The organism is Neorhizobium lilium, from assembly GCF_004053875.1.
GTDB classification, from domain to species: domain Bacteria; phylum Pseudomonadota; class Alphaproteobacteria; order Rhizobiales; family Rhizobiaceae; genus Neorhizobium; species Neorhizobium lilii.
On record NZ_SBIP01000001.1, the window covers coordinates 401627 to 459297 of the forward strand.

Annotated in this window: 47 protein-coding genes (2 of these 47 running past the window's edge); 25 read left to right on the top strand and 22 right to left on the bottom strand. The window is 59.4% G+C overall.

The features are described from left to right. From EPK99_RS01820 to EPK99_RS01865, 10 genes are all read left to right on the top strand, one after another. Positions 1-102: the end of a periplasmic heavy metal sensor gene (locus EPK99_RS01820; protein WP_128440921.1), read on the top strand. Its footprint begins 351 nt before the window's first position; only the last 102 of its 453 coding nucleotides appear in the window; its start codon lies off the left edge, out of view; it ends in the stop codon at positions 100-102. Positions 103-178: 76 nt separating this feature from the next. Beyond that, entirely contained in the window at positions 179-1717 is a 1539-nt protein-coding gene (locus EPK99_RS01825) for a DUF1800 domain-containing protein (RefSeq protein WP_128440922.1), read from the top strand. Positions 1718-1720: 3 nt separating this feature from the next. Beyond that, positions 1721-2944: a DUF1501 domain-containing protein gene (locus EPK99_RS01830; protein ID WP_128440923.1), complete on the top strand. Its 1224-nt coding sequence runs from the start codon at positions 1721-1723 to the stop codon at positions 2942-2944. Between the two features lie 186 nt (positions 2945-3130). Then, complete coding sequence (locus EPK99_RS01835; protein ID WP_128440924.1) at positions 3131-4822, top strand: amidohydrolase; 1692 nt, start codon at positions 3131-3133, stop codon at positions 4820-4822. 86 nt (positions 4823-4908) lie between these two features. After that, positions 4909-6018 (top strand): ABC transporter ATP-binding protein, encoded by a 1110-nt coding sequence (locus tag EPK99_RS01840; protein ID WP_425374173.1) that lies wholly within the window; start codon positions 4909-4911, stop codon positions 6016-6018. Between the two features lies 1 nt (position 6019). Next, on the top strand, positions 6020-6937 hold the full coding sequence (locus EPK99_RS01845) for an ABC transporter permease (protein ID WP_128440926.1): 918 nt from the start codon (positions 6020-6022) through the stop codon (positions 6935-6937). Further along, positions 6930-7730, top strand: coding sequence for an ABC transporter permease (locus EPK99_RS01850; RefSeq protein ID WP_128440927.1), 801 nt, complete (start codon positions 6930-6932; stop codon positions 7728-7730). Before EPK99_RS01845 ends, EPK99_RS01850 begins: the two co-directional genes overlap by 8 nt. 22 nt (positions 7731-7752) lie before the next feature. Beyond that, positions 7753-8787, top strand: a complete 1035-nt coding sequence (locus tag EPK99_RS01855; RefSeq protein WP_128440928.1) for an ABC transporter substrate-binding protein — start codon at positions 7753-7755, stop codon at positions 8785-8787. A gap of 64 nt (positions 8788-8851) precedes the next feature. Beyond that, positions 8852-9883, top strand: coding sequence for a histone deacetylase family protein (locus tag EPK99_RS01860; RefSeq protein WP_128440929.1), 1032 nt, complete (start codon positions 8852-8854; stop codon positions 9881-9883). Continuing rightward, positions 9884-11023: a serine hydrolase domain-containing protein gene (locus EPK99_RS01865; protein ID WP_128440930.1), complete on the top strand. Its 1140-nt coding sequence runs from the start codon at positions 9884-9886 to the stop codon at positions 11021-11023. Between the two features lie 25 nt (positions 11024-11048). Here the strand turns inward: EPK99_RS01865 and mce are convergent, their stop codons facing one another. The 10 genes from mce to EPK99_RS01915 form a co-directional block, all read right to left on the bottom strand. After that, on the bottom strand, positions 11049-11450 hold the full coding sequence (gene mce, locus EPK99_RS01870) for a methylmalonyl-CoA epimerase (protein WP_128440931.1): 402 nt from the start codon (positions 11448-11450) through the stop codon (positions 11049-11051). 4 nt (positions 11451-11454) lie between these two features. Continuing rightward, positions 11455-13590: a methylmalonyl-CoA mutase gene (gene scpA, locus EPK99_RS01875; RefSeq protein WP_128440932.1), complete on the bottom strand. Its 2136-nt coding sequence runs from the start codon at positions 13588-13590 to the stop codon at positions 11455-11457. After that, complete coding sequence (locus tag EPK99_RS01880) at positions 13590-15596, bottom strand: acetyl-CoA carboxylase biotin carboxylase subunit (protein WP_128440933.1); 2007 nt, start codon at positions 15594-15596, stop codon at positions 13590-13592. Before EPK99_RS01880 ends, scpA begins: the two co-directional genes overlap by 1 nt. Positions 15597-15751: 155 nt before the next feature. Beyond that, entirely contained in the window at positions 15752-17284 is a 1533-nt protein-coding gene (locus tag EPK99_RS01885) for an acyl-CoA carboxylase subunit beta (protein WP_128440934.1), read from the bottom strand. Between the two features lie 145 nt (positions 17285-17429). After that, positions 17430-18629: an ABC transporter permease gene (locus EPK99_RS01890; RefSeq protein ID WP_128440935.1), complete on the bottom strand. Its 1200-nt coding sequence runs from the start codon at positions 18627-18629 to the stop codon at positions 17430-17432. 5 nt (positions 18630-18634) lie between these two features. Next, on the bottom strand, positions 18635-19777 hold the full coding sequence (locus tag EPK99_RS01895; protein ID WP_128440936.1) for an ABC transporter permease: 1143 nt from the start codon (positions 19775-19777) through the stop codon (positions 18635-18637). Next, complete coding sequence (locus EPK99_RS01900; protein ID WP_128440937.1) at positions 19777-20475, bottom strand: ABC transporter ATP-binding protein; 699 nt, start codon at positions 20473-20475, stop codon at positions 19777-19779. The genes EPK99_RS01895 and EPK99_RS01900 overlap by 1 nt, the downstream gene beginning before the upstream one ends. Continuing rightward, the gene (locus tag EPK99_RS01905) at positions 20472-21593 is read right to left on the bottom strand and encodes an efflux RND transporter periplasmic adaptor subunit (RefSeq protein WP_128440938.1); all 1122 of its coding nucleotides are present in this window, start codon (positions 21591-21593) and stop codon (positions 20472-20474) included. The genes EPK99_RS01900 and EPK99_RS01905 overlap by 4 nt, the downstream gene beginning before the upstream one ends. Before the next feature lie 45 nt (positions 21594-21638). Beyond that, the gene (locus EPK99_RS01910) at positions 21639-22685 is read right to left on the bottom strand and encodes a helix-turn-helix domain-containing protein (RefSeq protein ID WP_128440939.1); all 1047 of its coding nucleotides are present in this window, start codon (positions 22683-22685) and stop codon (positions 21639-21641) included. Between the two features lie 223 nt (positions 22686-22908). After that, positions 22909-23823, bottom strand: a complete 915-nt coding sequence (locus tag EPK99_RS01915) for a TIM barrel protein (protein ID WP_128440940.1) — start codon at positions 23821-23823, stop codon at positions 22909-22911. A 626-nt stretch (positions 23824-24449) separates the two neighbouring features. Between EPK99_RS01915 and EPK99_RS01930 the strand changes: the two genes are divergently transcribed. Next, positions 24450-26255, top strand: coding sequence for an alpha/beta fold hydrolase (locus tag EPK99_RS01930; RefSeq protein ID WP_128440942.1), 1806 nt, complete (start codon positions 24450-24452; stop codon positions 26253-26255). 32 nt (positions 26256-26287) lie between these two features. Here the strand turns inward: EPK99_RS01930 and EPK99_RS01935 are convergent, their stop codons facing one another. Both EPK99_RS01935 and EPK99_RS01940 read right to left on the bottom strand, forming a co-directional pair. After that, positions 26288-27058, bottom strand: coding sequence for a polysaccharide deacetylase family protein (locus EPK99_RS01935; RefSeq protein ID WP_128440943.1), 771 nt, complete (start codon positions 27056-27058; stop codon positions 26288-26290). A 63-nt stretch (positions 27059-27121) separates the two neighbouring features. Continuing rightward, entirely contained in the window at positions 27122-28237 is a 1116-nt protein-coding gene (locus EPK99_RS01940; protein WP_128440944.1) for a glycosyltransferase, read from the bottom strand. Positions 28238-28357: 120 nt separating this feature from the next. Between EPK99_RS01940 and EPK99_RS01945 the strand changes: the two genes are divergently transcribed. Continuing rightward, positions 28358-29788 carry a lipopolysaccharide biosynthesis protein gene (locus EPK99_RS01945; protein WP_128440945.1) on the top strand — a complete coding sequence of 477 codons (1431 nt, stop codon included), beginning with the start codon at positions 28358-28360 and terminating at the stop codon, positions 29786-29788. 28 nt (positions 29789-29816) lie between these two features. Here the strand turns inward: EPK99_RS01945 and EPK99_RS26025 are convergent, their stop codons facing one another. From EPK99_RS26025 to EPK99_RS01965, 4 genes are all read right to left on the bottom strand, one after another. Next, positions 29817-30467, bottom strand: coding sequence for a glycosyltransferase family 4 protein (locus tag EPK99_RS26025; protein WP_425374174.1), 651 nt, complete (start codon positions 30465-30467; stop codon positions 29817-29819). A 437-nt stretch (positions 30468-30904) separates the two neighbouring features. Further along, positions 30905-32236, bottom strand: a complete 1332-nt coding sequence (locus tag EPK99_RS01955; RefSeq protein ID WP_128440947.1) for an O-antigen ligase family protein — start codon at positions 32234-32236, stop codon at positions 30905-30907. 21 nt (positions 32237-32257) lie between these two features. Beyond that, positions 32258-33310, bottom strand: a complete 1053-nt coding sequence (locus EPK99_RS01960; RefSeq protein WP_128440948.1) for a cellulase family glycosylhydrolase — start codon at positions 33308-33310, stop codon at positions 32258-32260. Continuing rightward, positions 33307-34899: a GumC family protein gene (locus tag EPK99_RS01965; RefSeq protein WP_164901667.1), complete on the bottom strand. Its 1593-nt coding sequence runs from the start codon at positions 34897-34899 to the stop codon at positions 33307-33309. Before EPK99_RS01965 ends, EPK99_RS01960 begins: the two co-directional genes overlap by 4 nt. A 157-nt stretch (positions 34900-35056) precedes the next feature. Between EPK99_RS01965 and EPK99_RS01970 the strand changes: the two genes are divergently transcribed. Further along, positions 35057-36235, top strand: coding sequence for a GNAT family N-acetyltransferase (locus tag EPK99_RS01970; protein ID WP_164901668.1), 1179 nt, complete (start codon positions 35057-35059; stop codon positions 36233-36235). Between the two features lie 197 nt (positions 36236-36432). On the opposite strand, the gene EPK99_RS01980 is transcribed toward EPK99_RS01970, so the two are convergent. The 5 genes from EPK99_RS01980 to EPK99_RS02000 all read right to left on the bottom strand — a co-directional run bounded on the left by EPK99_RS01980 (position 36433) and on the right by EPK99_RS02000 (position 42757). Continuing rightward, positions 36433-37452 (bottom strand): sulfate/molybdate ABC transporter ATP-binding protein, encoded by a 1020-nt coding sequence (locus tag EPK99_RS01980; protein ID WP_128440951.1) that lies wholly within the window; start codon positions 37450-37452, stop codon positions 36433-36435. Next, the gene (gene cysW / locus EPK99_RS01985) at positions 37449-38336 is read right to left on the bottom strand and encodes a sulfate ABC transporter permease subunit CysW (RefSeq protein ID WP_128440952.1); all 888 of its coding nucleotides are present in this window, start codon (positions 38334-38336) and stop codon (positions 37449-37451) included. The genes EPK99_RS01980 and cysW overlap by 4 nt, the downstream gene beginning before the upstream one ends. A 2-nt stretch (positions 38337-38338) precedes the next feature. Then, positions 38339-39160 (bottom strand): sulfate ABC transporter permease subunit CysT, encoded by an 822-nt coding sequence (gene cysT, locus EPK99_RS01990; RefSeq protein ID WP_128440953.1) that lies wholly within the window; start codon positions 39158-39160, stop codon positions 38339-38341. A gap of 138 nt (positions 39161-39298) precedes the next feature. Next, complete coding sequence (gene cysP / locus EPK99_RS01995; protein WP_128440954.1) at positions 39299-40285, bottom strand: thiosulfate ABC transporter substrate-binding protein CysP; 987 nt, start codon at positions 40283-40285, stop codon at positions 39299-39301. 138 nt (positions 40286-40423) lie between these two features. Continuing rightward, complete coding sequence (locus tag EPK99_RS02000) at positions 40424-42757, bottom strand: molybdopterin guanine dinucleotide-containing S/N-oxide reductase (protein WP_128440955.1); 2334 nt, start codon at positions 42755-42757, stop codon at positions 40424-40426. Positions 42758-43167: 410 nt separating this feature from the next. On the opposite strand from EPK99_RS02000, the gene EPK99_RS02005 reads away from it, so the two are divergent. From EPK99_RS02005 to EPK99_RS02040, 8 genes are all read left to right on the top strand, one after another. After that, positions 43168-44820, top strand: a complete 1653-nt coding sequence (locus EPK99_RS02005; RefSeq protein ID WP_128440956.1) for an ABC transporter substrate-binding protein — start codon at positions 43168-43170, stop codon at positions 44818-44820. Between the two features lie 37 nt (positions 44821-44857). Then, positions 44858-45868 (top strand): ABC transporter permease, encoded by a 1011-nt coding sequence (locus EPK99_RS02010; RefSeq protein ID WP_128440957.1) that lies wholly within the window; start codon positions 44858-44860, stop codon positions 45866-45868. Further along, positions 45865-46713, top strand: a complete 849-nt coding sequence (locus EPK99_RS02015; RefSeq protein WP_128440958.1) for an ABC transporter permease — start codon at positions 45865-45867, stop codon at positions 46711-46713. The genes EPK99_RS02010 and EPK99_RS02015 overlap by 4 nt, the downstream gene beginning before the upstream one ends. After that, on the top strand, positions 46692-48422 hold the full coding sequence (locus EPK99_RS02020; protein ID WP_128440959.1) for an ABC transporter ATP-binding protein: 1731 nt from the start codon (positions 46692-46694) through the stop codon (positions 48420-48422). The genes EPK99_RS02015 and EPK99_RS02020 overlap by 22 nt, the downstream gene beginning before the upstream one ends. After that, a complete protein-coding gene (locus EPK99_RS02025; protein ID WP_128440960.1) occupies positions 48419-49501 on the top strand; it encodes an LLM class flavin-dependent oxidoreductase in 1083 nt (360 codons plus the stop codon). Before EPK99_RS02020 ends, EPK99_RS02025 begins: the two co-directional genes overlap by 4 nt. A 116-nt stretch (positions 49502-49617) precedes the next feature. Beyond that, complete coding sequence (locus EPK99_RS02030; RefSeq protein WP_128440961.1) at positions 49618-50721, top strand: LLM class flavin-dependent oxidoreductase; 1104 nt, start codon at positions 49618-49620, stop codon at positions 50719-50721. A gap of 49 nt (positions 50722-50770) precedes the next feature. Continuing rightward, complete coding sequence (locus EPK99_RS02035; protein ID WP_128440962.1) at positions 50771-51952, top strand: acyl-CoA dehydrogenase family protein; 1182 nt, start codon at positions 50771-50773, stop codon at positions 51950-51952. Between the two features lie 54 nt (positions 51953-52006). Next, on the top strand, positions 52007-52984 hold the full coding sequence (locus EPK99_RS02040; protein ID WP_128440963.1) for a ketopantoate reductase family protein: 978 nt from the start codon (positions 52007-52009) through the stop codon (positions 52982-52984). 35 nt (positions 52985-53019) lie between these two features. Here the strand turns inward: EPK99_RS02040 and EPK99_RS02045 are convergent, their stop codons facing one another. Then, positions 53020-54918 carry an APC family permease gene (locus EPK99_RS02045; protein WP_164901669.1) on the bottom strand — a complete coding sequence of 633 codons (1899 nt, stop codon included), beginning with the start codon at positions 54916-54918 and terminating at the stop codon, positions 53020-53022. 258 nt (positions 54919-55176) lie between these two features. Between EPK99_RS02045 and EPK99_RS02050 the strand changes: the two genes are divergently transcribed. The 4 genes in view from EPK99_RS02050 to EPK99_RS02065 are tightly spaced (at most 22 nt apart) and all read left to right on the top strand, a layout consistent with a single transcriptional unit that may run on beyond the window. Then, complete coding sequence (locus EPK99_RS02050; RefSeq protein ID WP_164901713.1) at positions 55177-56004, top strand: transporter substrate-binding domain-containing protein; 828 nt, start codon at positions 55177-55179, stop codon at positions 56002-56004. Between the two features lie 22 nt (positions 56005-56026). Then, complete coding sequence (locus EPK99_RS02055) at positions 56027-56773, top strand: amino acid ABC transporter permease (RefSeq protein ID WP_128440965.1); 747 nt, start codon at positions 56027-56029, stop codon at positions 56771-56773. Then, the gene (locus tag EPK99_RS02060; protein ID WP_128440966.1) at positions 56770-57552 is read left to right on the top strand and encodes an amino acid ABC transporter permease; all 783 of its coding nucleotides are present in this window, start codon (positions 56770-56772) and stop codon (positions 57550-57552) included. Before EPK99_RS02055 ends, EPK99_RS02060 begins: the two co-directional genes overlap by 4 nt. Before the next feature lie 13 nt (positions 57553-57565). Then, positions 57566-57671, top strand: the beginning of a protein-coding gene (locus tag EPK99_RS02065) for an amino acid ABC transporter ATP-binding protein (RefSeq protein WP_128440967.1). Its footprint extends 683 nt past the window's final position; the window shows 106 of its 789 coding nt (coding positions 1-106); it begins with the start codon at positions 57566-57568; its stop codon lies beyond the right edge, outside the window.

The window sequence follows — 57671 nt, forward strand, 5'->3', positions numbered from 1 at the left end:
AAGGCGATCGATTTCGTGGCCAACCTCTCCGTCGATGAACGCCGCCGCCTTGCCGATGGCCTGATCCAGCGCGAGGCGCCGCAGCGCCCTGCCACGAAATGATCATATTTGAGAAGCGACGGATTTGAACCGACACTGCCGTTGAAAGGCCGATGATGCAACGGAGTTCGTATCGGCCATGTCCAATCCAAACGATGTCGATGCCGCATTGGCCCTCTGGCGCTTCGGCCTTGGCGCTGCGGATGGCGGAATCACCGCCATCAAGGATGCCCCCCGCGATCTTCTGAAGGAAGAGATCGCAGAACGCGCGGTGCCGACGCCCGTCGGCGCGCAACTGCGTTCCGGCTCCGATCTTCTGGTGGCGCTCTACGAGTACCAGAAACAGGTCAAGGCCGAACGGGAAAAGCAACCTGCCACTCCCGCTGCGGCACCTGCCATGGCCGGTGCGAATGCGATGCAGAGCGGAGCCGCACCGGCTGACTCACCCCAAGGCCCTGGAATAAAGGGCGGCCAGCCAGGCGCGATGCAGGCGGGCCAAATGCCGCCCCAGTCCCAATCCATGTCAATGGACAAAAAGCCCGACGCGCCCGTTTCCAAGCGCCCCTACTTCCCGCAGCAGATCCTGCTTGCCGAGGCGGATGCCCGTTTCAACGGAACGATCCACCAGCCATTGATCGGCTTTGGCGAACGGCTGGCCATGTTCTGGGCCAACCACTTTTCGGTGGCGACCGGCAAGAATGGAGAAGTCCATATTCTAGCCGGCGCCTTCGAGCGCGAGGCCATCCGTCCTCATATTTTCGGCCGCTTCGAAGATATGCTGCTGGCCGTAGAAACGCATCCTGCCATGCTCATCTTTCTCGACAACCAGCAATCGATCGGCCCGACATCGCCCGCCAACAAGAACGGCAAGCGCGGCCTCAACGAAAACCTCGCCCGCGAGATCATGGAACTGCACACGCTCGGCGTCGATGGCGGCTACGCCCAAGACGATGTGACGTCGCTGGCGCGGATTATCACCGGCTGGACCTTCTATCGCGATGAAAAGCGACCTGGCCCGCTAGGCAAATTCATCTTCAACGCCGATGCCCATGAACCGGGCGACCATACGGTGATGGGCATGACCTATGCGGAGGGAAGCATGGAACAGGGCCGCACCGCCCTGCGCGATCTTGCCCGCCATCCGGCAACCGCCAGGCACATGGCCATGAAGCTTGCCCGGCATTTCGTCGCCGACCAGCCACCACCGGCTTTGGTGAAAAAACTCGCCGCCGCCTACACCAAGACGCAGGGCGATCTGTCGGCTGTCTACACGGCACTTGTCGATGCCGACGAAGCCTGGAACCCGATGCTGACGAAAATGCGCATGCCACAGGAATATGTGGCAGCGATGCTGCGCACGAGCGGCATCAAGCCGAAACCGGAGCAGATCCTCTCCATGCTGACCGCACTTGGCCAGCCGCTGTGGAATCCCGCTGGACCCAACGGCTTCTCGGACGTCACGGATGCCTGGGCATCATCGGAATCGCTGGCCACCCGCATCGATGCAGCCAACCTGTTTGCCCACCAGATCCAGGCTCAGGTCGATCCCCGCGCCTTCGCCGGAGACCGGCTGGGACCACTTCTCACCGCAGATACGATGCAGGCGATTTCCAGGGCTGAAACCCGGCCGCAGGGCCTGTCGCTTGCCTTCCTTTCCCCCGAGTTCCAGAGGCGCTGAACCATGCTGTGCGAAAACCTCACCCCCACCCGCCGCGCCGTTCTCGGCACATCCGGCGCATTGTTTGCCTGGGCCTTCATGCCGCGCTTTGCTCATGCAGCCGGCGGACGCGATCCCCGCTTCGTTACCATTATCCTGCGTGGTGCGCTGGATGGGCTGACCGCCGTGCCGCCGATCGGTGATCCGGACTATGAAGGCCTGCGCCAGTCCATCGCACTCAGGCTCGATGGCGACCGGCCGGTGCTGCCGCTCGACGGGTTCTTCGGATTGCATCCCTCTATGCCGAACTTCCAGCGGCTTTTCCGGGCCAATCAGGCAGCCGTGGTCCATGCCAGCGCCACGGCCTATCGCGAGCGCTCGCATTTCGATGGGCAGGATGTACTGGAATCCGGGTTTCCGACACCGGGCCATGTGGAAACCGGTTGGATGAACCGTATGCTGGAGGGATTGCCAGCCGGGGACAAGATTGATCCCGGTGCTGCGGAACGGGTGCGGGGTCTTTCCGTCGGGGCAACCGCCCCGCTCGTCATTCGCGGCAAGGCGCCGGTGCTCGGCTGGGCGCCTTCGGTGCTCAGACCAGCCGACGGTGATCTGGCGCCGCGCCTGATGGACCTCTATGGCCGCACCGATCCCATGCTCTCGAAGCTTCTGATCGAAGGCATCCAGACCGGCAAGATCGCCTCAAGCCTCGACATGAAGTCGAAGGGAGGCCCCGGTGACCCGAACGGCATGGAGCAGATGGCCCGTGGTGCTGCGCGTCTTCTGGCACAGCCGGATGGCCCGCGTGTCGCAGCACTGGCTTTCGAAGGATGGGACACCCATGCGCAGGAGATCGACCGATTGGCGAAACTTCTGGCCGGTCTCGACAATTCGCTCGCCGCCTTCGAACAAGAACTTGGGCCGGCATGGAAGGACACGGCAATCATCGTCGCGACCGAGTTCGGCCGTACGGCGCGGATCAACGGCACCGATGGCACCGACCACGGCACCGGCACGACCGCCTTCCTCGCCGGCGGTGCCGTGCGCGGAGGCCGCGTCATCACCGACTGGCCGGGGCTCAGGCAGAACCAGTTGTTCGAAGGCAGAGATCTGGCCGCCACCACCGACATCCGATCGGTCATCAAGGGCATGGCGATCGATCTTCTCGGCGCCAGTGCCGGTCATCTGGCCAGCGTCGTCTTTCCAGGCTCGGAAAGCGTTCAGCCCATGAAGGGGCTGATCGTTTAACAGAAAGGGATCTCGGATAGCTGCGGCACTCGGATTGGATGATATTTCTTCGTCCACATGATTGTAAGGGGAGCTGTCCGAAGTCTGGTGGCCCAGACAAGCCAAACGAAAAGAGCCGGTTGAACTCTTCCGCCGGATCAGATTAGCTGGGCCTCCCACCCCACTCGGATCGACGAGACACATCCCATGAACCAGGCCGACATCATCATCGTCAACGCGCGCGTGCTGACACTCGATGAGGACAATCCGCGGGCCGAGGCTGTGGCGCTGGCGGGCGGGCACATCATTGCGGTCGGCAGCCAAGCCGAAATCAAGGCTCTGAGGGGCCATGACACCGAGGTGATCGATGCTGGAGGAAATACGGTCCTTCCTGGGTTCTCGGAAAACCACATGCACCTGTTTTCCGGTGCAGCCGAGCTCGATCATCTCCAACTCTCGGGCATTGCAGGCCTGCCCGAACTGACGGAGGCAATCCGAGCCTATGCTGCGACCCGCGGAGGCGAGAAGGTGCTGTTCGGCCAGGGCGCCGATTACACGATCCTGGGTGCGGAAGAGCGACTGACGCGTCACCATCTGGACGCCATCCTTCCTGACCAACCGCTGGTGCTGTTTGCGCCGGACCACCACACGGCATGGGCCAATACGAGCGCGCTCGAACTGGTCGGCATCCTTCATGGCGCCAAGCTCGGCCCCGGCAACGAGGTCGTCATGGGACCGGACGGCATGGCGACCGGGGAGTTGCGGGAGATGGAGGCCTTCAGCCCGCTGCAAAAGGCCGGCGGCTTCGATCGCTACCGCCTGGGGCTCAGCACTGGCGGTGAGCCGGAGCCATACCCGAACCAGGCAGAGTGGGAAAAGGACCTCGCCGTGATGCGGCGCGGGCTGGACTACTGTGCCCGGCACGGCATTACCACCATCCAGAACATGGACGGCAATCTCTACCAGCTGGAAGTGCTGGCGGCGATCGAGGCACAGGACGGAACCCTTCCATGTCGCGTGGTCATTCCATTCCACTTCAAGAATTTCATGTCTCTCGACATGCTGGAAAAAGCCTCCGAACTTACCCGGCGCTACAGCGGCGACTGGCTGTCTTCCGGCGTAGTGAAAGTCTTCTACGACGGCGTGCTGGACAGCTGGACGGCGGTCATGGTCGAGCCCTATGCCGATAAGCCCGGCGATTGTGGAGAAGGCCTGTTCACGCCGGAGCAATTCCGGGAGGTTGCCGTCGAGGCCGACCGCCGCGGGCTGCAGATCGCCGTGCATGCCATTGGCGACGGTGCCGTGCGCGGCGTGCTCGACGGCTACGAGGCTGCCCAAAGGCAGAACGGCAGGCGCGACAGCCGGCATCGAGTTGAACATATCGAAGTGGTGCATGCGGACGACGTCCATCGTTTCGCGGAGCTTGGCGTCACCGCCTCCATGCAACCGCCGCATCCGCCGGGCTGTGCCGGCGTGCCCTTGGAGCCGACGGTTTCCCGAATCGGTCGCGACCGCTGGCCGCTGAGCTATGCCTGGCGCACGCTTAAAGAGGCTGGCGCACATGTGTGCTTTGCCTCCGACTGGCCGGTCTCACCGATCAGTCCGTTGATCGGCATCGAGGCCGCGGTCACCCGCAAGCCCTGGGCCGAGAGCGATCCCGACCAGTCCTTCTCGCTGATGGAGGCCTTGTCGGCCTATTGCGTGGAAGGCGCCTATGCCGAATTCAAGGAGGATCGGAAGGGCAGGATCAGGACAGGCTATCTCGCCGACCTCGTGATCCTCGATGGGGACATCGAAAAAGTAGCGCCAAACCGCATTCACAGCCTCGGCGTGCGCAAAACCGTCTGCGGCGGGCGCGTGACGTTCTCAGCTGACGAAAAAATCGATCAAGCCTCATGAAAACATGTTGTTAATCGTCGGGCGCTGTGGTCACCTAGCGCAAAGCCGAAAAGGCAGGGAACAGCAGCTTAATAGCAACGGTGAGTGTGCCGCATATGGCGGAATCGAATGCGGTGGAAATCCGCGACGTCGTAAAAGTGTTCGGGTTCGGTGAATTTGCCTTCTCCGCCGTGGACCACGCATCCATCTCCATCCGGAAGAACGAGTTCTTCACCCTTCTGGGGCCGTCCGGATGCGGCAAGACCACGCTCCTGCGGCTGATCGCCGGCTTCGAGTTTCCGACCTCCGGCGAAATCATCCTCAACGGTGAAGACATAGCCGCCATGCCGCCGTTCAAGCGGCCCATCAACACGGTGTTCCAGAGCTACGCCCTCTTCCCGCACATGACCGTGGCAGACAATATCGGCTTTGGCCTGACCATGCTCGGCCGGCCGAAGCAGGAGGTGCGGGACCGCGTTGCGGCCATGCTGAAGCTGGTTCGTATGGAAAAGCTCGCCGACCGCAGGACGAGCCAGATTTCCGGCGGACAGCAGCAGCGCGTCGCGCTCGCCCGGGCGTTGGCGCCGCAGCCGAAAGTGCTCCTGCTGGACGAGCCGCTGTCAGCGCTCGACTACAAGCTGCGCAAGGACATGCAGATCGAGCTCAAGCGCCTGCAGGCCGAGACGGGCATAACCTTCATCTTCGTGACGCATGACCAGGAGGAGGCGCTGACCATGTCAGATCGCATCGCGGTCATGTCGGCGGGCAAGATCCTGCAGGTAGACACGCCGCGCGCGATCTACGACGCGCCAACGGATCGGTTCGTGGCGGATTTCATCGGCGAGACCAATTTCCTGCGCGGCCGGATCGGCAGCGTGTCCGGCGGGATCGCGCAAGTCGAGACGCCAATGGCCGGCCGGATTTCGGCAACTCTGCCGCCGGATTTTGTGCCAGACGGCGAGGTGACCGTCGTTCTGCGGCCGGAACATGCCTGCCTCTGGCTTCCTAACGATTCCGCGCCATGCCAGACCACCGGCACGCTGGAGAACATCGTCTATTTCGGCACCGACACGCATTACCACGTCCGCCTTCAGGACGGCGAAACGCAGTTCATGCTGCGGGAACAGAACAAGCCTTTGCAACGACAGCGTTTTTCTGTCGGGGACCAGGTCGGCATCATGTTCGAAGAGAACGCCGCCCGGGTCCTGAGGAACTGACATGACGCAGCCGGGTGCGAACGAAGCCGAACGAAGCCGCGACATCCGCAAACGGTGGCTGCTTTCGCTTCCGGCGCTGCTGATCGTGCTCGCCGCAGCAACCGGGCCGCTGCTGATCGTGGTGCTCTATTCCTTCCTGAGCCCCGGCCCTTATGGCGACGTGCAATGGCAGCCGTCGATGGACGGCTGGATCGGCGTCTTCCTGGAACGGGATATGTTCACCGAGACGCTATCGATCGCGGACGCGCATGTCTCGATCCTCATACGTTCGGTGATGTTGTCCCTCGTGACCACGGTGGTAACTCTGCTATTCGGCTTTCCGACCGCCTATTTCATTGCGACACGGCCGGAGCGAACGCGGGAACTGTGGCTGCTGCTGATCACCATCCCCTTCTGGACCAACCTTCTGATCCGTACCTTTGCCGTGCTGCAGATCATCCGCAATGACGGGCTGATCAACGGCGTGCTGATGAAGCTGGGCTTGATCACCCGACCCATTCAGATGCTGTTCACGGACGGCGCCATCCTGACCGGCATGGTCTATGTCTATCTGCCGCTGATGGTGCTGCCCGTTTACGCAAACCTTGAAAAACTCGATTTCCGACTGGTGGAAGCAGCCTATGATCTTTACGCGACGCCCTTCAGGGTCCTGACGAGGATTATCATTCCGCTTGCCAAGCCGGGCCTGATTGCCGGTTCCATACTTGTCTTCATCCCCGCACTCGGCGCCTATGTTACGCCGAGCATCCTCGGCGGCGGCAAGAACCTCATGCTCGGCAATCTGATCGAGCTGCAGTTCGGCCAGGGTCGCAACTGGCCGCTCGGCTCGGCGCTCTCCATCACCCTGATGCTGATCGTCACGGCAGCCCTGCTGTTTTATGTCCGCAATGTCGGTTCGCAAGGGAGCCGGCATGGCTAGAAGATTTTCCGTCCAGCGGCAGCGCGGCTTCACCACGATCGCAATCACCTGCTTCTTCGCGCTCTACCTGCCGATCGTCGTCCTCGTCTTCTATGCCTTCAACTCGGCGGACTCGCTGTCGTCCTTCCAGGGCGTCTCCCTTCGCTGGTTCGCCCGGGCGTTCGAAAACCAACAGGTCGTCGATGCCTCGCTTCGTTCGCTGCAGATCGCCGCGGTCGCTGCCACTGTCGCGACGGTCGCCGCCACTATGGCGGCACTTGCGACGACCCGCACCGAACCCTATCGCGGCCTGACGCTGAAATACGCCTTCATCAACCAGCCACTCATGGTGCCGGAAATTGTCACGGCCGTGGCGCTGCTGATCTTCTTTGCGCGCATCAAGATCTGGACCGGCTATACCGGGCTTGGCTACCTGATCGCCGCCCACACGGCATTCTGTGTTCCCTTCGCCTATCTGCCGATCCGGGCCCGGCTCGAAAACATGGACAGTACGCTGGAGAAGGCCGCGGCAGACCTTTACGCGACGCCGTGGAAGGCCTTTCGCTACGTCACATTACCCTTGTTGTGGCCCGGCATCCTTGCCGGCTTCATGCTCGCCTTCGTGATTTCGCTGGACGATGTCGTCATCACCGAATTCGTAAAATCGGCGGGGCAGGATACACTGCCGACCTATATGCTCGGCCAGATCCGCCGCACCATAACACCTGAAATGAATGCAATCTCGGCGCTGTTTCTTCTCATGTCGATCTGCGTCGTCATCGTCTTCTTCGTCGTGAACCGAAAACGTGTCTAACAAGAAGGAAGGGAACAGCACCATGAAACGCATTCTCGCAAGTCTGGCCATGACGGTCGCAGTCTTCGCGCAATCCGGCCTGGCGCAGGCGGAAGGCCAGCTCAATATCTACAATTGGGGCAATTACACCAGCCCCGACATGATCAAGAAATTCGAGGACGCCTACAAGGTCAAGGTGACCATCACCGATTACGACTCCAACGATACGGCGCTCGCAAAGGTCCGCCAAGGCGGCTCCGGCTTCGACATGGTGGTGCCCTCGCAGAACTATATCCCGATCTGGATTTCCGAGGGCCTCCTGCTTGAGACCGACCCAGGCAAGATGGAAAACTTCAAGAACGTCGCGAAGGAATGGACAAACCCAGATTTCGACCCCGGCCGCAAATATACCGTGCCGTGGGCGATGGGCATTGTCGGCACCGTCGTTAACACGGACGTCTACAAGGGTGACATCAACACCTGGGGCATTATCTTCGACACCCCTGCCGAGCTGAAGGGCAAGGTCAACGTCGTGCCCGAGATGACTGACGTCATCGACGCGGCCGTGCTCTACAATGGCGGCAAGAAGTGCACCGGCGATCTGACCATCCTGAAGAAGGTGCGCGACACGCTGATCAAAGCCAAGCCGGACTGGGTGGCGATGGAATACGGAACCATCGAGAAGATGGGCTCAGGCGATTTCGCGGCTTCGAGCGACTGGAACGGTTCGGCCTTCCGCCAGCGTCTGAAAAACCCGGCCATAAAGTTTGGCTATCCCAAGGAAGGCTTCGTCAACTGGAGCGATAACCTAGCCGTACTGAAGGACGCCAAGAACGTCGAGAATGCCAAGCTCTTCCAGAACTTCATGATGGACCCGCAGAATGCCGGCATGAACTCCGGTTTCCACCGCTATGCCAACGGCATTGCCGGCTCGGACAAATATATGCCGGCCGACATGAAGGGCGCGCCGGAAATCGATATCCCGGCCCAGTTCGCCTCTGTCGGCGTGCCCTCGATGACCTGCCCGCCGGACGTCCAGGCACTTTATACCAAGATCTGGACCGAGCTGCAGAAGTAGGCTCCGCATCAACGCGTCCCGCCCCAACCGGCGGGATGCACCAATTTATGCCGACGGATCTCCTATGAAAACCGTGTTCTCTCCCCGTCATCGCGGCCACGCCGACCAGCTGGAGCTGGTAGCGGGCGCCATCGTGCCCGGCTTCGAGCTTGTCTCGCGCGCCGAGTATGTCTCGGCCCAGGTGCAAGCAGTCGGCCTTGGCCCGATCATCCCGCCTGACGAGCACGACCTGGCGAGTGCGCACCGCGTCCATCGCAGCGACTATCTCAACTTCCTGCCGACGATCTGGAGCCGTTGGACGGCTGAAGGACGCAACGGAACGGCACTGCCTTTCACCTGGCCGACCCGAGGCCTGCGCGGCGATGTACTGCCGGAGTTCATCGACGGGCTACTGGGATACTATTCCTTCGACGCTGGCTGCGGCATCGTCGAAGGCTCCTGGGATGCGATCAAATCGTCCCATGATGTCGCCTTGACGGCGGCTGCCCTTGTCCATGCCGGCGAAAGGGCGGCGTTCGCCCTGTGCCGTCCGCCCGGTCATCATGCAGGCGCCGGCTTCATGGGCGGCTACTGTTATATCAACAACGCGGCCGTGGCAGCGCAATGGTTGCGCGACAATGGCGCAAAGCGGGTTTCGATCCTCGACGTTGATTACCACCATGGTAACGGGACGCAGGAGATCTTCTATGCCCGCGGAGATGTGCAGGTCATCAACCTGCATGCCGATCCCATGCAGGAATATCCCTACTTTCTGGGGCATGCGGACGAACGCGGCTTGGGAGAGGGCGAAGGCTACAACCTCAATTATCCGATGCGCTTCGGCACGGACTGGGCGCGCTGGAGCCAATCGCTGGATGATGCCTGTGCACAGCTTGCGGACTACGCACCCGATGTCGTCGTGATTTCGCTCGGCGTGGATACGTTCGAGAAGGACCCGATCAGCAAGTTCAAGCTGAAGACGGAGGACTTCCCAAAGATCGGCGAACGGATCGCTCGACTTGGTCTGCCGACGCTCTTCGTCATGGAAGGCGGGTATGCGGTCGCCGAAATCGGCACCAATGCCGTTGGGGTGCTGACCGGCTTCGAGGGTGCATAGATGCCGTTCCAGCGTTCAGACGTCACGCTCGCAAACTGGCGGACGTCGCCCTATTCGCAATGGTCCTTCCAGAATGTGAACGAGATCGTTCCCTCCGCCGTGATCGCCGCAGACCGGCAGCGGGAGGAAGCCTCACTTGCCTTCAGCGCCCTGTCGGGACTGGAGGTTGCGGGTGCAAATGGGGACACGCTGCCGCTCGAGGCATTTCTCCGGGCGAGCGAAACGGACGAACTCGTGGTGATGCGGCAGGGCCGGATCGTCGCCGAATGGTGTGCTACTCACCGGAAGCCGGCACAGCCGCACATCATCTTTTCGGTATCCAAGTCGCTGATGGCCCTATTGGCAGGTGCTCTGGCAGGCAAGGGCCTGCTGTCCCATGACAGACCAATCCTGGATTATGTGCCGGAGGTCTCAGGGTCGGCCTATGCGGACGCTACCGTCCAACAGCTCTTCGACATGGAGATCAGCACGAATTTCATCGAGGATTATCTCGACAGCAGCGGCGGCTTCGATCGCTACCGACGCGCGACCGGCTGGAACCCGGACAGGGTGGACGACCCTGCACCCGACCTCAAGAGCTTTATCTGCACCATAGGCAAGGGTGACGGCGAACACGGCGAGAAGCATGCCTATCGCTCACCGGATACCGATCTGGCGGGCATCGTGCTGGAGCGTGCAGGCAGTGACCGCTTCGCTGCCCTGATGAGCCAGCACCTTTGGAAGCCGCTTGGCGCGAAATCGGATGCCATGGTCACGGTGGATCGCATCGGCACGGCACGGGCCGCCGGCGGCATCTCGGCCACGGCGCGTGATCTTGCCCTTGTAGGGGAGCTGGTGCGCACCGGCGGGGGCGGCATCGTTCCGGATACGTTCATCGCCGATCTCTGGACTGGCGGCAACCGGAGTGCCTGGAAGAATGGCGACCAGACGGCACTGTTTCCCGACGGAAGCTACCGCAACTACTGGTACGAAACGGGCGGTGGCGAACTCGCCGCCATCGGCATCCACGGCCAGTGGATCTGGGTCGATCCGCGCCATGAAACCGTGATCGTGACGCTCTCGTCCCAGACGCTGCCCGTGGACGCATCTCTCGACCAGGCGATCATCCGGATGCTGAGGGCGGTCGCACTAGCCGGCTAATGATTAGCGGTCGGGCCGGCGCCCGTCAGCTTTGTTCGAACTCTACCAGTGTACCTTGAAAATCCTTGGGGTGGGCAAACACGACGGGCTTGCTATGGGCACCTATGGCCGGTGTTCCGTTTCCCAACAGCCGCGCGCCGAGGTCGGTAATAGTTTTCGAAGCCGTTTCGAGATTTTCAACCTCAAAACAGAGATGATGGATGCCACCGGCCGGGTTCTTTTCCAGGAACTTCCCGATTGGCGAATTCTCGCCCAAGGGATGAAGAAGTTCGATCTTGGTATTTTCGAGGGTCACAAAGACGACTGTGACACCATGCTCCGGCAAGTCCTGCGGCGCTGATGTTTTAGCGCCAAGCGCCTCATACTGGGCTGCAGCCTTCTTGAGGTCGGGAACTGCAATGGCAACGTGGTTGAGCCGGGTGATCATGATGTCAGACGTTTCTGCGTTTGCCTTCGAGGATGTCCACGATGTGATTGGCAGCCTCGATCACATTGGTGCCGGGCCCGAATACGGCGGCAACGCCGTTTTGTTTGAGGAAGTCGTAATCCTGACGCGGTATGACGCCGCCACATATTACGACGATGTCACGGCCCGCGGCTTGCCTGAGCTGGGCCACAAGCTGGGGCAGCAAGGTCTTGTGGCCGGCCGCCAATGAGGAAACGCCGACGATATCGACATCCTCTCGAACGGCCATGGCGGCTGCCTCTCCAGGCGTCTGGAACAGCGGCCCCGCGACGACATCGAAGCCGAGGTCCCCGAACGCCGACGCGATCACCTTCGCACCGCGGTCGTGGCCGTCCTGGCCAAGCTTGGCCACCAGGATCCTAGGCTTGCGGCCAAGCCCACCTGCAGCTTTCGCCAAACGCTCCGTCAGAACAAGGAATTCAGGCTCGCCGCGATAGGCATCGGCATAGATGTCCGCGACGACACTGGATGTCGCTTCGTGACTGCCAAAAGCCTGTCGCATGGCGTCGGAGATTTCCCCTAACGTTGCGCGGGCGCGGGCAGCTTCGATAGCCACCGCCAGGAGATTGCCCTCGCCTGTTTCGGCAGCCTCCTCCAGAACGGCGAGCGCCGCCGCCACCCGTTTGGGATCGCGTTGGCGCCGAACTTCCGCAAGCCGTTTGATCTGCGCAATCCTGACAGCCGAATTGTCTATGTCCAGAATGTCGAGCGGGTCTTCGTTTTCAAGCCGGTAGCGGTTGACGCCGACGATCACCGCCTCGCCTTTGTCGATAGCGGCCTGCCGGCGCGTGGCCGCTTCTTCGATCAGCCGCTTCGGCAGCCCGTCGGCAACAGCCTTGGTCATCCCACCCATGGCCTCGACCTCTTCCATCAACGCCCAGGCTTTGTCGGCCAGATCTTTCGTCAAGCTCTCGACATAGTAGGATCCGGCCAGTGGATCCACGACACTGGTCACACCCGTCTCGTGCTGCAGGATCAGTTGTGTGTTGCGGGCGATGCGTGCCGAAAACTCGGTCGGCAGGGCGATGGCCTCGTCAAACGCGTTGGTGTGGAGCGACTGTGTGCCGCCCAGAACGGCGGACATGGCCTCGAATGCCGTGCGGACGATATTGTTGTAGGGATCCTGCTCGGCAAGTGACACACCCGATGTCTGGCAATGGGTGCGCAGCATCAGGGAGGACTGCTTCTTCGGATCGAATTCCGACATGATCCGCGACCAGAGCAGGCGGGCTGCCCGCAGCTTTGCTGCTTCCATGAAGAAATTCATGCCGATGGCGAAAAAGAAGGAGAGGCGACCGGCGAACTCGTCCACGGACAGCCCCTTGGCCAACGCCGCGCGGACATATTCGCGACCATCGGCTAGCGTGAAGGCCAGTTCCTGCACCAGCGTCGCGCCGGCTTCCTGCATATGGTAGCCGGAGATGGAGATCGAATTGAATTTCGGCATTTCCTTTGCCGTATATTCGATGATGTCGGCAACGATCCGCATCGAAGGTTCTGGCGGATAAATATAGGTGTTGCGGACCATGAACTCCTTGAGGATATCGTTCTGGATGGTCCCGGATAATGCGCTTTTTGGGACGCCCTGCTCTTCGCCCGCGACGATGAAGGAGGCAAGGATGGGGATGACTGCGCCGTTCATGGTCATCGACACGGACATTTCGCCGAGCGGAATGTTGTCGAACAGGATCTTCATGTCCTCGACGGTGTCTATCGCCACTCCCGCCTTGCCGACATCGCCTTCGACGCGGGGATGATCGCTGTCATAACCGCGATGGGTGGCAAGATCGAAGGCCACAGAGAGCCCCTTCTGTCCGGCGGACAGATTGCGCCGGTAGAAAGCATTGGATTCCTCAGCCGTCGAAAAGCCCGCATATTGGCGGATTGTCCAGGGCCGACCGGCATACATGGTCGCCCTCGGCCCGCGCACAAAAGGCGCAAAGCCCGGCAAGCCGTCGAGATGATCCATGCCATCCAGGTCGGCAGCGGTGTAAAGCGGCTTGACGTCGATGCCCTCGGGCGTCTGCCATGTCAGATTGTCCGGTGACGCGCGAAGCTCGCTTTCCGCGAGCTTCTGCCAGTCCGTGATGTCTTTGGCCATCACTCAAACTCCATGATGAGTTCGTTCACGGCAAGGCTTTGGCCAAGCGTAGCTGCAATCCGTTTGACCACTGTCTTTTTCTCGGCTTTCAGCACGTTCTCCATCTTCATCGCTTCGACGGTTGCAAGCGCCTGCCCGAATTCGATCTGGTCACCCTCCTTCACACGTATGGAGGTTATGACACCCGGCATCGGGCAGAGAAGCATTTTCGACGTATCCGGAGGCAATTTCTTCGGCATAAGAGATGCAAGCTCAGCCACGCGGGGCTCCCGAACGTTGACTGCCAAGTCGATACCGCTCCAGCGCAGGCGAATTGCCGCACCCGACAGCTCGGTTTTTATGCCGATCTCATCTCCATTGACCATGAATACGGCATGAGTCATGCCGGGTTTCCAGTTACTTTCGACGGCAAATAACGCGCCGTCGTTGAACCCCACGACGATGCCGCCGCCTGTCTGCAGCTCGATCGACACCGGATAAGCCATATCACCGAAACTGACGACCCAGTCGGAACCGATGACGCGGCGATGGTAGCCGATCGTGCCCGAGATCTCCCCTGCCCGCGCCTGGACCTTGTGGTTGATGAAGCCAGCCACGGCAGCAAGCCGCTTCGCTGCCGCAGCATCGGGCGTCACACCATGGAAACCGTCCGGAAATTCTTCGGCTATGAAGGCGGTCGTCAGCCGTCCGTCCTGGAAGCGGGCATGGTCCATAACGGCAGACAGGAACGGCAGATTGTTGCCGACGCCCTCCACCTCGAAATCGTTGAGTGCACGCGCCATTGCCGCAATGGCCGATGCCCGGTCCTCGCCCCAGCTGCAAAGCTTGGCGATCATCGGATCGTAGTAGATCGAAATCTCGCCGCCTTCGTATACGCCAGTATCGTTGCGGATAATCGTTCCGTCCGTGAGTCCGCCCTCAGTGGGTGGGCGGTAACGTGACAGGCGCCCGGTGGACGGCAGAAAGTTCCGGTAGGGATCTTCGGCGTAAAGACGGCTTTCGATCGCCCAGCCATTGAGCTTCACGTCATCCTGACCGAAAGAGAGCTTTTCGCCGGCCGCCACCCGGATCATCTGTTCCACGAGATCGAGCCCCGTGACGAGTTCCGTGACCGGATGCTCCACCTGCAGACGCGTATTCATTTCAAGGAAATAGAAATTGCGGTTGCCATCGACGATAAATTCCACCGTGCCGGCGGAAAAGTAGCCGACTGCCTTTGCAAGCGCCACAGCCTGCTCACCCATCGCCTTGCGGGTGCCGGCATCGAGAAAGGGAGACGGCGCCTCCTCGATAACTTTCTGGTTTCGTCGTTGGATCGAGCATTCGCGTTCGCCGAGATAGACGATATTGCCATGCTGGTCGCCGAGCACCTGGATCTCGATATGCCGAGGCTGCTCTACGAATTTTTCGATGAAGATGCGGTCGTCTCCGAAAGAATTCTTCGCCTCGCTTTTCGAGGCGCGAAAGCCGTCACGGGCTTCCTCGTCGTCCCAAGCGATGCGCATTCCTTTGCCGCCACCGCCGGCAGACGCCTTGATCATCACCGGGTAACCGATCGATGCCGATATCGTAGCCGCTTCATCGGCATCTTCGATCAGACCCATATGGCCCGGCACGGTGGAAACACCCGCCTCTGCAGCGAGTTTCTTCGAGGTGATCTTGTCACCCATCGCCTCGATCGCCCCGACCGGCGGTCCCAGGAAGACAACGCCTTCCCGTTCCAGTGCCTGGGCGAACACCGGATTTTCGGAGAGAAAACCATAGCCGGGATGGACGGCATCGGCTCCTGTGTTGCGGATTGCTTTGAGGATGGCATCGATGGAGAGATAGGATTGCGATGAAGGCGCCGGGCCGATGGCCACGGCTTCGTCTGCCATTTTCACATGAAGTGCGTCGCGGTCTGCTTCCGAGTAAACAGCGACTGTGGCAATGCCCATCTTCCGGGCCGTTTTGATCACCCGGCAGGCAATCTCGCCACGATTGGCAATCAGGATTTTAGAAAACATGCCCAGCCCTGTTCTTACACTAAAGCGTGTCGCGATCTTTCAGAGTAGCTTTCCACGCTTTAAGCCTTTGTTTTATCGCATGTCGTTGACGCAAAACCGATACACACTTTTGCGCGACATGCTGTAATAACATTGAAGTGCCGTTTGAAATGAACTCAAAGCGGGATCGTGTCGTGCTTCTTCCAATGGGTGGCGACTTTCTTGTGCCTGAGCGAAGCAAAGGCGCGGGCAATCCGCCGGCGAGACGAGTGCGGCATGATCACTTCATCGATAAAGCCGCGCTCGGCCGCGATGAAGGGATTGGCGAAACGCTCTTCATACTCCTTCGTGCGCGCTGCGATCTTTTCGGGATCGCCCAATTCGGATCGGTAGAGGATTTCGGCTGCCCCCTTGGCGCCCATGACGGCGATTTCCGCGGTCGGCCAGGCATAATTGATATCCGCGCCGATATGCTTCGATGCCATCACGTCATAGGCGCCGCCATAGGCCTTGCGGGTGATCAGCGTCACCATCGGAACGGTCGCTTCGGAATAGGCGAACAGCAGCTTGGCGCCGTGCTTGATCACCCCCCCATACTCCTGCGCCACGCCCGGCAGGAAGCCCGGCACATCGACAAGTGTCAGGATAGGGATCGAGAAAGCATCGCAGAACCGCACGAAACGCGCCGCCTTGCGGGAGGAATCGATATCCAGGCAGCCGGCCAGCACCATGGGCTGGTTGGCGACGACGCCCACCGTTTGTCCTTCGATCCGGATGAAACCGGTGATGATGTTGCGCGCAAAGGCCTCCTGCACCTCAAGGAAATCACCCTCGTCGGCAATGGCGAGGATCGGCTCCTTCATGTCGTAAGGCTGGTTCGAAGAAGCCGGCAGCAACGTATCGAGTTTCATCTCGATCCGGGCCGGATCGTCGTAAAACGGTCGGACGGGTGGAGCATCGCGGTTGCTGAGCGGCAGGAAATCGAAAAGCCGCCGCACGGCCTCCAGCGCTTCGACATCGTTTTCGAATGCCGCGTCGGCGACCGAAGATTTTTGCGTATGGGTGCGCGCACCGCCCAGCTCTTCCGCGGTGACGATTTCGTTCGTCACCGTCTTCACCACATCCGGTCCGGTAACGAACATGTAGGATGTGTCGCGGACCATATAGATGAAGTCGGTCATGGCAGGCGAATAAACGGCGCCGCCCGCGCATGGACCCATGATGACGGAGATCTGCGGGATAACGCCAGAGACTTCCGCATTGCGTCGGAAGACCTCGGCATAGCCACCCAGAGAGGCGACGCCTTCCTGGATGCGCGCGCCGCCCGAGTCGTTGAGACCGATGACAGGCGCCCCGTTTCTTACCGCCATGTCCATGATCTTGCAGATTTTTTGCGCATGGGTTTCCGACAGGGAGCCGCCAAAGACTGTGAAATCCTGCGAGAAGACATAGACCTGCCGACCGTTGATCGTGCCCCAGCCGGTCACGACACCGTCGCCGGCAATCTTCTGGCTTTCCATGCCGAAGTCGGTGCAGCGGTGCGTGACATACATATCGTATTCTTCGAACGAACCCGCATCGAGCAGGACATCCAGCCTTTCGCGCGCCGTTAACTTGCCTTTGGCGTGCTGGGCCGCAATGCGTCGCTCCCCACCGCCAAGTCTCGCTTCGGCGCGGCGTTCTTCCACCTCTCCCAGAACTGAGTGCATGATGTCTCCTTCCACCACCATGTTGTTAGCCGATCACGGCCACTCTGAAAACGCCTGAGGATGGGCAAATGTATTATTATAAAAATGTAATATTGAAATTGGGCTTCGCTCTGGCTCGTGGCTTAGTGTCAGACCGGGCTGTGAACTAACCCCGTGCCCGAAGTGCCGCCGTTAGCGGCAGCCTTGTCGCGGCAATAGCGGGAAGCGCGCCGCCGATAATGCCGATGGCGAGACCGAGAAGGCCGGCCGTCAGCATGACACTGGGGGTGACGGCGAGTTGAAAGGCCATGCGCGCATTGTTTACCCCGACAGTGCTCGCCTGCCAGCCGTTGAAGATCAGCCAGGACGCAATTATTCCCAGAACGGCGCCGGCACTCGCGAGGATGACGGCTTCAACCCATGTTCCGATAAAGGCCGAAAGGCGGCCGAAGCCGAGAGCGCGGACCGTGGCAATCTCCACAGTCCTGTCGGAGACAGAACTCATCATCGTGTTGAGCGCACCCGCAGTGGCGCCCACAGCCATGAGAAGGGCAACCGGCCAGCCGAACAGGCGGATGAGATTTGCCGTACGTCCAGACTGCGCGGCATAGAGATCGGCCTCCGAAACAGCGACAAGTGGTATCGCCGTGATGGTGGCTAGCTTGTCCTGCAGGACCTTGAGCGAGGCGGAGCTGGTGAGACGCAAGCGAAGGCTCTGGATCTGGCCTTGCCGTTCGAAGGCGGCGCGCACCGCATCGAGATCCGCCCATATTTCGGATTCAAACGCGCTGCCATGGGCGGAAAAATGGCCCGTCACTGTCCAGTCGACAGCCCCAAGCCTGACCGTATCGCCGACGCCCAGGCCGAATTCGGCGGCGAGGCGATCGCCGACAACGATCTCGCGTGCGCCTGACGTGAAGAACCGTCCTTGCGACAGCGTAATACCCTCACGGATGGAAGGGCCGTCCGCGTCCATGCCTCTCAGCGCCAGCGTCCGGGTCGTGCCGTCTACAAATTGCTTCACGTCGACAGGGACGACGATTTCGCGGGAGGAGATGAGACTGCCGGTCGACTCACGGGAAACACCTATATCGTCGGTCATCGCGTAAAGCGTGCGGATGGCGTCCGCCGGGATATCCGACCCCGCTTCCTGATTGGTGCCGCCGCCGAGAATGACGGCGACCATTGGCGAGCCGGCACCGGTCAGCGCCACTTCGAAACCTTTCGCCATAGCGAGAAATCCGGCGAGAACGCAGACGACCAAAGAGATCGACAGGGCCATCGACACGGAAATGGCCAGGCGGCGCCGCAGACTGAAAATATTGGCATGGATCATAACACATGCCTGTTTGATGAAGGTGGACATGGAGGCTACCTTGCTCTGAGAGCATTGATGATGGGGGTGCGCATCGCGTTGAAGGCCGGCAGCGCGCTCGTGACAAGGCCAAGAGCGGCTATGATTGCCAGTCCTTTGGCCAGAACCGACAGTGAGAAGACCAGCCCCAGTTCGGGACCGGATATCATGGTTGCGAGCTTCGCCAGGACAAGGCCAAGGCTGCCGCCAACGGCGAAGACGAAGAGAGTTTCGCCGAGAATAAGCGTCATGATCCCGAGACGCGAGAAGCCGAGCGTCTTCAGCACGCCGATCTCGAAGGTGCGTTCGCGCACGGCAAAGACCATGGTGTTGACCACGATCATCAACAGGGTGACGAAAGCCGCTCCGACGACAAGGTTCACGATCAGGCCGATATCTGCATATTGTCGCAGGAAGGCTTCCAGGAACTGCTTTTCCGACTGGGTGCGGGTTGGCGCTGCGGAGTTGGCGAAGAGTGCATCTATCCGAGCGGCAAGCTCTCCCGACGGCACGCCGTCGCGCGGGCGGACAATGAAGGCATCGACCGTATCCTTAGCCCGTGCGCGGGCGGTATTCACATAGTCGTATCGGGCAATCATGAAATAGGTGTCGGTGGCGGCATTCTCGCCTTCGAAGATGCCGGCGATCTCAAATCGCCAGTCGCGCCCGCCATCTTCCTTTCGGGTGTCGAAGGCAGTGACAGCGACACGCTGGCCGACACGCCATCCTTGCGCATTGGCCAAGGCGCGGCCAACCAAAACCCTGTCCCGCCCCTCCCCGATTGCCTTAACCAGTTCAGGCGTCAGGCCGAGGCCCTTGCCGTTCACGGTCATCAGCAGGTCGGGATCTGCCGCACTGACGGCAACGACATTCCTGTCGATATCCACGAAGCCGCGCAGGCGGGTCATGTAGCCCACCGCCGCAATATCGGGATCGGCAGCAAGCCGAGACATGTACGCGATCGGCAGCGGCTCTGTTCGGCCACTGGCACTCATGACGCCGAGAATATCGTCGCTTGCTGCAGATGTGCCTTGCGTGCCGGCGAGAAAGCTTGCGGTCAGACCATAGATCAGGAAGGCGACCGCGATGCAGACGATAAGAAGCACGGTGCGCATCGGCTTTCGCCAGGCATTTTTCCGAGCGAGATCCAAGAACATCATCAGGCCGCCCTCTTCTCTTCATGGAAATTCCCCTTGTCGAGATGCAGCGTCCGGTTGGCGTAAAGTGCAGCCTGCGGATCGTGAGTCACCATGACAATGGTCTTCTCCATTTCCTGGTTGAGAAAACGCAGCATGCCGAGAACCTCGTCGGCAGACTTGCGGTCGAGATCGCCGGTCGGCTCATCGCAAAGCAGCAGGCCCGGATCGGAGACGATGGCGCGAGCAATGCCGACGCGCTGCTGCTCACCGCCGGACATCATGGCCGGATATTGTTTTTCACGCCCTGCCAGGCCGACGAGATCGAGGACTTTTTCGACCCGATTACGTCGATCCTTGCGGGAGAGCGGCTTCAGCAGAAGCGGTAGCTCGACATTCTCGGCGGCTGTGAGCATGGGCAGCAGATTGTAGAACTGGAAGACGATGCCCATGTTATGCGCCCGCCAGGACGAGCGGGCCGACTCTCCCATCTGGTCCAGCCGGCTTGTGCCAATTCGCAAGGTGCCCGCATCCGGACCATCAATGCCGGCCAGCATGTTGAGCAGGGTCGACTTGCCTGATCCCGACGGCCCCATGACCGCAACGAAATCGCCGCGCGGGATGGAGAGGTCAAGGTCGGAAAAGATCGGAATTGCTTCTGCGCCGAGGCGGTATCCCTTCCTGATGCTGCTGATAGCGATATAGGGAGTATTCTCTGTCATTGTGCTGGTTCTCCTGATGTGTCGAGGGCGATGCGGATGCGGGCCGCCATGTTCGGCCGGATGCCTTCGGGCGGATTGTCGAGCGCCAGGCGCAGAGCGATGGTGCCTTTATCGGCCGAGGCAACTGGAGCCAGCCGCAGCACTTCGATGGTGAAAGGCCGCCCCGGGAAGCCGTCGAGAACCGCTTCGCCGCGAAGACCGGGCCTGAGAGATGCAATATTGGTTTCCGCGACATCCGCGTCGATGACGAGGCTTTTAGTGTCGGTGATGGTGAGCAGGCTCTGGCTTTCCCGAACGCTGTCAACCCGCGCCAGTACCGTATCGCCGACATGGGCGTCGAGGCGGGTGACCGTGCCGGCGAACGGCGCACGAATGATCAATTCCTCCAGCCGTTCCTGGGCGATGCGGATGGCAAGATCTGCGTTACCGGAAGATTGCCGCGCCTGCGCCACCGTGTTTGATGCCCGCTCCATGACGGCACGCGCAGCTTCAAGCGCCTGCCTTGAGGTCGCGTCGCGAGCGGCGAGGATTTCTGCCCTGTTCAGCAACGTGCCGGCTTGTGCAAGGTCGATCCTAGAGGCGGCAAGGACCAGTTCGGCCTGAGCCTTCGCGTCTGTCGCCTGATCGAGCGCGAAACGGGCGCCTGCATCGTAGAGCGTGATCAGAACCTGACCCGCCTGGACGGCACCGCCTGCCTCGACAGTGATGTCCGTGATCCTGCCTTCGTACTTGGAGAAAACCGTCGTCATCCGCGGCGCGACAACAAAGCCGGAGCCGGTGACTTCGCGCCTGGCTGGAATCGAATGGGAGATGGCGGAGCGCTCCGCAATGCGCTCGCTCTGGCCGCTCGTCGTGACGACGGAGCCGGCCGCCGAGCGCTTCGGGTCTGAAAGGGCACCTGCCATGGTCTCAAACTGGCGAACCACATCGGAGCGATATAAGAAAGCTCCGAGTGCTGCCCCGACCATCAGTGCCGAAAGGCAGGCAGGCAAAACGAGACGCCGGAGCATCGGCTTCGGCGGCTGGATGTCGTAAGAGAGAGCTTCAAGCGATAGAGACTTCAACGTCTCCGCGCGCCTTCGGCCGTGTTCGGTGAGAATGTCGACATGTGTGTTCATGCCGGCATCATGGCCTGCATGAACGCAAATGAGACCTGAAACGCGTTATGGGTCGTGCTTGATCGCGATCCGGGCCGCCCGAGCCTTCTGCTCCCGCCATTCGAGCGGCGACATTTCCGTGACGCGGCGGAATTCGCGATTGAAGTTGGATTTTGTCTGAAAACCCACCTCGAACATGATCTCGGTCACGGCTTTGTCCGTTTCTACGAGCAATTCGCAAGCCTCGGCGATCCGGTGCTCGTTGACATATTGCGAAACGTTCTTGCCGGTCGCCCGATTGATCGCCACCGAAACCTGCCGCGCGGGAACACCGAGCTTTCGCGCCATCCGGTCGAGATTGAGATCGGCGTCACGATAGACATGTTTCATCGCCATCAACGTCTCGACAGCCGCCAGCGTTTCCTTATCCCCATATGTTTCGGTCGGAGCAGTCGCGTCGATCGTCTCCGTCGCCGATTGGCTTCTGCTCGCGGTCGCCGCGGCAATCGACAGGAGGACCAGTGAAGCGAGGTTGCCGACAGCGATTAGCGGCGGGGTATGTTCTCCCCGCATCCATGTCATGTCGACAAACACGAAGGTATCGACGGCTGCGGAGAAAAGCAGCGCGAGAGCGGCAAAGAGGATTGCTTGATAGGCGGGCACTGCCTCTTCGAACGGCGCAAGGCGCAGCGCATCCGTCCCGGTGCGCATCAGCAACAGGATCGCAACGGCATAGCCGAGGAAAATAAGCACGAGCGCCATGTCGATGGGATCGCGCCATGTCGCCAGCAGCACGACGATTGCGACCATTGGAAGGGCATGGAGAATAAGACGGTTCGCCAGGGGCGCGCGGCTCCTGCGCACCAGTTTCGTCACCCCCACATAGGCGAGCGGCGGCACGGCGGCGGCACTTACCGGTGCAAGATACATGATGGCGCCCTGTACGCCATATCCCCAGCGCAGGCCGGAGAGCAGAGAAAGGAACGCGCTGACCAGGATAAGCGCCAAGAGCGGGCGGTTTGCAGGGCGCTCTTCGCCCAACTGCCGCACTGAGGCGCCAAAGAGGACGAGCAGAAGAATGGCGACAACGAAGGAAAGGGGTACGAATGGCATGAAATCCGACGCAGGAATGGGAGAGAGGACTTGAGAAAGAAACCTCAACTACTCTGTCCGGCAAGACAAATCCTGGCGACCTTTATCATGTTCCAGGTCTGATAGCGCCCGATTCAAACACCCGGAGGGCCGGGATACTGGCTCAGAACTGTTGGAACCTCCTTGGGGCACTGCCTTCCTTTCCGCGGTACATCCCCGCGGAAAGGAGGGCAACCGCACCATCTTACTCAGCGGCAACAGATAGGCGCTCGGCGTTCAGGGCAATCAGATCCTTGGCGCGTTTCAGGCTTGCGGGCTGTTCGGCATGGTAGCGGCGACCGATTTCCATCATCAGAACCGTTTCAGGCAGGAAGGTGAGTTCCGAGAAAATCGCTTCCCAATCGATATCGCCCCAACCGAGCGGCATGTGCAGATCGCCGATGCCGAGCGCGGTATTTTCCTGGACATGGTATGGCTTGTAGAAAGCCTGCGGGCGGCCGAAACTGTCGTGGACATGCAGATGGCCAGTAACCGGTGCCATTGCCCGCAACTCGTTGCGGAAATCCAGGCCGCGATAGGTGGATTCTATATAGGCATGGCTGAAGTCTATCAGCGCCACGAGGTTAGGGTGGCCGACGGTCTTCACGGTTTCTGCGATCTGGGTCGGCGTCTGGCGATACTGCCCCAGTTCCGTGGTGAAAATATTCTCGAACGCGATCCGCACGCCATAGGGCTTACAGAACTCTGCCAGTTCATACAGAGCTTCCCGCTCGCGCTTGTCGGCATCGGCGCGCTCCACCAACTGTTCAGCGCGCAAATTACCACCATGCTGCACCAGGATGCGGGCGCCGATGCGGTCGCAGATGACCGCAAGCGCTTTTGCGGCGTCGAGCTGATAACGGCATGTGTCCGGGTCCATGAAATTGGACGACACAAGCCCGTGTACAGTATAGCGGAAATTGAACTGTTTCGTCAGGGCGACGAGCCTCTCAGCCCGCTCCTCGATAATCCGCCCGCCGGCTATGAGGTCAAGGCTGGTGAGACCGAGCTCGACAGTTTCGACACCGATGTCGGCAAGTACGCGCAGTTCCTGGTCGAGGCTCGCGAATTCTCCGTCGGTGGAGCCGGCATTGAAGCCCGTGCCAATGATGTTACCCATATTCGGTGTTCCTTCTTCAGGCGGATTGAGATTGGATTTTGCCGAGCAACTGCAGCGCAAGGTCCGGACTGTCAGATGGCTATTCTCCATTCCAGCCATGGTCGGATCAGCGCCTCGTCGTTGAGCGTCCAGACGCAGAGCCGGTCGAGCGGCAGCTTTCGGTGATGAGTGCCCATTCGGTCGACGCAGAATGGATGAATTTAAGATGTCCTTGACCCTAGCTCTAGGTTAAAAATATTACCTTGATGTGACGTTTGGGAGGAGGAGAAATGCGACATCTGGACAGCATAGCCAAAGCCTTTGGATAAAAACGGCCGGGAGATCAAACACTCACTGAACCGACAGGTTATCTCACTCTCGATCGCTCACTATCGGAAGATCCCAAGGCGCATCATTGCCTCTGGAGCGACCATAAAAGGAAAATTTAAGGGCCTGCATCCTAAGTGAGCGAATGCCTGTCTTGCTCATTAACTCTACGGCGTTATGCGTCGTATTTCCCTCTGTGGTAAGACAATCTGAACGACCCGAGGCTAACAGTTGCAAAGATGTCGTTGACGATAACCCACTCGCATTGTTCCGCTGGTTCCTCAGCAGGACCATCGCCATTTGAAGCAGAAAAGCCGTAGATGGACGAGATTGCCTTTGAGCGCGATAAAGACGGATTTGCTTTGCCTTCCGGCCAGAGACAGGCGGCTTTCCCCGTGGTCTTTCATAGCACTGTTGGCTTGTTCATGTCGTCTGACGACGCGGAACGCTCGAACACGGCAATTCTCTTTCTCAGTCCGTGGGGATTGGAGGAGATAAGCACACGGAAGTTTCGGCGATTGATTGCAGACGCATTGGCCGATCGAGGCATCCCCAGCCTTCGCTTCGACTACCCTGGCACCGGTGATGCTCTCGATCCACCAAGCTTCGAAAATGGCCTTGATGTATGGGAGCAAAGTGTCGTTGCTGGAGCCGAATTTCTGAAGTCTTTAGGATACAACCGCCTGATTTTGATCGGACAAGGCTTGGGGGGAACGCTGGCGGTCAAAACGGCAAGCCGCCTTGCTAATGTCGATGGCATTGCTCTGCTCGCACCCGCCTCCAAAGGCCGCGCACTTCTTCGGGAAATTTCCGTATGGGCGAAAGTGGTCGATAGCTACACGAACCTTAAAGTCGAAGAGGCACCCTCCGGGCGCATCACGATCGCCGGGCTGAGCATGCCGGATGAAATCGCGGCAGATATTCGAACGCTCGACCTTGTCTCGCTGCCTCATCCGCCAAATCGCAAATGGCTTGTGTTCAACCGCCCCGATCCTGGCGTGGCGAGCCTTATCTCTCATCTCCGCTCCCGCGGAGACGAGATAGAGGAACATCCGTTCCCCGGCTACCAGGAACTGATCGCCAATCCCTTGACCTCGAAGATCCCTTGCGAGGTGGTTTCGGCAATCTGCGATTGGGCACATCGAGTGAAGGACCATGCCCCGCAGGCGGACGGACGGCGTAGCCCAGGCTTCATCGCTTCGGGTATCCTTTCCGGCGACGGCTTTGTTGAAACGCCTGTCCGATTTGGTCTCTCTAACCGGCTTTACGGGATTGTTTGCCGCCCTGTCGGTCCCCGCACCGGCGCAACTGCCGTTCTCCTAGGCTCAGCCTATGATCGTCACTCCGGTTGGGGTCGCGTGACGACAGAGACAGCGCGCGCGCTTGCTCGGTCCGGGATAGCTTCATTGCGTTTTGACTGTGCAAACGTAGCGGACAGTCCGCCTTTGATGGGAGCACCGTCTCAGGTCCTGTACGACGAAAGCCAGTATGCAGATGTTTCAGATGCTCTGGATTGCATCGAGAGTGAGGGTTTGGCGCCCGCTATCGTGGTTGGCCGCTGCAGCGGGGCTTATCTCGGTTTCAGGAGCATTTTGAAAGACAAGGAGCGCATTTGCGGGGTCGTTGCGGCAAACCCTTTCACCTTCTATTGGGATAAAGAAAATCCGCGCGATCTGGTTTCAACGACCCAATCGCTCCAAACCTATGGGCGTAAAGCTTTGGATCTCGGCACAATAAAGCGGCTGATGAGAAGAGACGTCGACGTTAGGAGAGTTGCGAGGAACATTACAGCGGGAGCTATACACCGGATTACCGGGGTTCTTGGGACGCGACTTGCCTTCTACTGGCTTCAAACAACAGAGCAGAAATATACTATCCGGTATTTCAGATATGCACTCAATAATTCCATCCCTGTAGATCTTGTCTATTCCGCCGATGACATCGGGCTCGATAACCTGAAGCGTTATTTTCGGATCAAGGGGTCGACGCTAGATGGGTTCACTAATGTGGCCGTGGATATTATCGATGGTGCCGATCACAATCTGACACCAAAACACGCGAGACAGGTCTTTCAGGATCATATTCTGAAGATGGCGTTGAAATTTCGCCCCACACTACGCCTGTAATGGAAAGGCCCTGACGGCGGGAATAGACGTTATTAACGTATTACTCCAGCTAACACACCCGCTACAGTCGCAACCGGCAGATTCCGCCGCTCTACCTCTCCTACGACTTGTCGGAAATATTCAGGCGAACATCCGATATCTGTCGGCTTCCGCTTTACATCGTGGGTATAAAATATGATCCAGGCCGGCTTTGTCGCGAGGCGATCAAGGATGCGGCCAATGCCATCAAGTGTGCTGCTGCAGTCGTACAGTTCTTGAGCCTTGAGATGCGCCAGATCGACAAGGCCCGAGTTTGTCCCCGTCTGAATCCCTCGCAGGCTCGTGAACTGATGCCTGAGAACAAATTTGGAGCGAAGGTCCAGTTTTCCGAAAGGATACGCGAAAGACGTCGGAGCTCGTCCGTCCGTCAATTGAGCTATTTCTTTTTTGTTAAGCTCGACGTCGTCTAGGAGAGCGCCGGTCGGCGTTCTGTGGACGTCAAGATGCTTATGCGTGTGTGCGCCGATCTCGTGACCCCGTCGAAAAAGATCCGACACCGTATCCGGCCCGGCGATCTTCTGTCCGTTCTCGGAACGACCAGCAAGTCCGCCCGCGTAATAGAACGTGCCCCGCATACCCGCATCTTCCAAGGCGGGTGCCGCGGCATCAGCCGCCGATTGCGGGAAATCATCGAAAGTGAAGGATACGACTGGTCTGTTCAATTGCAGCATGTGTGGCCTGAACGGCACCATACGCGATAGCCGGCGAGATGACCCGCGAAGCAGGTTCACCGCCACCTCGTAGGTTGTTGCAGGCGCTGTCATCAGTAAACGCTTCCTTCAAATGCGCGGAATACCGCTGCGGCACCCTAGAATACTTTACGACGCCTAATGAAACCTTATCCCGATATTCTCCAAAGCATTGATTAATGCCCGAGCGGCATTCTCTACCGTAAAGTCTGCCGCACGTTCTTTGCCTCTTTGATTATCGTGGTATTGCAGAAGTTCTGCTTCTATAGCATCGGCAAGTGCGTGGGGATCATCAACCGGAACGAGGACGCCCCAGCGGCCGTTCTGTAAAACTTCGCGCGGGCCGTAGGGAGCATCCGTAGAGACGACCGGGAGCCCCCAGGAAAGAGCCTCGATAATCGCATTGCCCAGCCCTTCATGTCTGGACGCAGACACGAAGACCTCTGCTCGCTTGAGAAAGAGACCGGGATCATCCTGAAAACCGACGAGTTCTACAATTTCGCCGAGATTCAACCGGTGAATCTGCGCCTCCAGATCTGGCCGATCAGGTCCCTCGCCCACGATAATCAGCTTGATAGACCGGCGCTCCCGCAGAAGCGCAACCGCGTTCAGAAGGATGTCGAACCCTTTTTCTTTTGACAGCCTGCCGACGGCAACCAGAAGACCAGGTTCGACCAGGCATTCAAGAGCGTATATTTCGGCCAAGGATTGTGTAAGCACCGCGTTCGACCCCAGGACGACCGCACGCTGATCAGGAACCCGAAAGTGGTTGATGAGATCAAGGCGTACGCCTTCCGTCAGGGCAATGACGAGATCAGCACGGGGATAGAACATGGGTGCCAAGCGATAGGCTACGCGGTTTTGAGCATAAGGATCATTTGTCCTGGCCTGCAGCGGGCTCGCCACTTCGCGCAGCACAAGACGGGGACGCTTTGCTTTCGGGAGCAGTTGAACGGCTATGGAGGCCAAGACGTTTCCGCTAGCTTCTGCAGCAATCAGAACGGTCGGATTGCTGCTTGCCAAGGATGACAATAGCCTCGGCAAGGCAAAGGCCATCCTCAGTTTCTTCCCTCGACCGAGATCATGTATCGTTACCTTTGGATCCACAATCGAACGTAGAGGGCCGCTTGCGTCTAAAACCGCAATGCTGGCGGACAATCCGGCATTGGCTAGACCATTCGCTAGCAGGACCGCATCCCGCTGAGCCCCCCCTCCGGAGAAAGCCCGGACGAGGAAGCAGACATCATTCTTCATTTTCCTCTGGCTCCCCCTATTAAGCTTAAAAGGATTTAGCGTCGACACATGCACCCCTTCGACTCGCTAACATAGCCCAGCCTGCTTATAGAGGATGGCGTTCAATGTAGAGGTATCCGTGTGAAGGATCTGTTTTCGTCGATCTATCTTATATCGAGAATGGCGTCCGCGGTTCTGAATCTCGTTGCAATCGCCGTATTTACCCGCCTTTCGAGCCAGGAAGTATATGGCCAATACCTTATCGGGTTCGCATATGGATTTATCGTTTACAGTTTAGCCATACAGTGGCTGCTGAGTGCCCATTTCGGACAACAGTCGCGCCATCACGCGGAGCGCATAGCCACGACAGTCGTTATGCTGGCTATCATCTCGGTCTCAATTGGTGTGATCCTGATTGGCTTGACAGTGGCATGCAATGTCTTGTCTCTCAGCAACGGCTTCGGCTGCGCTGTCGTTCTTATTGGCCTGGCCGTCTATTTTGTTGCATCCGAGATCGGTCGCTCTCAATTGCGCGTCGTTCCGGTCACGATGGCGGCATTCCTTCGCAGCGGTCTTACCCTTGTGCTCGGCTCGCTGGCGCTGTGGAAGTTCCATTCCGCAACCTCTCTGTTGCTCGCCGTGTCGTCCGCGCATGTTCTCGCTGCCTTGCCTATCATAATCGTACTTCGGCGTTCTATCTGGGCAGTCGGGTTCGAGTGGCCTTCGCGGGAAAGCTATTGGCAGATCTGGTCCTACAGCTGGCCCCTGATCTTGGCAGGCGGAGCCGCTGCTGTCGCTGCCAGCATTGATCGCATTGTATTGGAGTATTTCTTCGGATCCGCCAAGATGGCGTCTTACGGGGTAATTCTCGACTTCATAAAGCAGAGCTTCATCATCGTCGGCGAAAGTGTTGCGATCTCGTACGTGTCGGTTGCAAAAGCGAAGCATGGCGATGGCGACGAGGAAAAATCCAGGGAGATGTTGACGATGGCCTTCGTCACCACCGCTTTTCTCGCTGCATTCGGAGTCATCTTCTTCCTCCTTCTAGGGGAACCGTTGTTTGGGATCTTGTTGGGCAAGGGTTATCTCGGCGCGACCGCCATCATCCCGTGGTTAGCCGTTGCCAATGCCTGCCTCATCCTGCGGGCCTATTATTTTGCTCAGGTAATATACTTTTCGAAGTCGGCTCGCCTCGAGCTCATTTCCACCTTGGTGGGGCTTGGTATCAGTTTCAGCCTTTGCCTATGGCTGGTCCCTATATTTGATGTCAATGGGGCGGCGATAGCGTTTACGATGGCGCAAGTGGGCGCGTTGTTGTGCATTTTGCTGGCCCGAAGCACCCGCCAGAATATGCCGGTGGATTTCCCGCGCCTGTGGATCATCGTCACTTCGGCCGGTGCAACGCTGATTACTGGCCTGTTCGTCCGGCTGATGCTGCCGGCAGAACTCGCCAACCTCTTCAACATAGCGTTGATAGCGGTGGTGGCCGGCACCTTGCTTGTTCGCTGGGACATGTTCGATGCCGGCGTGATTTGGCGCCGGCTGTATCAACAGGCCCGACTGGCCAAATAAGGCCACCGCGGCGAAGCTGTTTCGGTCGTTACCGACCATTGGCTCGTCCAGATCCGGAATGGTCGGGTTCCGCTAACAGATCCAGGTATGTTTGCACCATCGCATCCACGCCATGGTGAGCCCTTGCAGCTTCTGCGACCTCCTCGAGTTCCCGAGCATCAGGCGGATTGTCCAGAAACGTCTCGACCGCCCTGACGAAGGCTTGTGCGTCTCCAACTGGATGAAGAATCAAAGTTCGTTCCCGACCGGTAGCGCCAAGAACCTCTCGAAGGACGGGCAAATCGCTCGCCACGATGGGAAGACCCGCCATTTGCGCTTCAACCGCCGCCAGGCCGAACGTTTCCCAGGTGGAGGAGGAGAGATAAAGATCTGCTATAGCGAAAACACCGCCGAGTTCGGCACGATCGATGGAGCCCAGAAAATGCACGCGATCATGAACCTTTAGCTCGGAGGCCATCGATGCCAGCTCCTGCCTCAAAGGCCCATCGCCAGCTATAACGAAATGAAGATTGGGCAGTTGCGGTAGAGCTTTCAGGACCGTTGCGTGGTCTTTCTGCGGAGCAAGACGCCCAACCGCCACCATGACTTTAACTTGGGGCGATATGGCGAGGGCTTTCCTCCAGTCTTTCTGGCCGGTGGCTTTTGCCACCGGAATCACCCCATGCGGGATAATTCGCATCCGTTTCCTGAATGCGGACGGGAACTGCGAATAGGCCGCCGCTGTCGCCGCAGAGTTGGCGATTATGTCCGTGTACCCGCCGCTAACACCCGCCAATTTGTCCATGATCCGCCAACGGCGACGAATGGCTTCCGGCATCGCCGTCAAATGCGACAGGCGTTTTTCGACGCCGGCAATAGGGCCGATAATCGCCATCATGAGGCCGGCCGCTGCATGATAAGAAAAGACTGCGTCGTAGCGGCCCTTGAAAATATGTGCTGCGACCTGCCACAGATGTCCCAGCCGCTGGCCAATTGAACCTGATCGTATCAGAGCCACGGTATCGACATCTATGCCGTGAGATCGGAAACCCGATTCGATCATAGTTGTAAGCACCTGTACGCCACCTGGCTCTTCGCGGGAAACGAGCTGCAGGATTCGTTTGGATTCCGGCCTGTTCACGTACGTCGCCCATGAGCCTGCGACCACGCGTGCAAGCATCCAAGGGCGATCAGGAACGTGTACCAGATCGGGTTGCTGCGGTTGAACAGGATCGCCTCGAGAGAGGCATTCATCAGTGTGAACATCCAGACACTGGCGAAGAAAGCTAGGATAGCACGCTCCTCCTTGGATTTGAGGCCAAGCTTGACCTTCTGAATATGCCGGAATGGAAGAACCACCGTCCAAACAACGACCAGCGTCAATCCAAGCAAGCCGCCGGACAAAAACACGTCCAGAAATCCGTTATGCGCATGGGAAAAGGTGGTCGGCAGGGATACCGACGATGTCACTCCATATGCCATCCCCAGATCCCAGAATATCATATATCCGTAACCAAGGACCGGAGCCCGCGCAATTGCCTGAACCGCGATGCTCCAGGCATCCGTCCGCCCCGTAAATGTGGGATCGGGCAGAGCTGTCTTGAAAAAGGCCTCCAGCGACGGGAACAGAACTCCTCCAAGCGTGAAAAATACCATCACCAGGATCGGTATGTAGGCCACTGCGGCACTCGCAGTACGGGACCTTAGCCAGACAAGCAGAAACCCGCCGAACAGAGCCGGTATCGTTATCAGAATTGAAGTTTTTCCCTCTGACATGATCAGAAGACCGGCCGAGGAGATAACGATAGCAATTCCCCAGATGACGTTGTTTGTACGGGCCACGACAATGCCGAGAAAAATGAACAAGGCCGCCATCGCAGACAAATCGTTCTTATGGCCAAATATGCCGCGCCAGTTGCCGGCAAGAGGCTGTTCCGTTACGTCTCGCACTGTATGAATAGACAGATCCGGCACGAAAAGAACGCCCAGGTAAGAGGCGATGATGACCACCGTTGCGCATATTCCCAAGACCCTGATGAAGCTCGTCGCATCTTTGAATAAAAGCGGAACTGCATAGGCGATCTGGACAGTGATGGCTGCGAGAACGAGCCGGTTGAGGGCGAGCGACGGGTTTGCGGAAACAAGGCTTGTAACCGCTGACCAACTCAACACGGCAACGACGATCGGTATCTTCACCAGATCGAACACATGTCGCTTTTTCCCCTCCGCATACAGAAATGCGATGACGAGGGCCGAAATTGCCAAAGTCGTGTATTTGCGCAGATCGTTGGATTGGGTCGTGTCCTGTACCGCGGCATAGTCCTGGAGGCTCCGGAATGGCTGCATCTGCGTCCAGAAAGCGAGTGTTGCGATCATAAAAAGGAGAGCGCCCATGACGGGAACGGCATCGACACGCGTAATAGCGTTGATGAAAGAGCCTGCAGCGCTTCGAGCGGGATTTCTTGCCACCTCATTCCCCTTCAACAGAGCTCATTTTGTCAATGTCCAGTCTTTTGAACGAGCCGACGCCGCTAAAGCGTCTTTGACAAAGCGGCCAAACTCAGAAGGTCCATCGTTGGCGTTCAAAAGATTGGGCATGGCCCCTTGGCTGAAACACCAGGCCGTGTGGCTCAACCCATATTTGACAAGAAAGTCCTCGACGAAGGGGCGACCGAAATTCTCTACGGTGCCATACAGGTCGTCTTTGCAATCGGGGCAAAACCCCCATTCCGTCACCACGATGGGCTTGACGCGATACAGGTCGCCCAATGTCGCAAGGCGAGCTGCAAAGTCGTCCCGCTCAGCATTCGGGTATGAATGCCATACATAGGCGGTCCTGCCGTCTTCGATCAGGTGATTGCGCATACCGACAAGATCGTGCGCCCAATAGCCGCCTGCACATAAAACGACATTGTCGGCCCTTTTCCTGATCACCCTGATAATGTCGGTCCAGGCTTGGTGGAAGATTGGCCAGTGTTTTCCGTTCGCAACCCAAAGGCGCTCTTCGGCCACCGGTTCATTCCACAACTCAAACAGCACACAGGGGTCGTTTGCATATTGTCGAGCCACCGCGTCCCAGAATCCAGCCGCGTCTTGCAAGCTCGATAACGAAATGTCTGTGGGCAAACCCCACTCGGCCGGAACCAGGGGCTCGTAGTAGCCCGGAAAGCCTATCGCATGCCAATCGATGATGACGAAGAGCCGTTCGGCGCGCGCCGCAGCGACCTCCCGTGCCAGTGCCCGGCGCGTTCCTTCCAAATCGGCGCGCCAATGGCCTGGCAATACGCTGATGCGCACACAGTTGGCGGACCAGCTCCGGGCAATCGTTTTGTAGTCTCCGATCGTTCTGTTCGCCCTGATGTATAGCGGGTCGCCGACGGCCACCCCTGTCAGTCGCAGCTTTTGGCCATCATATGTAAAGTGATTGCCTTCGATCTCGAGTTGGACCGATCGTCCAGCGAGAACGTCCGAGGCCGGCATCGTCAGCAGAGGCAGGGTGCTTAGGCCGCTCAGCACCTGCCTGCGGTACAAATTGTTACTCATGATCTATAGCCGTCTTCCTTCCGGCTTGCCCGGGGAACGCGCGGCGCATCGGAGGAGTATCTGTCATAAAGATTGAGGAGTGGCGGCGGGACGTGGCCTTCCGGAGCTTTGATTTCATCCCGTTCGGTACTGTAAGCCCGATCTCGCAGATAGCCGTAGCCGATGCCAAGCGACCAACCAAGGCTTATACCGAAGCCCACCGAAACGACGAGCATCATGGACAGGGAAGGCGGAGACTTTCGACGGATCGGTGTCGAAGCCGGAGAAACAATCTGAGCATTGATTGTGTTCAACAACCCCTGTTCACGCGTTTCCCGGGAACGGGTCAGAGCCTCCTCATAAAGCGCCCGTGCGCTGTCCGCATCACGCTGGAGTTGCCTGAGCTCAATCCGGGCCGAGTCTATATCTTGGACCTGGGAAATGAGAGGGTCGAGCGACTTTACCGCGGATTCGTATTCGGACTTGGATCGCTCGTACTCAATGCTGGCATACTGGGCCAGTCGTGCCATCTCGGCACTGACCGCGCGCTCTACTGCCGCCACCTTGCTTCGGGCGGTAATCACCCTCGGATGCCGCTCTCCCAACGTTGCGGCTAGTGTCGATACATCCGCCTCGGACGCTTCCATTTCCGCGCGCAAGCGCATCAGATCAGGAGACGCAGTCGCGATCGGTGACGATAGAAACCGCTCAGGATGGGCGAGCAGGGCTTTGAGCTGATCGCGATCTACCTTCCGCTTGTTCATGGTGTCTTGCGCGGTCGAGACAGCTGTACTGTTCTGACTGAGACGGCTCTCTGCCAGAACGGTCCCGTTCGCATCGACGATGTGATTATCAACTTTAAACTTCGCAATCGCATCTTCGCGCACCTTGAGTGCCGACTGCAGCGACGTTAGCCGGTTCTCAAGACTTTCCGACGCGGTGTTGGCCTGATCCGTGCGCTGCTTGTCACGCAACTGCAGATAAGACTTTACAACGGCATTGCTGATCTCCGCTGCTCTAGTGGCGCTCTGGCTTCGCGCATAAACGGTGATCATATAGGTCCGGTCTTCCCGGACGACGTTGATATTTTTCGCCAGTCGCTCGACAGCCTGCTGCACCGGATCCACGGTAGAAGCGCTAGGCGGACCGAACGAGAGCAACGAACTTGCGTTGCCGCGACCGCCAAATTCTTCATCTTTCGTTAGATCGAGGCTTTCGACCACGAGCTTCAAGACAGACGTGGATTGCATGATCCGGACCTGGCTTTCCACCACAACGACACCGGAGTCGCCCGCGGCCACCGGCGGAGCGAGATCGTTCCGCAGAACCTGCAAATTCTGAGGATCGACATAGATCTGTGCACTTGCCTCGTAAACGGGCTTGATGAACGGCATAATCGAAAGGCAGAGCAAACCGAATATCACGGCACCCGCCAGCGCCCAAAATCTCGATGCCCAAAGCCGTGAAGCGAGTTCCCATACCGTGATGCGAGGAATAGTTTCGACCGCTTCCGCGGCTTTCGGTAACATTCTCTCGTGAGGCTGAAACATCATCTTCATCCCGCAGATGCGATATTTTATCTGTTCTTGCTCTGCTTCAAGCGGATCCAAACCGGACCGCCAGCCATCCTCCCGCATAAAGATTAGAAAGTGGTAACCTCGGCAGGTCGGTTTGGGATCAACCCTGAGAAGTGCCGACGTCTGCTTAACGCTCCCTTATCCTGTCCCATGTATGCCGGGCAGGAGATCAAGATGGCTGAGAAGTGCTATGCCGCATCAACTGGAGGCCTCCTCGCAAGGAGTGTCTCATAAAATGAGGTTTATCGCCCAGCGCCATGACCGACTGGAGACGGTTGAAGGGACATGGCGGCAGTTCGAAGCCGCGGGATCGACCACGGCCTTCCAGCGATTTGACTGGATGAAGGGGATAGCGACCTATCTGTCCGGACCTGCCAAAGGTCGGCCGTTCGTCGTCGAAGTTCGCGATGCTTTTACCGGGCAGAGCTTCCTGCTCCTACCCTTGATCCTAATCCAGAAATTCGGCCATAGGGTTATCGAATATCTCAGCTTGGGCGTATGCGACATAAGCCTGCCCATCGTGGCTCCGGGGCATGTCTTTTCGGAGGAAGAGGGAACATCCCTTTGGCAGGCCATCGTCGCAGTTCTTCCGAAGGCCGACTTGATCAATATAGGCCGGATCCCGAGGGTTATGGGAGGCACGGTCAACCCCCTCGCCATGCTGCCTTGCGTCTACCCCATCGCGATGGAGGGTTTTGCCGTCAAGCTCAATGGAGATCCAAGCACCATTGTAGATCGAATTACGAATGGGCAGACACGGCGGATATTGAAAACATCCAAAAGGCGTCTGGAAGAGCTCGGCCCGGTTCGCCTCATGGTTGCGGATACCGACGCCGATCTTGGTGCGCTGCTGACTGTCATGATTTCTCAACGCTTGGAACGGTTTCGTCAGCTAGACCGGTTCGACCCGTTGGGCGTGCCTCACGTTCAGGAATTTTATAAAGCCGCCGCATTTGCCGGCTTGAAAGGCGAGAATCCGGCGCGCGCTTTTGGACTTGCAGTCGGCGACGAGACCATTGCTACGGCCTATGGTCTCGTCAATGGCGACACGTTCCACCTGATCATTCTCAGTATGGCGGATGGCATCTGGCGTTCTTGCTCTCCTGGAACCGCCATTGTTGCGCAACTCATCCGTTGGGCTCGGGAAGAACGATTTACAACCATGGATTTTTCCATCGGAGAGCTGACTTACAAGAAAGGATTCGGAGGCCAGGCCTCCGCACTCTACGCTTTGGAGCGCCCTTTTACGGTGCGTGGAAAAGCGGTCATCGCGTTGAGAACCCGGTTTGATGAATTCAAGAGAAAGCTGAAGTCCAACAGGCTGCTCTGGACAGGCCTGAAGTCCATCATCTCCGGCTTGAGACGGTAATCTCACGCATTGGCTACATAATCATATCAGCTTCTTAATTTCTGGCGGCCGGAGTCGTTGGCATCGGCATTATCGCGGATTGTGCTTTGGCATCCGGTGCGATGATACGGTTCCTGGAAACGGTGCTCGTCCCCTGGAAGGGCAAGAACTGATAGAGGACTGTTGGCAGGACCACTCGGCCGCATTTCCCATCATGGTCAAACGGCAAATACCCTTGCTCGACGCAACGTCACGAAACCACGCTCATTTGCCCTGACTGGCCGTTCCGGCTCCACGTCGAATTCCAGATGTTCGCCATTCTCGGTTGTCGCCAGAACGCGGCGGCTGTCCGGACGGTCGAGAATCCGATCGATGCTGGCCGCAATGCCCGGTCCATGTGCGGACCAGTCGAGATCGGCGGGGCGCGCATAAAGCTCCGCCTTGCCGTCCGCCATGCCGCCAACCTCGATCGCCGCACCGCTCGCATAGGCGCGGCCATCACGTACTTGCGCCTGCAGCATATTGGCGTCGCCGAGGAACTTCATCACGAAGGCAGATTGCGGGTTGCGGCAGACCTCTTCCGGCGTGCCCTGCTGAACGATCTGGCCGTCCTTCAGGATGACGACCCTGTCGGCTAGATCGAGCGCTTCCTCCTGATCATGAGTAACGAAGATGGTGGTAATGCCGAGCTCGCGGTGAATTTCGCGCAGCCAGCGGCGCAGATCGTGGCGAACATTGGCATCCAGCGCACCAAAGGGCTCGTCGAGCAGCAGCACTTTCGGATCGACCGACAGTGCCCGGGCCAGCGCCACCCGCTGCCGCTGGCCACCGGAAATCTGCGCTGGAAACCTGTTGCCAAGGCCTTCCAGCCGCACCAGCCGCAGTAAATCCACGACACGCGCCGCAATCGCAGTCTTTTCGCGCTTCACTTTCGAGACCTTCATGCCGAAAGCGATGTTTTCAGCCACCGTCATATGCGGGAACAGCGCATAATGCTGGAAGACGAAGCCGACGCCGCGGTCGCGCACCGGGATGCCGGTTGCATCGTGATCGCCGAAATAGATGTGGCCGCCATCGGCATATTCGAGACCGGCCACCATGCGCAGGATGGTCGTCTTGCCGGAGCCGGAAGGTCCGAGCAGTGCAACAAGCTCGCCACTTTCTATATCCAGCGAGACATCCCGCACGGCGCGAAACGTGTCGAAGGTCTTAACGACGTGGTCGAGGCGGATTTTCATGATGCTTTCTCCGCGGGCTGGGTGACAAGGGCAGGACGGCGGACCCGGCCGGCCCCTTGTCTTTCCAGTGCCACCTTGGCGATGATGGTGAAGAGCGCGATCAGCGCCAGGATAGAAGCTGACGCGAAGGCGCCAGCTGCCTGGTAGTCGTGGTAGAGCAGCTCGATGTGCAAGGGCAGTGTATTGGTCTGGCCACGGATATTGCCAGATACGACGGACACGGCGCCGAACTCGCCCATGACGCGCGCATTGCACAACACGACGCCATAAAGCAGCGCCCATTTGATGTTGGGCAGCGTTACCGAGAAGAACGTCCGCCATCCCGACGCGCCGAGCGAGGTGGCCGCCTCCTCCAGATCCCGTCCTTGCGCCTGCATCAGCGGGATCAATTCCCGCGCGACGAACGGCGCCGTCACGAACATAGAGGCAAGGATGATGCCGGGCACCGCGAACAGGATCTTGATGCCCCAGTCGTCCAGCAGCGGGCCAAATAGCCCCTGCAGGCCATAGACAAAAAGATAGGCGACACCCGCAACGATCGGCGAGACCGAGAAGGGTATCTCGATCACGACAAGCAGGAAACGCTTGCCCCAAAAATCGAACTTGGTGATCGACCAGGCCGCAGCCACACCGAAGGCGGTATTGACCGGCACGGCGATCATCGCCGTGAACACGGTGAGCAGGATAGCATGCTGCGTGTCGGGATGAGCGATCGTGTCGCGAAAGACAGCCCAGCCCCTGGAAAAGGCCTCGACGCCGATGATCAGCAATGGCGCAAGGACCAGGAAGGCGCCAAGAATAAGAACGAGGCCGATCAGCAGTCGACGGACGAGCGGCCCGTCACCGACCCTTGGCGGCCTTTTGCCTCTTGCCATGCCACCCATGGTTAGTTCCTCACCGTGTAGCGAAGGGCGCGAGATTGCATCCAGTTCGTCAGCGCCAGCATAAGGAAGGCCGTGAACAGCAGCACCGAACTGATCGCGGCGGCAGCTTGGTAATCATATTCCTCCAGCCGGATGAAAACGAGCAACGCGGTGATCTCCGTCGACATCGGCTGGTTGCCCGCAATGAAGATGATCGCTCCGAATTCCCCCAGCGACCGGGCAAAGGAAAGCGATAGGCCGGCCAGAATTGCGGGCGTCAGCAGCGGCAGGATGATTGTGCGAAAGATGGTCCAATCCGAGCCGCCGAGCGATTGCGCTGCTTCCTCCAGCGCCGGATCGAGATCCTCCAGCACCGGCTGGACGGTGCGCACGATGAAGGGGAGCGAGGTGAAGCACATAGCGATCATGATGCCGAGCGGCGTATAGGCCACCTTGATACCGAGATCGGCAAGCACCGAGCCGAACCAGCCATTGGTGGTAAACAGCGCCGTCAGTGCAATGCCGGCAACAGCCGTTGGCAGCGCAAAGGGGAGATCGACCATGGCATCGACCAGGCGCCAGCCGGGAAACCGGTAGCGAGTGAGCACCCAGGCGAGGCCTAGACCGAAGAAGAGATTGAAGAGGGTGGCGCCGAGCGCGCAAAGCACCGTGACGCGGTAGCTGGCAAGCGCCCGTGAGGAGGAGACGATCCGCCAGTAATCCTCCGGTCCGAGGCTCGCCGCCTTGAAGACGAGGGCAGCCAGCGGCAGGACGACGATCAGCCCGACATAGAGCAGCGTAACGCCCAGCGACAAGCGCAATCCGGGCAGCACATTACGTCTCAAGCGGTCATTCCTGTTCCTGAACAGCAAGAACCGGCGGATCCAAATCCACCGGCTCGATGCCGCAATTTGTGGCACTCCTCATTCCTGCGCTTGTCACAGAAATGAGCGTGCAATGGTTCATCGCCGACTGGTAGCCAATTACCGGCTACCGTAGAGCTTGTCGAGAGTTCCACCGGACGCAAAATGCTCTGACTGGATCTTGTCCCAGCCGCCAAACGCGTCATCGACCTTGACGAGGCGGATGGTCGGAAATTGATCCTTGAATTCAGCGGCGACCTTTTCGTTGTTGACGCGATGGCCGAACTGCGCCGCAATCCGCTGGCCTTCCTCCGTGTAGAGAAAATCGAGATAGGATTTCGCCAGCGCCTCCGTGCCATGCTTCTTGGCAACCTTATCGACGACTGCAACCGGGAATTCCGCGAGCAGGCTGACAGATGGAATGACGCTCGCCACCTTGTCGGTGCCATACTGTTTGACAATGCCGCGGGTCTCGGCCTCGAAGGTGATCAGCACGTCTCCGGTCTGGCGTTCTACGAAAGTGGTGGTCGCGGCGCGTCCGCCGGTATCGAAGACCGGGACATTGTCGAAGATCTTGGTGATATAGGCTTCGATCTTCTCCCGATCTCCCTTGAAGTTCTCATTCGCCCAGGCATAGGCCGCCAGATAGGTATAACGGGCATTGCCTGATGTCTTTGGGTTCGGGAAGACGGCATGGACGTCGTCGCGAGCAAGATCACCCCAGTCCTTGATGTTCTTCGGATTGCCGGCGCGCACCAGGAAGGACGGGAAGGAATAGAAGGGTGAGGCATTGTTTGGAAACGCCTTCGTCCAATCTTTCGATACGAAGCCGTTCTTGGCGAGGAAATCGATGTCGGTCGATTGATTGAAGGTGACCACATCGGCCTCAAGTCCCTCGACGATCGAACGCGCCTGCTTGGATGTGCCGGCATGGGATTGGTCGACGGTGACGCCCGGATGGCTTTTTATGAAGGCCTCGTTTTCAGCCACGAACAGTTCGCGCGAAACGTCATAGGAAGCATTGAGCAGTTTTGTCGGCGACTGCGCCAGAGCTGGCGCAGTAAACAGCGCGGCAAGCGCGGTGCCGAGAATGACGAGACGGTTCATGCAAAACTCCGTTGGTTATCAAACAAGAACTACCAAGCTGCGCATGACCATGCGAGGAATGATGACCTGAAGGTTCCACCGATCCTAGAATTCTGATCCAATTTCCAGTTGGCCGGCGTTGGTTTTTAGGCACGCATCTCACGGATAACGAAGCATATCGTCAGCTATTTCCGGATCGTCAAGGGAGCCCGCAATCGCCATCCCTTCGAGTATTCGCACAGGCGGTAATTCCCCGGTAAAGCGCTCCGCTTCCACGCGGGTCAATTGTCCGGTCGAAGCCTGGGCGAGCTTGGAGGTTCCAATGTCGCGGGTGAGGATATTCGGGTTGCCATGGATGCACATGGCTCGATCGGCGTGCGGGTCGTCGGGCTCGAACCACGCGCCTGTGGCGAGCTGCATGACGCCCTTCCGTACGTCGTCGCTGATCACGGCTGCGGCAAGGCAGCTGCCGCGGTCGTTGAAAAGCCTGACGATGTCGCCATCCGCTATGCCGCGGCTGACCGCGTCGAGCGGGTTTAGGCGCACGGGCTCGCGGCCCTTGATCTTGGTGGAACGGCTGAAATCGCCATAGTCCAGCTGGCTGTGAAGCCGTTGATGCGGCTGGTTGGAAACCAGATGGAGCGGATAGGTCGCCCGCCCATCCGTCTCCGGCCTGGCGGGATACCATTGCGGAAGGCCGCGGCAATCATCGTAGCCGAAGCTGTCGATCGTCTGCGAGAAAATCTCGATCTTGCCGGAAGGGGTCTGCAGCGGAGATCGGTCAGGATCATCGCGAAAGGCTCGTGCCGGGCCGCCGGTGTCCTGTTGTAACGGGAGGCGCATCTCCCCACGGTCCCAGAAAGCCTCGAAGCTGGGAGCATCATGGCCGCCGGCTTCAAGGGCCTTTTGCGTCGTCTGGAACAGAAGGGCGAGCCACTCGGCGCTGCTCCGGTTTTCTGTGAACTGCTCGTATTTTCCAAGACGGTGGGCGATTTGGGAAAAGATCTCATAATCGTCGCGCGCCTCGCCGACGGGCTCGATCAGCCTCTTCATAGCGATCATCAGCGGGTCGCGATCCGCAGCGCCGATATCGTCCCGCTCGAGCGTGGTGGTCGCAGGAAGCACGATGTCGGCGTGACGCGCCGACGACGTCCAGGCCGTCTCGTGCACGATGATGGTTTCCGGTCTTTTGAACGCTGCCCGCAGCCGGTTGAGATCCTGATGGTGGTGGAAGGGATTGCCTCCCGCCCAGTAGACGAGACGGATGTCGGGATAGCGCATGGCGTTGCCGTTATAATGGAACTCCTCACCGGGATGGAGCAGCATGTCGGCGATGCGGGCGACCGGAATGAAATCCGGTACGGGGTTCTTGAACTGGTTGAGAGTGGGAAGCGGGACGGCAAGCTGGCCCTTGCCGATATTGCCGAGCGCGCCCAGCGAATAGGCATAGCCTCCGCCATCCAGGCCGATCTGCCCGAGCATGGCCGCAAGCACAATCCCCATCCACACTGGCTGCTCGCCATGATCGGCACGCTGGAGCGAATGGCTGACGGTAATCAGCGTTCTGGCGCTCGCCATATTCCCCGCCAGCGTCCTGATTGTCTCGACGCCGATTTCGCAGATTGCGGACGCCCATTCCGGGCTTTTTTCGATACCATCGCTTCGGCCAAGCAGGTAGTCCTCGAATGCGGCGTACCCGACCGTATAGCGATCGAGAAATTCACGGTCATGCAGACCCTCGGTGACGAGCACATGCGCGAGGCCGAGCATCAGCGCAACATCCGTGCCCGGTACGATCGCCAGCCACTCGGCACCGAGGTCGGCTGGAAAATCATCCTTTATCGGGCTGACAAGGGCGAACTTCGCACCGCGGGCGCTTACCCCGCTCAGCGTCTTTCGCACGACATGCTTACTAATGCCGCCACCATGAACATCCGCGTTCTTGATCGCCATGCCGCCGAAGGCGACGACGAGTTCGGTGCTCCGCTCGATCGCTTCCCAGGTGACGCTCCTGCGGTCGAAATGATCGTAGGGACCCAGAACATGCGGTATGATGACCATGGCGGCGCCGGAACTGTAAGTATTGACCGACCGCACATAGCCGCCCAGCACATTCAGAAAACGGTGGACCTGGCTTTGCGCATGATGAAAACGCCCGGCACTCGACCAGCCGTATGAGCCGCCAAACACCGCTTGAGGACCGTGGTCCTTATAGACGCGTCGAAGCTCGCTCGCGACGAGGTCCGATGCCTCCGGCCAGTCCATCTCCACATAGTCATCCGCCCCGCGGGCATTGCCTGGAGTTCGGTTCAGCCAGCCGCGTCTGACTGCCGGACGACTCACGCGCGCAGGGCTATGTGCGATTGCCGGCAGGTTGCCCAACAAGGGAGACGGATCCGGATCGCCCGGATGAGGACGGATATCGAGTTTTCCGTCTTCATAGCGGCCGGAAAACGCGCCCCAGTGGGAGCTGTGAGGTTTGAAAGACGTCATCTATGGCATTCCTAATAGCAACAGCTATCCGCCGCTTCCCGCATAGAAGCGCGATCTTGTCGAGGAGCGTTGCGAGAGGATCTCGATTGAACAAGCGCCAAGCTTACGGATTGACCAATTTAAAACAAGAGCTCCCGCTCCCTCGGGAGGGCATGCCGCGACAAAGTTCGACACGATGGATTGGCGATTTCCTGCGGGTGCGAAAAAGCCGGCCCGCCACAGGGCAAAAACCGGTCAAAATAATCCACAAATTCCATGGAAAAAGAACAACTGGTCTTTCTTCCCGGGGCTGAGCTGCCTACGCTTTACGCATGATTTTTGCCTGACCTCCTTGTTTGACACGCCACGAGAATTTCCCGGTGGCGAGCAGGCTGGGACCAGCGACACAACCGTAAACCTTAGGATACACAATGACCGACCGCCCCAGATTTCCTTCTGTCTCCCGGCGCCGTCTGCTGATCGCCAGCTCTGCATTGGCCACCGCCGCTTTGTTGGCAACGGCAGGATTGTCGCCGGCTCTGAGTGCGGATAGCCCGAACAACGGAGGTGACATCACCTTCCTCATCGACTCACTCGGCGATACCTGGATTCCGAACAACAGCGCAATTTCCAGCTTCCAGGGTCACATCTGGGGTCATGTGACCGACAAGCTCCTTTACGTCGATGCCGAGGGCGAGGTCACCCCGTGGATTGCGGAGCGCTGGGAGCAGAACGACAACGCCACTGAATTCACGCTCCACCTCAAGAACGGCGTGACCTTCTCCGACGGGACGCCGCTCGATGCGTCAGCCGTCGTCGCAAACCTCGACATCTGGTATGCCGGCCGTAAGGCCGAGGGCATCAACCCCATCGGTCTCTTCCCGAAGACTTATGATCGGGCGGAAGCAGTCGATGCAGCGACGGTCAAGGTCTTCTTCAAGAAACCCACCCTCGGCTTCATACCCACCCTCGGCTACCACGGCTCGATCCTCATATCGCCCAAGACCATCGCCGCGCCCGCCAACCAGCAGGCCGATCTCAGCAAGACCTCCGGCAGCGGTCCTTACGTGGTCGAATCCTGGAAGGAGGGCGACTACGTCAAGCTCGTCAAGCGCAAGGACTACAACTGGGGGCCTGCGGCAGTCGGCCATACAGGTCCGGCTTTTCTGGATTCGATCACCTACAAGCTGGTCTCCGAGCCCTCGGTGAGGGTGTCCTCCGTCCTGTCCGGGCAGGCAGATGTCGCCTACAATGCCTCGCCGCAGGAATTGGAATCCCTCAAGGAAGAGGGCTTTACCGTCGCGACACCGCGCTACCTCGGCTTCGTCAATGGCTGGGCCATCAATACCAAGCTTCCGCCCTATGACGATGTAAAGGTCCGCCAGGCGCTTCAGGCCGGCATCAATCGCCAGGAAATCATCGACACAGTCTATACGCCAGACTGGAAGCTCGCGACGTCCTTCATCCAGAGCAACGTGCCCGGGGCGACCGACCAGAGCGGCCTGCTGGCCTACAATCCAGACAAGGCCGCAAAACTGCTTGACGAGGCGGGCTGGGTAAAAGGTGCCGATGGCATCCGCACCAAGGATGGGAAACCACTGCTGCTGACGCTGCATTCCAATCCCTATCTTGCGACCTCGAAATCGGTGGATGAGCTCATTGCCCAGCAGCTTGGCAAGATCGGCTGGAAAGTCTCCATCCGCGCCTACGATGTCGTCACCTTCGGCCAGAAGGTCAAATACGGCAGCCTGGCCGTGCCCGCCTACGAGGTGACGCGCAGCTTCATCGACGCGGGAACCGTCGCGAGCATCCTGACCAACGCCAATAACGGCGAGAACTGGTTTGCCCTCGATGAGAGCGACAAGGCGCTCAACGAGCTGCGCGACAAGATCGCCGGCGCTGGATCTGCCGAAACTCGAAAGCCTCTGCTCGACGAACTTCAGAAATATGTCCTCGAACAGGGCTACTTCATTCCGCGCACCCAGATCGTTCAGCGCATCTATGCGCAGTCTCCCAAGCTCAAGGGGGAAGTCTACAACGGCGTCGCCTATGCCAGCTACTACACCGCTACGAAAAGCGAGTGACGCGTAGTCGACCGAGTAACGCGAGAAGGTGACCGGCATGAGCAAAGCCTACCTAAACTACGCTGCAAAACGCCTGATCCAAGCAGCCGTCGTGATCCTGCTGGCCTATGTCTTCACCTTCGTTGTCGTCAGCATTCTGCCGGGCGACCCGATCACCAACGTTCTGAACAATCCGCAGAACGGGTTCACTCCAGACGAGATCAACGAGATCATCACTGCCCAAGGCCTGGATAAACCGATCCCGGTGCAGCTTTGGACGGCGCTGTCGGGCTTTCTGACCGGTGATCTGGGTTTGTCGATGCGAACCAATCGCCCGGTGGCAACTCTGATCGCAGAGGTGCTCCCCTCGACATTGGTTCTGGCTTCAGCGGGCCTCGTCGTCGCGCTTCTGCTGGCGGCGGTGATCGCCTATGGCACCCAATTTCTTCCAAAACGGTTCGGCCAGGGCCTGCTGCGGGGGTTCCCGTCTTTGTTCCTGTCCGTGCCAAACTTCGTCATCGGCCTGGTGCTGATCCACCTCTTCGGTTTTCAACTGGGCATCTTCCGGGTCATCGAGCCGAATAGCTTCTGGGCGACCCTGTTTGCGGCCGTCGCGCTCGGTATTCCCATTTCCGCGCAAATCGCTGAAGTGCTCATCGCCAATCTCGACCATGAGTCCGGCCAGGAATATGCAGCCGTCGCGCGGGGCCGTGGCCTCGGGCAGATGCGCCTGTTCACCAAGCACCTGCTCAAGCCCTCGTCGCTTCCTGTCATCACGGTCATCGCGCTGACGATCGGCGAACTGCTCGGGGGCTCGCTCATCACCGAGACCGTCTTTGGACGCACCGGCCTCGGCAGCCTGGTGCAGCGTTCGGTCAGCAGCCAGGACCTACCTGTCCTTCAGGCGGTCGTCTCGCTCGCAGCGGTTGTCTTCGTACTCGTCAACCTGATCGCCGACCTCGCCTATCCCCTGCTCGACCCTCGGGTAAAACTCATCGGCCCTTCGGCGCGTCGCCCGGCCACAGCCGATGAAGGCTTCACCGATCTTTCCAAGGCGGTGACGCCATGACCATCGCCTCCTTCCATTCCCCCTCGCGCAGATCGGCAATCGGCCGGCTGGCGTCCCTGCGGGTACAACCGACCATCGTGCTCTCTATAGCGATCGTCGCCCTCATGATTGCGTGGTCGATCACGCCGGGCTTGTTCACCAATCATGACCCGATCAACGGCGTTCCCGCCCACAAGCTGCTGGCTCCCAGCGCCGAGAACTGGTTCGGGACAGACCACCTCGGCCGCGATCTCTACACGCGTGTGGTCTACGGCACCTCTTCCTCGGTATCCAGCGCGCTCATCGCAGTCGTCATAGGCGTGGTCGCGGGCGGCCTGATTGGTCTTCTGGCTGGCTTTTTCGGCGGTTGGGTGGATATCGTGTTCGCCCGCATGGTCGATGTCTTGCTGGCGATTCCGAAATTCCTGCTAGCCGTCATCGTCGTCACCGCGATCGGCTTCGACACCACGAACGCAGCCATTGCCACCGGCGTTTCGGCGGTAGGGCTCTTCGCCCGAGTGATGCGCTCCGAGGTCATAAAGACCCGGCAGGCGACATTCGTCGAATCGTCCTTTTTGCTGGGCGGATCGCGCTGGCACATTCTGTGGCGTCACGTTTTTCCCAATGCGTCGCGCTCCGTGCTGCCGCTGGCAGTGCTGCAGTTCGGCGACTCGATCCTGGTGATCGCTGGCCTTGCATTCCTCGGTTATGGCGACCCCCCGCCCGCCTCCGACTGGGGGCTGCTGATCTCGATCGGCAAGGACTACCTGAAATGGCCGTGGCTGGTTTACGCGCCTGCTTTTGTCACGATCGCGACCGTCCTCTCTGTGAATAGGATCAGCCGATGGCTACGCAAGACAGACTGACCGCCCCTATCCAAAGCGTAAAGTTCGGCGCGCCCAAGCCACAACTGCTTGTGCCCCTGCTTCGAACCGAAGGCCTTTCGGTATCCTACGGACCGAACCAGGTCGTCACCGATGTGAGTTTCGACCTCAACCCTGGCAAGAGCCTTGCTCTGATAGGCGAGTCCGGTTCGGGGAAATCGACCATTGCACGGGCCGTCTTGCGGCTTCTCCCCAGCGGAGGCCGCGCTACCGGCCGCGTGGAATTCGACGGCCAGGACGTGCTTGGACTTTCCGAGCGCCGTTTCCGGCCTTTGCGCGGACGGGTCATCGGCTTCGTGCCGCAGGACCCCGGCAACTCGCTCAATCCGGTGCGAACGATCGGCGTTCAAGCGATGGAGGCTGCCGCTCTCCTCGACGAACCCAGCAAGGCAATCCGGAAGGAGCTGATCCTGGAGACCTTCGCCCAGGTTGGCCTCGACAATCCCCGGCGGGTCTACGACTCCTATCCCCACCAGCTTTCTGGCGGCATGCTCCAGCGTGTGTTGATCGGTCTTGCCGTCCTGCCCCGGCCAATGCTTCTGGTCGCCGACGAGCCGACGTCCGCGCTTGACGTCACGATCCAGAAACGAATCCTCGATCTACTCTCCCGGTTACAGCGGGACCTGGATATCAGTCTGCTCCTCATCACCCACGACCTTGCCATCGCCGCCGAACGGGCAGACTCGCTGGTCGTATTGAAGAATGGCCTCGTGCAGGAAGCGGGCAGGACCGCCGCTGTGTTTTCGTCGCCGAAATCGGCCTATGCGAAGAAGCTGCACGCCGATGTTCCAGCCCTAAACCCCGACCGTTATGCCAGGCTGCGAGACCCCGGCTTTCGTCTACTCGATACTGGCGCCGGCAAGCCGCCGAAGATCGAGGTCAGCGCCGTCACGAAGAGGTTTTCAGTTGACGGCAAGGTTCTCACAGCCGTGGACAATCTGTCGTTTTCCGTACCCGCCGGCACCACGCATGCTCTGGTCGGCGAATCGGGCTCGGGAAAAACCACCACAATCCGGCTACTACTCGGGCTTGAGGAACCCGACAGCGGTAAGATCGTGGTCGCTGGCCAACAGCTTCCAGAGCGCTCGTCCGCGTCTCTGCGTGGAGTATGGCGTCACCTCCAGCTCGTCTACCAGAACCCTTTCACCTCCCTTGATCCGACCTGGAAGGTCGAGCAACTGGTGCGAGAGCCGCTTGACCGGTTCAAGATCGGGACGCCCGGGGAACGGGTCGAGATCGTTCGCGAGGCGCTTGCCAATGTAGGGCTCGGCGAACATTTGTTCTCACGGAAGCCGGGGGCCTTGTCGGGAGGCCAGCGCCAGCGAGTCGCCATCGCCCGGTCGCTGGTTCTCAAACCAGACGTGATCGTGCTCGACGAGCCCACGTCCGCACTCGACGTCAGCGTCCAGGCTGACATCGTCGAGGTGTTGCTCTCGTTGCAAGCCAGGTTCGGCCTGACCTATGTCTTCGTGTCCCACGATTTGGCCTTGGTGCGACAACTCGCCCACACAGTCTCGGTGATGCAGCGCGGGCGCATCGTCGAACATGGGACCGTTAGCTCCATCTTCGACAACCCCCAGCAGCCCTACACACGCTCGCTGCTCGATTCGATCCCGTCCGCCGCTTCCGGAATTGCTCGTCTCCCACAACCACGGGCACGGCGGATCCTTACGAAGGAAAAGATCGCATGAACATCGTCGCATCTGCCGCCACCGTGCCTGCGCCGTTCCGCCCGAAGCACCGGCTCGGCTTCAATACGCGCGTATCCTTCAACGACGAGGCAGGGCCGGCGCAGGGTCTGCGCGATGGGATAGAGCTGTTCAAGGCCGCCGAGACACTGGGCTACCAGTCGGGCTGGGCCTATCAGCGCCACTTCGATCACTATCTCTCGTCGCCGCTTCCATTCTTTGCGGCTGCTGGCCAGCATACTCGGCACATTACGCTGGGGTCTGCAGTCATTCCCATGCGTTATCAGGACCCGATCCTTCTGGCCGAAGCAGCCAGCACCACCGATCTCTTGATCGGTGGCCGACTGGAACTGGCGGTCTCGACTGGAACCAATGCAGCGTTCGATGCCGTGTTCGGCACGACCGACACCGATGCGCGAACCGAGGCCAAGCGGCGCCAGGCACGCTTCCTCGCCGCGATCAGAGGGGAAGTCCTTCATACCGTCAGCGGAAGCGATCAAGGTCTTCCAGAGGGCACAGAGCTGCGCGTGACGCCGCACAGCCCCACGCTGCGGTCGCGAATAAGGCAGGGTTCGGCCAGCATCGGCTCCGCAATACAGGCTGCCGAGCTTGGGATCGGCCTAATATCCGGGACGGTCCAGCACGACCATGCCGAGGGCGAGAGCTTTAGCGAGTATCAGGCCCGCATCATCCAGGCTTACCGAACCACGTGGCGCCGGATCTGGGGCACCGAGCCGCCCCCGGTCGCCGTGGCAGCGTCGATCCTGGTCGGCACCACGGTCGAGTTGCGTGAGAAATATGCGGCTTACGATCTTGAGCGGCGAACCCTTGGCATTGCGGCGTCTCGCCCCAAAGGCGCGATCGGGCCGGCCAAGCAGCCACCGGGAGTGCAGATTTCGCCGGTCTTTCAGGGCGGGCCCGACACGGTGATCGAGGCCGTTCTGAACGATCCGGGACTTGCCGCCGCCGATGAGGTCGTCCTCTTTCTGCCTCCCGCATTCGATTTTGCGGAAAACGTGCAGCTTTTGACGGACCTCGTAAAGACGGTGGCACCCAGCCTCGGATGGTCACCAAACTCGTGAGCACCGCGCTTAGCCCGCGATTTTTTCTGCATAGTCGATAGAAAAAGAACGACCTGTCTTTCTTGCCCACTTTACGCGGCATAGCCTTAAGGCCAATCGAATAAAGGAAACCTCACATGACAGCCGAATTTATCAGTGTCACGTTCCCGAACGCCTCCAACGATCTTACTCCTCTTCCCGATGCGCCGGTGGATGCGCTCTTCCTGGAGCGGTATGCCCGGGCACTCGACGACTATGGCTTCAACTACACGCTGATCCCCTATTCATCTTCTTCCTTTGATCCGTTCACGATCGGAGCGACCATTCTCGCCCATACAAAGCAGATCAAGATCATCGTGGCGCTACGCCCGAACACTGTTTACCCGACAGTTGCCGCGAAATCTCTGGCGACGCTCGATCAACTGAGCGGCGGGCGCGTCGTGGTCCACTTCATTGCCGGCGGAAGCGATGACGAGCAGGCTCGAGAGGGCGACTTCCTGAACAAGGAAGAGCGCTACGAGCGGCAGGAGGAGTATATCCGCATCCTGCGTCTTGCATGGACATCGACCGAGCCCTTCGATTTCGATGGCAAATATTACCAGTTCAAGCAATTCCGCAGCGCCGTGCGCCCAACAAAAGGCCTCATTCCCATCTCGCTCGGGGGGTCCTCCGACGCCGCATACCGGATCGGCGGGTCGCTCTGCGATATTTTTGGCCTCTGGGGCGAGCCGCTGGCGGAAACGAAACAGCAGATCGAAAGGGTCTATGCCGAAGCTGCGAAAGCCGGCCGTACGGATCGGCCGCGCATCTGGGTGACTTTCCGTCCCATCGTGGCCGAAACGGACGAACTGGCCTGGGAGAAAGCCTACAAGGTTTTGGACCGGCTGAACGCGAACCGCGAAAAGGGCCTCTCGCGGGCTCCGCTTTCCGCCCCTCGCCCAGCCAATGTCGGCTCGCAGCGCCTTCTGGATATTGCCTCGCGCGGCGATGTGCACGATAGAGCACTCTGGTATCCGACCGTCACCGCCACCAATGCAAGCGGGGCAACGACTGCACTGGTTGGTTCGCCACGTACCATCGCTGATTCCATCCTCGACTATATCGATCTCGGCGCAGACCTGATCTCGATCCGCGGCTACGACAACTACAATGACGCGGTCGATTACGGCCGCTACATCCTGCCCCTGGTACGCGAAGGCCTCCGCGAGCGTGAGGACGCCAAGAGAAAGGCCGCTGCCTGAGCATTCAGGCCCGGCCCGGTAGCTTACTTGTAATCATAAGGCTAACAACATGCCCAAACACCCCGGCGTCCTGGACGCAACTGCCAGAGTGCTGGCCGAGGCGGCTCCGGACGCGGACCGCTCCGGTCATTTTCCGTGGAAGGGCATTCGTGCCGTCCACGAAAGCGGCCTTCTGGAGAGCACCGTCGCCACCCGATACGGCGGCGAGGGAGCATCGCTTTACGACGCCGCCCATATTCTTGCAGCGCTCGGTCGAGGAGATCCGTCGGTCGCCTTGATCAGCGCCATGACGCTCTTCAACCATCTCGGGCAGGCCGCGAAAGGCCATTGGCCGGATGATCTCTACCGGCGCTTGCTGGCAGAGGGAAAGCAGCGACCCCTGCTTCTCAATGCAGCGCGCGTCGAGCCGGAGCTGGGATCGCCGGCGCGTGGCGGCCTGCCGGCCACCTATGCCCGACCGACCTCCCGCGGCTGGTCGATCACCGGGCGCAAGCGCTTCGTTACCGGCGCGCATGGTCTCACTCATTTCCTCGTCTGGGCGCACACCAAGGAGCCAGCTGCAAGGGTTGGAACTTTCGTCGTTCCGAACGGACTGCCCGGCATCGAGATCATCGAGAACTGGAATAGCCTCGGCATGCGCGCCACGGGTTCGCACGACGTCCAGTTCACCGATGTCGAGATTCCGGCCGAGAACGGATTGGAACTGGTCGATCCGTCCGTAGCCCAGCAGGACAATCGAGGCCATGCAGCCATGACACTGGCGTTGACCGCGATCTATCTTGGCGTGGCAGAAGCGGCGCAGGAAGCTTTCATTCGGTTCGCCCATGACCGCGTGCCTACCAATCTTGGCTACCCGATCGCCCGGACGGAACGGTTCGTGACACTGTCAGGCGAAATCGATCTGCTCGTTTCTGGCGCAAGACAGATCATTTTCGATGCGCTCAAGGTCATCGACGGCGACGCGGAAAGGCTCATTCGCGCCCGACTCATTGCCGGCCGGCAACTTCGCACGGCAGTGGAGATCGCCGTGCGTGGCCTCGGCAATCCGGGTCTCGGCGCCGATCTCGGGCTCGAACGGCATTTCAGGGATATCCAGGCGGTGCTCGTCCATGCTCCGCAGGAAGACACTTCAATCTCGATGCTCGGCCGCACCGCTTTCGACAAATGGAACCGGGCGCAAGCCGTACCCACGACCGTTCCGACGGAACGTCTTGCCCTCAAGACCGCATAGCGTCACCGACACGTCGCACATTCTTCCTCAGCAACTCCCGATCGGCAGACGCACATGACACGCTACATCATCATCGGCGCCGGCGCAGTTGGCGCCAGCCTCGCCGCAGAGTTTGAAACGCATGGCATCCCTTACGTCCTTGTGGGGCGGGGTGCCCAGATTGCGCATATTGCGGCACATGGCCTCACCTATCGCCGTCCTGCGGGAACCAAGCTCGTTCGGCTGAACGCCGTCGATACCGCATCGCCCCCTATTCTCCAGCCTGACGATATTCTTGTCCTCACGGTGAAGGCGCAGGATGTCGAGGCGGCAGCCGAGTTCTGGGCATGGCGGGACGTGGAAGGCGGAACCTTGGCATCCGAGCTGCCGCTGGTAACCCTCCAGAACGGGTTGGCGGCCGAGACAATTGCGCTGAGACGCTTCAGCCGCGTCTATGCGGCCAGCATATTGGTTCCGGCACGCTACACCGTCACCGGGGAAGTGGTTGTGGGCGGTGAGCCGAATGTCGGCGTGGTTACGATCGGCCGTTTTCCGGAAGGCCTGGACGATATCGCATCGGCTATTTCCGCCGATTTTACCAAGGCCGGCTATCTGGCCGAAGCACGCGCCGATATCCGTCGCTGGAAGGCGGCAAAGCTGGTGCATAATGTGACCAACGTTGTGGAGCTTTTCGCTGGCTCGCCCGAGACCCGCGGCCATGCTGCCGCCGGATTGGCTGCCGAGGCCCGGCTCGTCCTCAAGGCAGCAGGATATGACCTGGCCGAACCTGCCGAGCGCGCCGTCGATATATCCAGATGGCACGTGGCGGAAGGCAGCGGTATCGAGCGCGGCCAGCAATCAACGTGGCAGAGCTATATACGCGGCACGTCGAGCGAGGTCGATTATCTGAACGGTGAGATCGTGCAGCTCGGACGGCTGCATGGCGTTGCCGTGCCGCTCAATGCAGCCTTTCAGCAAGCGGCGGCGAAGCTGGCGCGCGACGGCGGTAAGCCCGGCTCCCTCGATATCGACAAGGTCGCCGAACTGGCATGACGCCCGTCGATCCGATCGACGCCTGTCGTCCTTCATCATGCGGAAGGCTTTCCCTCGCGGGATAATCTCCAAGGCACGGTGACGACGGTCAGGCGCGGACCGCCGAATTTCAGGAGTTGCGCTCGTAGGCGGCCACCACGGTTCATGTGCAATATATTTTGCCACCATTTTTCCTTTACGGTCTGCGGGATCAGCACGGCCACATGACGCTCGGGTGCATCGGCGTCCAGCTTCTCGATAAGCCGCAGGAGCGGCTCATGCAGTTCCCGGTACGGCGCCGGGATCAGCATCAACCTTGGCGGTTGCAGCCCTTTGGCGGCTGCCGGTTCTTCGACATCTCTACACCATTGGTCGCGGAGAGCCTTCTCGCCTTCATCTGCCTCCGGACCGCCAAGACGCACCAGATGGACAGCGACGACGTCGGGCGAAATCGTCAATGCGAACTTCACCGCCCGTTCGCTTAACCGGTTCCATTCTTCCATGACGACCAGAACCGTGGGAGGCTCCACTTCATCGAGTTCGATCGGCCCTGGCTGACGAAGCTCCTTGTCAAGAGAGTTGTAATAGTTTTTGACCGCCTTCAGGACACCGATCGTCAAGGGGACGGCAATCAACGTGATCCAGGCGCCTTCCGTGAACTTCGCCAGCATAATCACGACAAGCGCTATCCCTGTCGCCACGGCGCCGACGGCATTCATGGTGAGCTTGCCTGGCCGCTTCTTCTCCTGACGGCGCCAATGCACCACCATGCCGGTTTGGGAGACGGTAAAGGTCAGGAACGCACCGATTGCAAATAGCGGGATGAGCTTTTCGGTTATGCCGCCGAAGGCGACGAGCAGCAAGCACGCCAGCGCGGACAGGAACAGAATGCCGGCAGTGAAGACCAGCCGCCGGCCCGGCTGGGCGAACGCTTTCGGCAGATACCCGTCTGCGGCAATCATGCGACAGATTCTGGGAAAGCCGACAAAGCTGGTATTGGCCGACAGGCACAGGATGCAGAGCAGACTGGTCATCGCCACATAGTAGAAGCCGTTATAGCCGGTGACCGCGCCCAGCAGCTGGGAAAGAACACTCTGGTAGCCGTCCCGGGTCTGGTCCATGGCACCGATGTCGAAGGACGTTGCCAGGGTTGCAATACCTGCCAGCAGCAGTCCCAGAACGACCACTATGATCGTCAGGGTCATATAGGCGTTCTTGATCACCGGCTCACGGAAGGAGCTGACGCCATTGGACACTGCTTCGACACCGGTCATGGCTGTGCAGCCGCTGGCAAAGGCGTGCATGAGAAGCCACAGACCCGCAGCACCGGCGGGAGCCGCGAGTGCAGGCGGCGTGACCACGGGCTGAGGATCACCCTCGGTCACAATGCGGAACAGGCCGTAACCGATAACGCCGAGAAAGCATGCGATGAAGACATAGGTGGGCAGCGCGAACAGCCACCCCGCCTCACCCGTTCCTCGCAGGTTTGCGATGGTGACAAAGGCGACAATGGCAAGGCAAAGCGGAAGAATATACGGGTGAAGATCCGGTACTGCCGATACCAGGGCTCCCACCCCCGCAGACACGCCGACCGCGACATTCAGCACGTAGTCTATCATCAAGGCGGATGCCGTAAGCAGGCTCGGATATTCTCCGAGGTTCTCCTTGGCCACCGCATAGGCGCCGCCGCTTGTCGGATAGGCTGCGAGCGTCTGCCGATAGGAGAAATAGAGTATGGCGAGCAGTGCGATGATGCAGCCCATTACCGGGCCTAGATAGGTAAGGCCAGCAGCGCCGAGGGGGATAAGGATCGTCAGAGCGGCTTCCGGGCCGTAGGAGGATGACCCGAGGCCGTCCAGCCCCATTGCGGGCACTGCTTCTATCCATCCGAGCTTCTTGTCTTCGTTTTCGCGGTTGGCGAGCCGGCGTCCGAACAGAAGGGTATTGAGGTTCAAGGGAGCGCATCCTCAGAAATGAATGACGCCGAACAATTCGGCTCGCCTATTGTTCCTCGCGCTGGGGCTCCTGCACGGCCTGACAACCTGTCGGTCACTCGCCAACAGCCTGCACATTCCCGCGGTAATTATTCTAATCCAAAGCCACATTACGACATATCTCTTCTGACATTCATGCATTTTAAGGTATTTTCTTCCTCGTGGAAGAGGCTTCGCTCAGGTACGGTCCGGCCAAAACAAGGAGCCACCATGCCCTCTATGAAGCTTGCGACCATGACTTCCGCATTCGCGTTGTCTATCTTCTCCTTAATGGCGACGCAGGCATCCGCCGATGCGACGCTGGACCGCATCAAGGGCCGCGGCGCACTGACCGTCGGCGTCATCCTCTCGGGCGCTCCATTTGGCTACATCGATCCGAAGACCCAGGAGCAGAAGGGCTTCAATATCGATATCGCCAAGGCTCTGGCGGAAGATCTCGGCGTCAAGCTTGAAACCGTCACGGTGACGCCGCCAAACCGCGTTCAGTTCCTGCAGCAGGGCAAGGTCGATCTTCTAATCGCCAACATGCAGTACACCGAAGACCGCGCAAAAGTTCTCGATTACGTGCCGACAGCCTATGACCGCGCCGGTGGTGCTGCCGTTGTTCGCAAGGACAGCGGGTTGAAGGATTGGGCGGATCTCAAGGGCAAGCCCGTCTGCGTGTCCCAGGGTTCCAACTACACGCAGCCCCTGATCGAAGAATACGGTGCCGTGGTCAAGGCTCTGCCGAGCCAGCCGGAATCGCTGCTCGCGCTCCAGGGTGGCAATTGCGTGGCCGCAGTGCATGTCGGCGCGACCGTCGGCCTTTTGCTGGAAGACCGTCCGGAAGATTGGAAGGACTACGCAATCCCCTTCCCGACCGAACTCATTCCGTCCGATTCCGTGATATGGCTGCGGAAAGGCGAGAAGGACACGCAGACCGCACTCGACAACAGCGTCAAGAAGCTGCACGCTTCCGGCAAGCTGCTCGAATTCGCCAAGTCCAATCGTCTGCTCAACACCAAATTCCTCGAAGAGCAGCAGAAGGCGCTTTCGGCCAGCAAGTAGCGGGCAGCACCGGTAAAGCGATATGCAGGACATGAACCTGAGCGACCTGTTCGTCAGCCTGACGAGCAGGATCGGTCTGAATTACGAGTTTCTGGCGACAGGATACGAGTCGCAGATCTGGCGTGACGGTTTCGTCACCACGCTCTATCTGGTCGCACTCCTCATTCCAGTCAGTCTGATTTTCGGCCTGCTTTTTGCCGCCTGCCTGACCTCCGGCAAGCTATGGCTTTCATCGCCGGTACGCGGCTTCGTCGAGTTGACCCGCAACACGCCGACGCTGGTGCAGCTGATGTTCAGCTTCCTGGTGCTCAACACCTTCGTGTCAAACCTCGTCGGCGGAGCGCAGAACAATCCGCTGACGCCGTTCTTCTGGGTCGTGGCGGTGGTCGGACTGCATATTGCCGCCTTGCATGCGGAGGCGATCCGCGCCGGCATCGAAGCGGTGCCGGCCTCGACTATCGAGGCGGCGCGCGGCATAGGCTTCAGTCAATTCCAGATCCTGAGATATGTCGAGGTGCCGCTGGCGTTCCGCGCATCGCTGCCGGCCATCGTCAACAATCTCATCAATCTGGTAAAACTGACGACGGTCGGCAATGCGATTGCGGTGAGCGAGATCACCTATGCCTCGATCATGGTGTGGACCCAGCGCGACAACGTGGTTTCGCTCATGATCGCCATCCTTCTATTCTTCAGCATCATCAATCTGATCGTTGCCCGGATCGGCCTGTGGGTCGAACGCAAACTTGCCGTGCCGGGGTATGGCATATGAACACTGTCGCTCTTGCCCCGCCCCGCAAACGTCGGCATTTACTCCGCAATTCGGGCTTCCTGGCTCTGCCGCTGATCATCCTGGTATGGTCGGTTGCAGATCCGAGCCTTGGCCGTGAGCTGTTGGATTGGGTGCCCTATCTCGCCTCCGGCTTCATGATGAACATCGTCATCGCCCTCTTGGCCATGACGCTTGGGACGCTGGTCGGCACGCTATTCGGCATTCTCGAGCTCGCGCCATATCGGCTGGTGCGCTATCCGGTCGTCGCTTACGTGCAGGTGTTCCGCAATGCGCCGCATCTCGTGCTGATCTTCGCGACCACCTACATCTTTCCGTTCGAAATCGTCGTCGCCGGGCACTATCTGCCGTTTCCCGACTGGGTAAAGGCGGTGATCGGGCTTGCCATACCTGCCAGCGCCTATGTGGCCGAGATCACGCGTGGCGCCATCCAGTCAATTCCGACCACACAGTGGGAAGCGGCAAAGGGTCTCGGCTTTTCCCAAGGGCAGGCGCTTCGCTGGATCATCCTGCCGCAATGCCTGCGCCGCTCGCTGCCGCCGTGGATGAATCTGTTTGCGTCGATCACCATGGGCACGGCGCTTGCCTCGCTGGTCGGCGTGCACGAACTCCTGCACGCCGCGACCGACGCCAGCACGGCCGTGCGCCGCCTCGACTTCACGATCGTCGCCTATCTCGTGGTGATGGCCGCCTTCTTCATGCTTTGCTACCCGATCTCGCGCCTGACACGACGCCTGGAGGGCCGCTTCAACGCGGCTTGAGGATTTTGAGACGATGAACACATCCGCCGACAATGCGATCGTCCGACTGGAAGACGTCCACCTGTCCTTCGGGCAGACGCATGTGCTGAAGGGCATAGACCTCACCGTCAACAAGGGCG

Excerpts from the sequence above, each read along its gene's own strand:
- EPK99_RS01915 (WP_128440940.1), bottom strand. The coding sequence starts at position 23,823 with ATGGGTAACATCATTGGCACGGGCTTCAATGCCGGCTCCACCGACGGA.
- EPK99_RS01865 (WP_128440930.1), top strand. The coding sequence starts at position 9,884 with ATGCCGTTCCAGCGTTCAGACGTCACGCTCGCAAACTGGCGGACGTCG.
- EPK99_RS02060 (WP_128440966.1), top strand. The coding sequence starts at position 56,770 with ATGAACACTGTCGCTCTTGCCCCGCCCCGCAAACGTCGGCATTTACTC.
- EPK99_RS01930 (WP_128440942.1), top strand. The coding sequence starts at position 24,450 with ATGGACGAGATTGCCTTTGAGCGCGATAAAGACGGATTTGCTTTGCCT.
- mce (WP_128440931.1), bottom strand. The coding sequence starts at position 11,450 with ATGATCACCCGGCTCAACCACGTTGCCATTGCAGTTCCCGACCTCAAG.
- EPK99_RS02020 (WP_128440959.1), top strand. The coding sequence starts at position 46,692 with ATGGCTACGCAAGACAGACTGACCGCCCCTATCCAAAGCGTAAAGTTC.
- EPK99_RS01935 (WP_128440943.1), bottom strand. The coding sequence starts at position 27,058 with ATGACAGCGCCTGCAACAACCTACGAGGTGGCGGTGAACCTGCTTCGC.
- EPK99_RS01885 (WP_128440934.1), bottom strand. The coding sequence starts at position 17,284 with ATGCACTCAGTTCTGGGAGAGGTGGAAGAACGCCGCGCCGAAGCGAGA.
- EPK99_RS02000 (WP_128440955.1), bottom strand. The coding sequence starts at position 42,757 with ATGACGTCTTTCAAACCTCACAGCTCCCACTGGGGCGCGTTTTCCGGC.
- EPK99_RS01970 (WP_164901668.1), top strand. The coding sequence starts at position 35,057 with ATGCCGCATCAACTGGAGGCCTCCTCGCAAGGAGTGTCTCATAAAATG.
- EPK99_RS02055 (WP_128440965.1), top strand. The coding sequence starts at position 56,027 with ATGCAGGACATGAACCTGAGCGACCTGTTCGTCAGCCTGACGAGCAGG.
- EPK99_RS01845 (WP_128440926.1), top strand. The coding sequence starts at position 6,020 with ATGACGCAGCCGGGTGCGAACGAAGCCGAACGAAGCCGCGACATCCGC.
- EPK99_RS02050 (WP_164901713.1), top strand. The coding sequence starts at position 55,177 with ATGAAGCTTGCGACCATGACTTCCGCATTCGCGTTGTCTATCTTCTCC.
- EPK99_RS01855 (WP_128440928.1), top strand. The coding sequence starts at position 7,753 with ATGAAACGCATTCTCGCAAGTCTGGCCATGACGGTCGCAGTCTTCGCG.
- EPK99_RS02025 (WP_128440960.1), top strand. The coding sequence starts at position 48,419 with ATGAACATCGTCGCATCTGCCGCCACCGTGCCTGCGCCGTTCCGCCCG.
- EPK99_RS01890 (WP_128440935.1), bottom strand. The coding sequence starts at position 18,629 with ATGTCCACCTTCATCAAACAGGCATGTGTTATGATCCATGCCAATATT.
- EPK99_RS01900 (WP_128440937.1), bottom strand. The coding sequence starts at position 20,475 with ATGACAGAGAATACTCCCTATATCGCTATCAGCAGCATCAGGAAGGGA.
- scpA (WP_128440932.1), bottom strand. The coding sequence starts at position 13,590 with ATGGCCAAAGACATCACGGACTGGCAGAAGCTCGCGGAAAGCGAGCTT.
- EPK99_RS01960 (WP_128440948.1), bottom strand. The coding sequence starts at position 33,310 with ATGAGTAACAATTTGTACCGCAGGCAGGTGCTGAGCGGCCTAAGCACC.
- EPK99_RS01825 (WP_128440922.1), top strand. The coding sequence starts at position 179 with ATGTCCAATCCAAACGATGTCGATGCCGCATTGGCCCTCTGGCGCTTC.
- EPK99_RS02040 (WP_128440963.1), top strand. The coding sequence starts at position 52,007 with ATGACACGCTACATCATCATCGGCGCCGGCGCAGTTGGCGCCAGCCTC.
- EPK99_RS01835 (WP_128440924.1), top strand. The coding sequence starts at position 3,131 with ATGAACCAGGCCGACATCATCATCGTCAACGCGCGCGTGCTGACACTC.
- EPK99_RS01895 (WP_128440936.1), bottom strand. The coding sequence starts at position 19,777 with ATGATGTTCTTGGATCTCGCTCGGAAAAATGCCTGGCGAAAGCCGATG.
- EPK99_RS01980 (WP_128440951.1), bottom strand. The coding sequence starts at position 37,452 with ATGAAAATCCGCCTCGACCACGTCGTTAAGACCTTCGACACGTTTCGC.
- EPK99_RS02030 (WP_128440961.1), top strand. The coding sequence starts at position 49,618 with ATGACAGCCGAATTTATCAGTGTCACGTTCCCGAACGCCTCCAACGAT.
- EPK99_RS01910 (WP_128440939.1), bottom strand. The coding sequence starts at position 22,685 with ATGCCATTCGTACCCCTTTCCTTCGTTGTCGCCATTCTTCTGCTCGTC.
- EPK99_RS01880 (WP_128440933.1), bottom strand. The coding sequence starts at position 15,596 with ATGTTTTCTAAAATCCTGATTGCCAATCGTGGCGAGATTGCCTGCCGG.
- EPK99_RS02035 (WP_128440962.1), top strand. The coding sequence starts at position 50,771 with ATGCCCAAACACCCCGGCGTCCTGGACGCAACTGCCAGAGTGCTGGCC.
- EPK99_RS01860 (WP_128440929.1), top strand. The coding sequence starts at position 8,852 with ATGAAAACCGTGTTCTCTCCCCGTCATCGCGGCCACGCCGACCAGCTG.
- EPK99_RS01850 (WP_128440927.1), top strand. The coding sequence starts at position 6,930 with ATGGCTAGAAGATTTTCCGTCCAGCGGCAGCGCGGCTTCACCACGATC.
- EPK99_RS02005 (WP_128440956.1), top strand. The coding sequence starts at position 43,168 with ATGACCGACCGCCCCAGATTTCCTTCTGTCTCCCGGCGCCGTCTGCTG.
- cysP (WP_128440954.1), bottom strand. The coding sequence starts at position 40,285 with ATGAACCGTCTCGTCATTCTCGGCACCGCGCTTGCCGCGCTGTTTACT.
- cysW (WP_128440952.1), bottom strand. The coding sequence starts at position 38,336 with ATGGGTGGCATGGCAAGAGGCAAAAGGCCGCCAAGGGTCGGTGACGGG.
- EPK99_RS01905 (WP_128440938.1), bottom strand. The coding sequence starts at position 21,593 with ATGAACACACATGTCGACATTCTCACCGAACACGGCCGAAGGCGCGCG.
- EPK99_RS02015 (WP_128440958.1), top strand. The coding sequence starts at position 45,865 with ATGACCATCGCCTCCTTCCATTCCCCCTCGCGCAGATCGGCAATCGGC.
- EPK99_RS26025 (WP_425374174.1), bottom strand. The coding sequence starts at position 30,467 with ATGCGAATTATCCCGCATGGGGTGATTCCGGTGGCAAAAGCCACCGGC.
- EPK99_RS02010 (WP_128440957.1), top strand. The coding sequence starts at position 44,858 with ATGAGCAAAGCCTACCTAAACTACGCTGCAAAACGCCTGATCCAAGCA.
- EPK99_RS01830 (WP_128440923.1), top strand. The coding sequence starts at position 1,721 with ATGCTGTGCGAAAACCTCACCCCCACCCGCCGCGCCGTTCTCGGCACA.
- EPK99_RS01940 (WP_128440944.1), bottom strand. The coding sequence starts at position 28,237 with ATGAAGAATGATGTCTGCTTCCTCGTCCGGGCTTTCTCCGGAGGGGGG.